Source organism: Frankia sp. R43, assembly GCF_001306465.1.
GTDB lineage: Bacteria > Actinomycetota > Actinomycetes > Frankiales > Frankiaceae > Parafrankia > Parafrankia irregularis.
Genome location: NZ_LFCW01000002.1, coordinates 1310063 through 1367733 on the forward strand (window position 1 = coordinate 1310063; position 57671 = coordinate 1367733).

Annotated in this window: 45 protein-coding genes and 4 pseudogenes (2 of these 49 running past the window's edge); 26 read left to right on the forward strand and 23 right to left on the reverse strand. The window is 70.5% G+C overall.

Annotated features, from left to right (window positions below; genetic code table 11):
- The 3 genes and pseudogenes from ACG83_RS47920 to ACG83_RS45365 all read left to right on the forward strand — a co-directional run.
- Nucleotides 1-6001, forward strand: a pseudogene (locus tag ACG83_RS47920) (SDR family oxidoreductase); it begins 1196 nt to the left of the window's first position.
- Between the two features lie 53 nt (nucleotides 6002-6054).
- The gene (locus ACG83_RS13290) at nucleotides 6055-7677 is read left to right on the forward strand and encodes a hypothetical protein (RefSeq protein WP_063793047.1); all 1623 of its coding nucleotides are present in this window, start codon (nucleotides 6055-6057) and stop codon (nucleotides 7675-7677) included.
- A gap of 197 nt (nucleotides 7678-7874) precedes the next feature.
- On the forward strand, nucleotides 7875-12278 hold the full coding sequence (locus tag ACG83_RS45365; RefSeq protein ID WP_235497860.1) for a toll/interleukin-1 receptor domain-containing protein: 4404 nt from the start codon (nucleotides 7875-7877) through the stop codon (nucleotides 12276-12278).
- Nucleotides 12279-12519: 241 nt separating this feature from the next.
- On the opposite strand, the pseudogene ACG83_RS13305 reads toward ACG83_RS45365, so the two are convergent.
- Together ACG83_RS13305 and ACG83_RS47595 are read right to left on the reverse strand one after the other, a co-directional pair.
- Nucleotides 12520-13796 (reverse strand): annotated as a pseudogene (locus tag ACG83_RS13305) (glycosyltransferase).
- A 186-nt stretch (nucleotides 13797-13982) separates the two neighbouring features.
- Nucleotides 13983-14081, reverse strand: a pseudogene (locus ACG83_RS47595) (hypothetical protein); the annotation flags it as partial.
- 149 nt (nucleotides 14082-14230) lie between these two features.
- Here ACG83_RS47595 and ACG83_RS13310 point away from each other — a divergent pair.
- The 3 genes from ACG83_RS13310 (at nucleotide 14231) to ACG83_RS13320 (ending at nucleotide 17392) form a co-directional block, all read left to right on the forward strand.
- The gene (locus ACG83_RS13310) at nucleotides 14231-15082 is read left to right on the forward strand and encodes a mycofactocin-coupled SDR family oxidoreductase (RefSeq protein ID WP_054566407.1); all 852 of its coding nucleotides are present in this window, start codon (nucleotides 14231-14233) and stop codon (nucleotides 15080-15082) included.
- A gap of 176 nt (nucleotides 15083-15258) precedes the next feature.
- Nucleotides 15259-16806 carry a DHA2 family efflux MFS transporter permease subunit gene (locus ACG83_RS13315; protein ID WP_054566408.1) on the forward strand — a complete coding sequence of 516 codons (1548 nt, stop codon included), beginning with the start codon at nucleotides 15259-15261 and terminating at the stop codon, nucleotides 16804-16806.
- Nucleotides 16790-17392: a TetR family transcriptional regulator gene (locus ACG83_RS13320; RefSeq protein ID WP_054566409.1), complete on the forward strand. Its 603-nt coding sequence runs from the start codon at nucleotides 16790-16792 to the stop codon at nucleotides 17390-17392. Before ACG83_RS13315 ends, ACG83_RS13320 begins: the two co-directional genes overlap by 17 nt.
- 82 nt (nucleotides 17393-17474) lie before the next feature.
- Here the strand turns inward: ACG83_RS13320 and ACG83_RS13325 are convergent, their stop codons facing one another.
- The 3 genes from ACG83_RS13325 to ACG83_RS13335 are packed head-to-tail and all read right to left on the reverse strand — an operon-like array spanning nucleotide 17475 to nucleotide 21378.
- Complete coding sequence (locus ACG83_RS13325; protein WP_054566410.1) at nucleotides 17475-19061, reverse strand: AMP-binding protein; 1587 nt, start codon at nucleotides 19059-19061, stop codon at nucleotides 17475-17477.
- A 29-nt stretch (nucleotides 19062-19090) separates the two neighbouring features.
- Nucleotides 19091-19861 carry an SDR family NAD(P)-dependent oxidoreductase gene (locus ACG83_RS13330; RefSeq protein ID WP_054566411.1) on the reverse strand — a complete coding sequence of 257 codons (771 nt, stop codon included), beginning with the start codon at nucleotides 19859-19861 and terminating at the stop codon, nucleotides 19091-19093.
- Entirely contained in the window at nucleotides 19858-21378 is a 1521-nt protein-coding gene (locus tag ACG83_RS13335) for an aldehyde dehydrogenase (RefSeq protein ID WP_054566412.1), read from the reverse strand. The genes ACG83_RS13330 and ACG83_RS13335 overlap by 4 nt, the downstream gene beginning before the upstream one ends.
- Before the next feature lie 175 nt (nucleotides 21379-21553).
- Here ACG83_RS13335 and ACG83_RS13340 point away from each other — a divergent pair, with 175 nt between their 5' ends.
- The 4 genes from ACG83_RS13340 (at nucleotide 21554) to ACG83_RS13355 (ending at nucleotide 25190) form a co-directional block, all read left to right on the forward strand.
- Nucleotides 21554-22201 (forward strand): TetR/AcrR family transcriptional regulator, encoded by a 648-nt coding sequence (locus ACG83_RS13340; RefSeq protein WP_054566413.1) that lies wholly within the window; start codon nucleotides 21554-21556, stop codon nucleotides 22199-22201.
- A gap of 120 nt (nucleotides 22202-22321) precedes the next feature.
- Nucleotides 22322-23437 carry an NDMA-dependent alcohol dehydrogenase gene (locus ACG83_RS13345; RefSeq protein WP_054566414.1) on the forward strand — a complete coding sequence of 372 codons (1116 nt, stop codon included), beginning with the start codon at nucleotides 22322-22324 and terminating at the stop codon, nucleotides 23435-23437.
- 100 nt (nucleotides 23438-23537) lie between these two features.
- A complete protein-coding gene (locus ACG83_RS13350; RefSeq protein WP_054566415.1) occupies nucleotides 23538-23954 on the forward strand; it encodes a Zn-ribbon domain-containing OB-fold protein in 417 nt (138 codons plus the stop codon).
- 33 nt (nucleotides 23955-23987) lie between these two features.
- Entirely contained in the window at nucleotides 23988-25190 is a 1203-nt protein-coding gene (locus ACG83_RS13355) for a thiolase family protein (RefSeq protein WP_076833976.1), read from the forward strand.
- Between the two features lie 80 nt (nucleotides 25191-25270).
- Here the strand turns inward: ACG83_RS13355 and ACG83_RS46635 are convergent, their stop codons facing one another.
- Complete coding sequence (locus ACG83_RS46635) at nucleotides 25271-25636, reverse strand: roadblock/LC7 domain-containing protein (RefSeq protein WP_006543903.1); 366 nt, start codon at nucleotides 25634-25636, stop codon at nucleotides 25271-25273.
- A 768-nt stretch (nucleotides 25637-26404) separates the two neighbouring features.
- Between ACG83_RS46635 and ACG83_RS13365 the strand changes: the two genes are divergently transcribed.
- From ACG83_RS13365 to ACG83_RS13380, 4 genes are all read left to right on the forward strand, one after another.
- On the forward strand, nucleotides 26405-26773 hold the full coding sequence (locus tag ACG83_RS13365; RefSeq protein ID WP_198955735.1) for a roadblock/LC7 domain-containing protein: 369 nt from the start codon (nucleotides 26405-26407) through the stop codon (nucleotides 26771-26773).
- 367 nt (nucleotides 26774-27140) lie between these two features.
- A complete protein-coding gene (locus tag ACG83_RS13370) occupies nucleotides 27141-27749 on the forward strand; it encodes a hypothetical protein (RefSeq protein ID WP_235497861.1) in 609 nt (202 codons plus the stop codon).
- A gap of 8 nt (nucleotides 27750-27757) precedes the next feature.
- Nucleotides 27758-28354, forward strand: a complete 597-nt coding sequence (locus ACG83_RS13375) for an ATP/GTP-binding protein (protein ID WP_054566417.1) — start codon at nucleotides 27758-27760, stop codon at nucleotides 28352-28354.
- Between the two features lie 141 nt (nucleotides 28355-28495).
- Nucleotides 28496-29053 carry a hypothetical protein gene (locus ACG83_RS13380; protein ID WP_054566418.1) on the forward strand — a complete coding sequence of 186 codons (558 nt, stop codon included), beginning with the start codon at nucleotides 28496-28498 and terminating at the stop codon, nucleotides 29051-29053.
- 122 nt (nucleotides 29054-29175) lie between these two features.
- Here ACG83_RS13380 and ACG83_RS13385 read toward each other — a convergent pair whose 3' ends face one another.
- Both ACG83_RS13385 and ACG83_RS13390 read right to left on the reverse strand, forming a co-directional pair.
- Nucleotides 29176-29643 (reverse strand): V4R domain-containing protein, encoded by a 468-nt coding sequence (locus tag ACG83_RS13385; protein ID WP_054566419.1) that lies wholly within the window; start codon nucleotides 29641-29643, stop codon nucleotides 29176-29178.
- Nucleotides 29644-29787: 144 nt separating this feature from the next.
- Nucleotides 29788-30987, reverse strand: coding sequence for a cytochrome P450 (locus tag ACG83_RS13390; RefSeq protein ID WP_054566623.1), 1200 nt, complete (start codon nucleotides 30985-30987; stop codon nucleotides 29788-29790).
- 281 nt (nucleotides 30988-31268) lie between these two features.
- On the opposite strand from ACG83_RS13390, the gene ACG83_RS13395 reads away from it, so the two are divergent.
- From ACG83_RS13395 to ACG83_RS13420, 6 genes are all read left to right on the forward strand, one after another.
- Nucleotides 31269-32117: a DUF3592 domain-containing protein gene (locus tag ACG83_RS13395; RefSeq protein WP_235497862.1), complete on the forward strand. Its 849-nt coding sequence runs from the start codon at nucleotides 31269-31271 to the stop codon at nucleotides 32115-32117.
- 44 nt (nucleotides 32118-32161) lie between these two features.
- A complete protein-coding gene (locus ACG83_RS13400; protein WP_235497863.1) occupies nucleotides 32162-32902 on the forward strand; it encodes a phosphatase PAP2 family protein in 741 nt (246 codons plus the stop codon).
- Nucleotides 32903-32972: 70 nt separating this feature from the next.
- Entirely contained in the window at nucleotides 32973-33725 is a 753-nt protein-coding gene (locus tag ACG83_RS13405) for a hypothetical protein (protein WP_054566420.1), read from the forward strand.
- A gap of 26 nt (nucleotides 33726-33751) precedes the next feature.
- Nucleotides 33752-34207: a hypothetical protein gene (locus ACG83_RS13410; RefSeq protein WP_054566421.1), complete on the forward strand. Its 456-nt coding sequence runs from the start codon at nucleotides 33752-33754 to the stop codon at nucleotides 34205-34207.
- Nucleotides 34208-34585: 378 nt separating this feature from the next.
- Nucleotides 34586-34975: an adenine deaminase C-terminal domain-containing protein gene (locus tag ACG83_RS13415; protein WP_054566422.1), complete on the forward strand. Its 390-nt coding sequence runs from the start codon at nucleotides 34586-34588 to the stop codon at nucleotides 34973-34975.
- Between the two features lie 37 nt (nucleotides 34976-35012).
- Complete coding sequence (locus ACG83_RS13420; RefSeq protein WP_054566423.1) at nucleotides 35013-35987, forward strand: isopenicillin N synthase family oxygenase; 975 nt, start codon at nucleotides 35013-35015, stop codon at nucleotides 35985-35987.
- 97 nt (nucleotides 35988-36084) lie between these two features.
- Here the strand turns inward: ACG83_RS13420 and ACG83_RS13425 are convergent, their stop codons facing one another.
- The gene (locus ACG83_RS13425; protein WP_054566424.1) at nucleotides 36085-37437 is read right to left on the reverse strand and encodes an MFS transporter; all 1353 of its coding nucleotides are present in this window, start codon (nucleotides 37435-37437) and stop codon (nucleotides 36085-36087) included.
- Between the two features lie 122 nt (nucleotides 37438-37559).
- Between ACG83_RS13425 and ACG83_RS13430 the strand changes: the two genes are divergently transcribed.
- Nucleotides 37560-38489: a LysR family transcriptional regulator gene (locus ACG83_RS13430; protein WP_054566425.1), complete on the forward strand. Its 930-nt coding sequence runs from the start codon at nucleotides 37560-37562 to the stop codon at nucleotides 38487-38489.
- Nucleotides 38490-38605: 116 nt separating this feature from the next.
- Here ACG83_RS13430 and ACG83_RS13435 read toward each other — a convergent pair whose 3' ends face one another.
- The 4 genes from ACG83_RS13435 to ACG83_RS42260 all read right to left on the reverse strand — a co-directional run bounded on the left by ACG83_RS13435 (nucleotide 38606) and on the right by ACG83_RS42260 (nucleotide 42336).
- Entirely contained in the window at nucleotides 38606-39172 is a 567-nt protein-coding gene (locus tag ACG83_RS13435) for a nuclear transport factor 2 family protein (RefSeq protein WP_235497864.1), read from the reverse strand.
- Nucleotides 39163-40107, reverse strand: coding sequence for a TIGR03619 family F420-dependent LLM class oxidoreductase (locus tag ACG83_RS13440; RefSeq protein WP_054566626.1), 945 nt, complete (start codon nucleotides 40105-40107; stop codon nucleotides 39163-39165). Before ACG83_RS13440 ends, ACG83_RS13435 begins: the two co-directional genes overlap by 10 nt.
- A 387-nt stretch (nucleotides 40108-40494) precedes the next feature.
- Nucleotides 40495-41979 carry an SPFH domain-containing protein gene (locus tag ACG83_RS13450; RefSeq protein ID WP_369812882.1) on the reverse strand — a complete coding sequence of 495 codons (1485 nt, stop codon included), beginning with the start codon at nucleotides 41977-41979 and terminating at the stop codon, nucleotides 40495-40497.
- A 147-nt stretch (nucleotides 41980-42126) separates the two neighbouring features.
- Complete coding sequence (locus ACG83_RS42260; RefSeq protein WP_006541810.1) at nucleotides 42127-42336, reverse strand: hypothetical protein; 210 nt, start codon at nucleotides 42334-42336, stop codon at nucleotides 42127-42129.
- Nucleotides 42337-42764: 428 nt separating this feature from the next.
- On the opposite strand from ACG83_RS42260, the pseudogene ACG83_RS47925 reads away from it, so the two are divergent.
- From ACG83_RS47925 to ACG83_RS44150, 3 genes and pseudogenes are all read left to right on the forward strand, one after another.
- A pseudogene (locus tag ACG83_RS47925) lies at nucleotides 42765-42965 on the forward strand (WD40 repeat domain-containing protein); the annotation flags it as partial.
- 180 nt (nucleotides 42966-43145) lie between these two features.
- Nucleotides 43146-43517 (forward strand): hypothetical protein, encoded by a 372-nt coding sequence (locus ACG83_RS46640; RefSeq protein WP_054566429.1) that lies wholly within the window; start codon nucleotides 43146-43148, stop codon nucleotides 43515-43517.
- Between the two features lie 118 nt (nucleotides 43518-43635).
- Nucleotides 43636-44136, forward strand: coding sequence for a hypothetical protein (locus tag ACG83_RS44150; RefSeq protein WP_152991363.1), 501 nt, complete (start codon nucleotides 43636-43638; stop codon nucleotides 44134-44136).
- 11 nt (nucleotides 44137-44147) lie between these two features.
- Here the strand turns inward: ACG83_RS44150 and ACG83_RS13465 are convergent, their stop codons facing one another.
- From ACG83_RS13465 to ACG83_RS13510, 10 genes are all read right to left on the reverse strand, one after another.
- Complete coding sequence (locus ACG83_RS13465; RefSeq protein WP_054566430.1) at nucleotides 44148-44978, reverse strand: MBL fold metallo-hydrolase; 831 nt, start codon at nucleotides 44976-44978, stop codon at nucleotides 44148-44150.
- A 146-nt stretch (nucleotides 44979-45124) separates the two neighbouring features.
- Nucleotides 45125-46414, reverse strand: a complete 1290-nt coding sequence (locus ACG83_RS13470; protein ID WP_054566431.1) for an NtaA/DmoA family FMN-dependent monooxygenase — start codon at nucleotides 46412-46414, stop codon at nucleotides 45125-45127.
- Nucleotides 46414-47727 (reverse strand): NtaA/DmoA family FMN-dependent monooxygenase, encoded by a 1314-nt coding sequence (locus ACG83_RS13475; RefSeq protein WP_054566627.1) that lies wholly within the window; start codon nucleotides 47725-47727, stop codon nucleotides 46414-46416. The genes ACG83_RS13470 and ACG83_RS13475 overlap by 1 nt, the downstream gene beginning before the upstream one ends.
- Nucleotides 47728-47958: 231 nt before the next feature.
- A complete protein-coding gene (locus ACG83_RS13480; RefSeq protein WP_054566432.1) occupies nucleotides 47959-49695 on the reverse strand; it encodes an ABC transporter substrate-binding protein in 1737 nt (578 codons plus the stop codon).
- A gap of 143 nt (nucleotides 49696-49838) precedes the next feature.
- Entirely contained in the window at nucleotides 49839-50762 is a 924-nt protein-coding gene (locus tag ACG83_RS13485) for an ABC transporter permease (protein WP_054566433.1), read from the reverse strand.
- A gap of 2 nt (nucleotides 50763-50764) precedes the next feature.
- Nucleotides 50765-51802 (reverse strand): ABC transporter permease, encoded by a 1038-nt coding sequence (locus tag ACG83_RS13490; protein WP_054566434.1) that lies wholly within the window; start codon nucleotides 51800-51802, stop codon nucleotides 50765-50767.
- Nucleotides 51803-51927: 125 nt separating this feature from the next.
- Nucleotides 51928-52722 (reverse strand): ABC transporter ATP-binding protein, encoded by a 795-nt coding sequence (locus tag ACG83_RS13495; RefSeq protein ID WP_083473194.1) that lies wholly within the window; start codon nucleotides 52720-52722, stop codon nucleotides 51928-51930.
- A gap of 2 nt (nucleotides 52723-52724) precedes the next feature.
- Nucleotides 52725-53858: an ABC transporter ATP-binding protein gene (locus ACG83_RS13500; RefSeq protein ID WP_054566435.1), complete on the reverse strand. Its 1134-nt coding sequence runs from the start codon at nucleotides 53856-53858 to the stop codon at nucleotides 52725-52727.
- A 379-nt stretch (nucleotides 53859-54237) separates the two neighbouring features.
- Nucleotides 54238-55620 (reverse strand): Bcr/CflA family efflux MFS transporter, encoded by a 1383-nt coding sequence (locus ACG83_RS13505; protein ID WP_235497865.1) that lies wholly within the window; start codon nucleotides 55618-55620, stop codon nucleotides 54238-54240.
- The gene (locus ACG83_RS13510) at nucleotides 55613-56521 is read right to left on the reverse strand and encodes a GntR family transcriptional regulator (RefSeq protein ID WP_054566437.1); all 909 of its coding nucleotides are present in this window, start codon (nucleotides 56519-56521) and stop codon (nucleotides 55613-55615) included. Before ACG83_RS13510 ends, ACG83_RS13505 begins: the two co-directional genes overlap by 8 nt.
- A 289-nt stretch (nucleotides 56522-56810) precedes the next feature.
- On the opposite strand from ACG83_RS13510, the gene ACG83_RS13515 reads away from it, so the two are divergent.
- Nucleotides 56811-57263, forward strand: coding sequence for a VOC family protein (locus ACG83_RS13515; protein WP_054566629.1), 453 nt, complete (start codon nucleotides 56811-56813; stop codon nucleotides 57261-57263).
- Nucleotides 57257-57671, forward strand: the start of a protein-coding gene (locus ACG83_RS13520) for an amidase (protein WP_054566438.1). Its footprint extends 1010 nt past the window's final position; 415 of the gene's 1425 nt are visible here — the first part of the coding sequence; it begins with the start codon at nucleotides 57257-57259; the stop codon falls past the right edge of the window. The genes ACG83_RS13515 and ACG83_RS13520 overlap by 7 nt, the downstream gene beginning before the upstream one ends.

Below are 57671 nucleotides of genomic sequence, written 5' to 3' on the forward strand. Positions count from 1 at the left end.
GGTGAAGTCGAACATCGGCCATACGCAGGCGGCGGCGGGTGTGGCGGGCGTGATCAAGATGGTGTTGGCGATGGGCCATGGGGCGGTGCCCGGGTCGCTGCACGCGGGGGTGCCGTCGTCGCGGGTGGAGTGGGGTGCCGGGGTCAAGCTGGTTCGGGAGGCGGAGCCGTGGCCGGTGACGGGTCGGCCGCGGCGGGCGGGTGTGTCTTCCTTCGGTATCAGCGGGACGAATGCTCATGTGATTGTGGAGCAGGCTCCGGAGGTGGTTTCGGGCGGTGTTCCAGCCGGTGACGTGGGGGTGGTTCCGTGGGTGGTTTCCGCCCGGAGCGAGGCTTCTCTGGAGCGTCAGGTGGAGCGTTTGCGCGAGGTCGCCTCGGGTGGGGATTCCCGGGCGGTGGATGTGGGTTTTTCGCTGGTGTCGTCGCGCGGTGTGGCTGGTCATCGTGCTGTGTTGTTGGCGGGTTCTGAGGTGGCTGGCGGTGCTGGTTGTGTGGAGGTGGCTCGGGGGGTTGCCGGTTCGGGTGGGCTGGGTTTTGTGTTTTCGGGTCAGGGGTCGGTGCGGGTGGGTGCGGGGCGGGGTTTGTATGAGGGTTTTCCGGTGTTCGCGGGGGTGTTGGATGAGGTGTGTGGGGTGTTGGATGGGTTGTTGGGTGATGTGCTGGTGGGGTGGGTGGTTCGTTGCGGGGTTTGATGTTCGGGGGTCCGGGTTCGGTGTTGGAGCGGACGGTGTTCGCGCAGCCGGCTTTGTTTGCGTTGGAGGTGGCGTTGTTTCGGTTGTGGGAGTCGTGGGGGGTGTGTCCGGGGTTTTTGGTGGGTCATTCGGTGGGGGAGGTGGCGGTGGCGTATGTGGCGGGGGGTTTGGGGTTGGTGGATGCGTGTCGGTTGGTGGTGGCGCGGGGTCGGTTGATGGAGGGGACGGTTCCGGGGGTGATGGTGGCGGTGGGTGTGGGGGAGGAGGAGGTGCTGCCGTTGTTGGGGGAGGGGGTGTCGGTGGCGGCGGTGAATGGTCCGGGGCAGGTGGTGTTGGCGGGTGAGGAGGGTGCGGTGCTGGGGGTGGTGGGGAGGTTTGGTGGGGGTCGGCGGCTGGCGGTGGATCGGGGGTTTCATTCGGTGTTGATGGAGCCGGTGGTGGAGGGTTTTCGGGGGGTGTTGGAGGGGTTGGAGTTCGGGGTTCTTTCGGTTCCGGTGGTGTCGACGGTGTCGGGTGGGGTGGCGGTGGGGGGTGATTTGTGTTCGGTGGAGTACTGGGTGCGTCATGTGCGGGAGGCGGTGCGGTTCGGGGATGCGGTGGGGGTTTTGGCGGGTCGGGGGGTGGTGGATGTGGTGGAGGTTGGTCCGGGTGGTGGGTTGTCGGGTGTGGTGAAGGGTTCGGGGTGGTCGGGGTTGGTGGTTCCGTGTCTGCGGTCGGGTCGGGATGAGCGGGTGTCGGTGTTGTCGGCGGTGGGTGAGGTGTGGGTGCGGGGTCATGGGGTGGATTGGTCGGGGTTTTTCGGGGGTTTGGGTGGTCGGGGGTGGGGTGCCGGTGTCGGTGTTTGATCGGCGGCGTTTCTGGCCGGAGAAGGCCCGTGGTTCGGTGTCGGGTTCGGGTTCGGGTCATTGTCTGGTGGGTTCGGGGACTGGTCTGGCTGATGGGGGGTGGGTGTTTTCGGGTGAGGTTTCGGCGGGGTCGGTTTCGTGGCTGGTGGATCATCGGGTGGGTGGGGTGGTGGTGGTTCCGGGGACGGCGTTGTTGGACGCGGTTCTCTATGTGTCCGGGCGGGTCGGTGCCGGCGGGATCGGTGAGCTGGTGTTGGTACGGCCGTTGACCGTGCCGGTTGACGCGGCGGTGGAGATACAGGTGCTGGTGGGGGCGGTGGACGGGTCCGGTCGCCGTTCGGTGGGGGTTCACAGCCGGGTTGGTGATGGGGAGTGGGTGCTGCACGCCACCGGTGAACTCGCCGCCGGCGGCCAGGGGGAGGCGGCGATGCGGCGGGACGACACGGTCTGGCCGCCGCGTGACGCCGAACCCCTCGACCTGGATGGTCTCTATCCGCTGCTGGCCGAGCGTGGACTGGGCTACGGCCCGGCGTTCCGGCTGCTGCGCGCCGCATGGCGGCACGGCGACGACCTCTACGCCGAAGTCCAGCGGCCCGATGCCACGGCGGAGCCTCCGACCGGCCCCGATTTCGTCGGGCATGTCGTGCACCCCGCGCAGCTCGACGCCGCACTTCACGCGCTCGTCCTGAACGAACATGTGCCTGATCTGAACGCACCCGTTCCTGAAGATGGCGAAGGGGTTCATCTTCCGTTCATGTGGCAGGGGGTGAGCGCCCACGGCACGGCCGCCGCGGGCGCGGGCCCGCTGCGAGTCCGGCTCACCCCGACCGGCGCGGACGCCTTCTCGCTCGCCGTGGCGGACGCCGCTGGCAGGCCGGTCGCGTCCGTCGCGTCACTCGCGCTGCGCCGCCTCGACTCCGGCCAGCTCTCCGCGCGGGGGCCCGAGGAGGACCATCTTCACGTCCTCGACTGGATCCCGCTGCCGCCCCCTGCCTCCGACCAGCCCGGGACCGTCGTCCGGGTCCTCGCCGACCCGCACGAGTCGCGCCGGTCGCTGGCCACCGACGGCCCCGCGCCGGACGTGGTCGTCATCCCCGTCATCACGCCGCCGCCGGGCGCCCCGGGCACACCCGGGCACCCGGCGACATCCGATGGCCTGCCCGAGCAGGTGCACACGTCGGTCAGAGCGATGCTGGCCTGGCTGCGGGACGTTCTCGCCGAACCTGCGCCCGCCGCCAGCAGGGTGGTGGTGCTGACCCGGCACGCTGTCGCCGTCCTCCCGGGCGACGAGGTGGCGGACCTGCCCGCGGCCGCCGTCTGGGGGCTGGTGCGCTCCGCGCAGTCGGAGAACCCGGGCCGGCTTCTCCTGGTGGACGTCGACGTGCCGGTGGAGGTCGACGAGGATGTCGCCAGCCCGGCGCTGCTGGCCGCGGTCCTGCCCGCCGTCCGGTCCGCCGAGGGGGAGAGCGCCGTCGCCGTGCGGGCCGGCGTGGCCTACACCGCCCGGTTGACCCGGCCCACCCCGGTGCTCACCCCACCGGCGGAGCACAGCGCGTGGCGCGTGGACGTCACCGCCCGCGGCACCCTGGCGAACCTCGCCCTGGTTCCCTGCCCTGAGGCGCACCGCCCACTCGGGCCAGGCGAGGTCCGGATCGCGATGCGGGCGGCGGGCCTGAACTTCCGTGATGTCGTCCTCGCGCTGGGCATGGTCGGCGCCGACGAGCTGATCGGCTGCGAGGGCGCGGGCATCGTGCTCGAGACCGGCCCCGGCGTCGAGAGCGTGGCCCCCGGCGACCGGGTCATGGGCCTGATCTCCGGGAGCATGGGGCCGCTGGCCGTCACGGACGCCCGCCTGGTGGCGCCCGTCCCGCCCGGCTGGTCCTTCGCGCAGGCCGCGTCCGTGCCGATCGTGTTCCTCACCGCCTACTACGCCCTCGCCGACCTGGCCCGGATCCGTCCCGGGGAACGCCTGCTGGTGCACGCGGCGGCCGGCGGCGTCGGGATGGCCGCGCTCCAGCTGGCGCGGCACTGGGGCGTCGAGGTCTTCGGGACCGCGAGCCCCGGCAAGTGGGCGGCGCTGCGCCGGCAGGGGCTGGCCGACGACCACCTCGCCTCGTCGCGCACCCTCGAGTTCGAGGAGCGCTTCCGCGCGGCCACCGGCGGCGCCGGCCTGGACGTCGTGCTGAACTCGCTGACCGGCGACTTCCTCGAGGCCTCGCTGCGGCTGCTGTCGCCCGGCGGCGGCCGGTTCGTCGAGATGGGCAAGACCGACATCCGCGATCGGCGGCAGGTCGCGCTCGACCACCCGGGCGTGGCCTACCAGGCGTTCGACCTGCTCGCCACGGCCGGGCCCGATCACATCCAGCGCATGTTCGGCGAGCTGCTCGACCTGTTCGAGCGGGGCGCGCTGACACCGCTGCCCGTCGCGAGCTGGGACGTCGGCCGCGCTCCGGAGGCGTTCCGCCACCTGAGCCAGGCCCGGAACATCGGCAAGATCGTGCTCACCATCCCGGCTCCGTGGAACCCCGACGGGACCGTCCTGGTCACCGGCGGTACGGGTGCGCTGGGCGGGCTGATCGCCCGGCACCTCGTGACCGGCCACGGGGTGCGCCGGCTCGTCCTGGCGAGCCGCGGCGGCCCGGGCGCCGCGGGCGCCGCGGTACTCACGGCGGAACTCACGGCGGAACTCACGGCGGAACTGTCGGCGGAGCAGGCGGACGCCGGCGCCGAGGTCAGCGTCAGCGTCGTCGCCTGCGACGTCGGCGATCCTCAGGCGCTCGCCGCCCTGCTCGCGGCGATCCCCGCGCGGCATCCGCTGACCGCGGTGGTGCACGCGGCCGGTGTGGTTCGCGACGGCACGATCGACTCGCTGCGCCCCGAGGACGTGGACGCCGTGCTGCGGCCGAAGGCGGACGCCGCCTGGCACCTGCACCAGCTGACCCGGGACGCCGACCTCGCCGCCTTCGTGTCGTTCTCGTCGATAGCGGGCACGATCGGGTCCCCGGGGCAGGGCAACTACGCGGCGGCGAACTCGTTCCTCGACGCGCTGGCCCACCACCGCCGTGCGCTCGGGCTCCCCGCGGTCTCGCTCGCCTGGGGACTGTGGTCCCTCGACAGCGCTCTGACCAGCCAGCTCGGCGCGGGTGACCGGACCCGCATCAGCCGCGGCGGAGTCGTGCCGCTGGACCCGGCGACCGGCCTGGCGCTCTTCGACGCGGCCGTGGGCGCCGGACTGCCGGTCGCCGTCCCCGCCCGGTTCAATCCGGCGGCGCTGCGCGAGCAGGCCGCGGCCGGTCTGCTGCCACCCGTCCTGCGGGCGGTCGCCGACGGCGCGACGAGACCGGACGTCGGGTCGCGGGCGGCACCGGGGGCTGCCGCCGCGGCCGGGAACACGCGTGTCGACCTCGAGGGGCTGGCGCCGCACGAGCGCGCGTCCGCGTTGCTGGACCTGGTCCGCGCCCACACGGCGGTCGTCCTCGGGCACGCCGACGCGGCTTCGGTGCCGCCCGGCGACGGCTTCCGTGACCTGGGCTTCGACTCCCTCACCGCCGTCGAGCTGCGCAACCGGCTGATGAGCGTGACCGGCCTGCGGCTTCCCGCCACCGTGGTGTTCGACCACCCCACCCCGGCGGAACTCGCGGGAGCGCTGAACGCGGAGTTCGGTCCATCCGAGGACAGTGACCGCCAGGCGCCCGAGAGCGGGGCCTCGAACCGGTCGCGATCCGGGCCCGCCGTGCCGGGCGGCGTCTACATCCTGCCGCACGCCGGTGGATCCGCGGCCTTCTTCAGCGGCCTCGCGACGCGGCTGGCCGATGTGCGGGGCGCCGTCGTCGTGCAGTACCCCGGCCGGTACGAGCGGTTCCGCGAGCCGACGGCGACGTCGGTCGCCCAGCTCGCCGACGAGGTGGTCGCCCGGATCCTCGCCGACCGGGCGGCGGACGGCGCGGGACCACTGGTGCTCTTCGGGCACAGCATGGGCGCCACCGTCGCCTTCGAGGCCGCGCACCAGCTGGAGGAGCGCGACGTTGCCGTGACCCACCTCGTGGTCTCGGCCCGCAACCCTCCGCCCAGGACCACTCGCACCCTCCCGACCGAGTTCTCCGACGAGGAGCTGCTGGCGGACATGCTGCGCCTCGGCGCGACATCGCCCGCGCTGCTGGCGGACGACGACTTCCGCGCCGCGCTGCTGACGACGACCCGGGCGGACTACGTGGCGGTGGCCACGTACGCCCATCTCCGGGAGCGGGAGCTGCGTTGCCCGGTGACTGCCGTCTGCGGCGACAGCGACCAGGTCGCCGACCTCGCCGCCATGGACGGCTGGCGCTCGTTCACCACCGGCGGGTTCACCAGCCGCTCGTTCGCGGGCGGCCACTTCTACCTCACCGACCACGAGAGCGCCCTCGCCTCGTTGCTGCTGGAGCTCGTCCCGGACGGTGCGAAGCACGGCCACCGGCCAGTCAGCTGACCCGATCCGACCCCCCCGTGTACATCCCTCATGCCGACAGGCCGGGAGGCGCTGTGACCGACAACCACGACGACGGTGGCCGCGACGCCACGGGCCCGCCGCCCGGCCGGGAGCACGCGATCGTGCTGGGCGCGGGAATCGCGGGCATGATGACCGCCCGCGTCCTCGCCGACAGCTACCGGCGGGTGACCATCCTGGAACGGGACGTCCTGCCTGCCGGTGAGCATCGCCGCGGGGCCGCGCAGGGCCGCCATCTGCACGGCCTGATGGAACGCGGACGCCAGATCATGGAGACGCTCTACCCGGGGATGACGGCGGAGCTCGTCGAGCGCGGCGCACCGCAGACCGAGCTCCTCGCCACGACCCGCTGGTACCTGAGCGGCCTGCGCGCCCGGCCCACCGCTACCGGCATGATCGCGCTCCTACCCAGCCGGCCCCTGCTCGAAAGCGTGCTTCGGGCGAGGACAGCGGCGCTGCCGGGTGTCCGGGTCGTGGAGCGGGTCGGCGCGGTCGGCCTCGTCGTGGCCGGCTCCGGGCGGGTCACCGGGGTGCGCGTCGTCTCCTCCGGCGTCCCGATCGAGGACCTCCTCGCCGCCGCGGACCTGGCTGCGAGCGGCGGGCCGACGGACGACCGAGCAGCGGCAGCGCCGGCGCCGGCGACGGCATCGGTGGCGGCTCTCGCGGCGGGGCCGGGGTCAGGGCCGGTGCCGGGGCCGGGGGCTCCGGCCGCGCCCGCGGGCATCGCGGCTCCGGCCGAGCGCGCCGTGACGATCACGGCGGATCTCGTCGTCGATGCGACCGGCCGCGGCTCCCGCGCGCCCGAGTGGCTCACTCAGCTCGGCTTCGAGGCCCCGCCCGAGGAACGCAACGAGGTGAACGTCGGGTACGCGTCACGTACCTACCGGCACCGCCCGGAGCACCTGGACGGAGACGTGGGAGTGATCATTTCCACGGTGCCGGGGCGGAACCGGGGCGGGGTCGCCTGCCTCATCGAGGGCGGCCGCTGGCACGTGAGCCTCTCGGGCATGCTCGGCGATCACCCGCCGACCGACCCCGGCGAGTTCGAGGCCTTCGCCGCCACGCTGGCCGCTCCGGACATCCACGGCATCATCACCCAGGCCGAGCCGCTCGACGACGTGGTGCCGCATCGCTACCGAGGCTCACTGCGCCGGCGTTACGAGCGTGTCGACGCGCCCCCCGAGGGCTTCCTCTCCATCGGGGACGCCGTCTGCAGCTTCAACCCGCTGTACGCGCAGGGAATGTCGGTGGCGGCGCAACAGGTCGAGGCACTGCGGGACTGCCTGCGCTCGGACGAGCCGGACCTGCCCCGACGCTTCTACACGCGGGTCACACCGGCCATCGACCTCGTGTGGGCGATGTCCGGGAACGCGGACCTGAGCCACCCCGGGGTGGAAGGCAACCGGACGGCACGGACCCGCCTGATCAACGCCTACGTGCGCCGGGCGCACGTGGCGGCCAGCCGGGACTCGGCGGTGGCGCTGGCGTTCATGCGCCTGGCGAACCTCGTGGACACGCCGGACATCCTGCTCCGGCCCGCGATGATGGCCCGCATCCTGCGGCCGGGCGCGCGACCGCGGCCAGCCGGAGCCGGGGGCGGGGGCGGAGCCGGAGCTGGGGGAGGGGCCGGGGGCGGATCGGCACGGCGGAAGCGGTAGCGGTAGCGCCCGACGGTCTACCTAGCCATTTGACCTGCGTAGGTAGTGCGTTTTGTAGATCACTGACTGATCGTTTCATGGCAACAGGTCTGGAGACGAGGCCGTGCGACCGGTATGGCCGATCCACCAGCGGTCGGGCACTCCCGCAAACCCGACCCTGAGTCGGGTGATGGTGCCCGCCGGTGGAAGCTTGCTGGGTGAGCAGTGACGTGGGAGCGGACGGCTGGGACTTCTTCGTCTCGTACACGCAGTCTGATCGAGGGTGGGCCGAGTGGGTCGCCTGGGTGCTGGAGGAGGACGAATTCCGGGTCCTTTTGCAGGCGTGGGACTTCGGCGTGGGCTCCAACTGGGTGCGTGGGATGGACGATGGGGTGTCGCGTGCCCGGCGAACGGTCGCGCTCCTGTCCGAGGGCTATGCGAAGTCGGCAAACTGCGCGGCCGAGTGGCAGGCCGCCTGGCGCAGAGACCAGGATGCCCGGGACCGGGCGCTGCTGGTCCTGCGGACCGAGGACTGTCCGCGGCCCGGTCTGCTGGCGCAGGTGGTCTCCGGTGACCTGTTCGGGCTCGCGGAGGCCGACGCCCGTGCCGTGGTCTTGGACGCGGCCCGGTCGGCCGCCGGCTTGACTGGTCGGGCCAAGCCGTCGCAGCGGCCGGCGTTTCCAGGTTGGCAGGGCGCCTCGCGGCGAGCCGCGTTCCCTGGCGTGGCCGGTCTACGTCCTCCGCGGTCGCGGCCGTCGAGGGCGGTACTGCCTGTACTGCCGGCCCGCTTCGTGGCGCGCGACGACGATGTCGACGCGCTTCGCGCGCTCCTGGTGGACGCCCACACGGGTCCGGTCGTGGGCGTCGTCGCGATGGGGGGTGCCGGGAAATCGACGTTGGCCAGGGCGCTGGTCCAGGACAACGCGGTCCGGGAGGCGTTCCCGGACGGGATCGTTTGGGTTGAGGTCAACCCGCGTCCGGACCTCGCCGCGCTGCAGACCCAGGTTCTCACCGCGTTCGGCTCCCCGGAGCCGGTCTCCGACGTGCGTGTGGGGACGGAGCGGCTGCGGGACCTGCTGGCGGGGGGCGTGTGCCTGATCGTGCTCGACAACGTCTGGGACCGCGAGGTGCTGCCGGCCTTCCCGGTGCCACCTGGAAGCCGCCTGCTGGCGACCACCCGCGACCGGGACACCCTGTTCGCGGACAGCGTCGCCTACCGGCTTGGGCAGGTCGACGACGCGATGGCCCGCCGGCTGCTGGCGCGCTACGCCGGCTGCGACGTCGCGGAGCTGCCCGGCGAGGCCACGGAGATTATCCGGCGGTGCGGCGGCCTGGTCCTGGCGCTCGTGCTGCTGGGCGGCATGGTCGGCGAGGGTCGGAGATGGGCGACGGCCGCCGCCCGGCTGAGCCGCGCGGACCTGGCCTGGTTCGATGGCCGCTTCTCCGACTACACCCAGGGCCTGCTTGCCGCACTCGAGGCCTCCGTCGCGGCGCTCGGGGCGCGGGAGGCCGACCGGTTCCGTGAGCTGGCTGTGTTCGAGGGGCACGGCCCGGTGCCCGTGGAGGTGTCCGCGTTGCTGTGGCAGGCCACGGGCGGCCTCGACGCGCTCGATGCCGAGGACCTGCTGAGCATGCTCGGCCGCCGCAGCCTCGTCCAGATCGACCCGGTCAGCGACACGTTCATGCTGCACGATCTGCTGATCGACTATGCCCGCGAGACGCTGCCGCCTGGCCGGCACGAGCAGTTACACGGCCTGCTCGCCCATTGTCTGCTGTCCCGCTGGGGAGGGCTTGACGCCGCTCTGCCCGGTCTCCAGGGCCACGCAACGCGAGATGCCGTGGATCGCTACGGCCTGTCGGAGCTGGTCTCTCACCTGCTCGCCGCGCGAATGCCGGTGACGGTCGACGAGGTCCTCACCGCGGAACGCGTGACACCCGGCGCCGACGCCGAAAGCGTCTGGTACGTGGCCCACGAGAATCAGGGCACCACGGGCGCCTACCTCGCAGACGTCCGTGCCGCGTCGAGGGAGGCACGAGCCAGGGAAAGCACGGACGATACGAGCGGGCTGGCTCGGCAGATCGGGTATTCGCTCATTCTCGGTTCGATCACCAGCCTCGCCGCTAACATCCCTCCGAACCTGCTCGTCCGCCTCGTCAACACCGGGCTCTGGCCGCCGTCGCGTGCGCTTGCCTATGCCCAATCCGCGCCGAACGCGGACTCCCGGGCGCGGGCGTTGACCGGGTTGCTGCCGTACCTGCCCGTCGACCAGCGAGACGTGGTCAGCGCGCAGGCGCTGACCACCGCCCGTGCCATCCCAGCCCCGGATACCCGGGCGGCCTCGTTGGCGGAACTGGCGCCATACCTGCCCGCTGATCAGCGTGGGCCTGTCCTGGCGCAGGCCTATGCGTCGACGAAGGCCATCCCCTGGCCGGACGTCCGTGCGAAGGTTCTGCGCGCGCTGGCGCCACACCTGCCGACTGAGTTGCTCGAGGAGGCGTTGAAGACCGTTCTGATCGTCGAGGACCCGTGGGAAGCCACGGCTTTCGAAGACCCGTGGGGAGGTGTGCTGATTCCGGACGGATTCGGTGAGGTGCTGTCCGGGCTTGTGTCGCATCTGCCTGCCGCGCTGCTGATGCAGGCCTTGGCGGTGGCGACCAGGAGCAACCATCCGGACTACCGGGCGGAGGTGTCGTCGAGGCTTGTGTCGCATCTGCCCGGCGAGGAGCGCGCGGCTGTCGTCGCGCGGACGCTCGTCGACGTCTCCACGATGGACGATCCCGACCGCAGGGCAGAGGTGTTGTCCAGGCTGGTGCCGCAGATGCCGATCGATCAGCGAGAGCCGGTCGCCGCCCAAGCGCTCGTCGCCGTTCTTGCCATCCACGAGGAGTACACGCGGGTAAGGGTTCTGTCGGAGTTGACGCCCTGGCTGTCCGCCGATTTGCTGGCGCGGGCGTTGACCGCCGCTACCACCCTCGATAGTCCGGATATGCGGGCTTGGGCGTTGGCGATCATAGCGCCCCACCTGCCCGCCAGCCAGCGACGGCCGGTCCTCATCCAGGCCCTGGCGGTCCCCGCCACGGAACACTGGCCGGTCAGCCGGAACCGGGCCCTGACCCAGGCTGCACCCCACCTGCCCGCAGATCTTCTTCCGCGGGCGTTTGCCGTCGCAGTGGCTCTTGGTGACTCAGGCGCCCGTGCGGAGGCACTTGTCGGCCTGGCGCCCTACCTGCCGGTCCGTCTGCTTGCAGAAGCGCTGGCAACCGCCACGACGATCGATCCGCCGTACGGACCGGCGGGAGTGCTGGAGCGTCTTGCGCCCTATCTGTCCGGGGACCTGCTCGCCCAGGCATTGGCCATCGCTGCCACCATGGACAAGACGTACGATCGGGCGCGCGCTCTGTCCGGCCTGGCACCCGGTCTGGACGCCGATTTGCTCATTCAGGCGCTGACAGCTGCTCGTGGCATCGACATGCCGTTCAAGCGGGCGGAGCTGTTGACTCGGCTGTTGCCACACCTGCCGGCCGGGGAACGGGAGGCGGTTGTCGCCCGGGCGCTCACTGCCGCGCTTGGTGTGAGCAAGTCGTCCGAGCGGGCGGAAGCACTGACTCGGCTGTTGCCACACCTGCCGGCCGGGGAACGGGAGGCGGTTGTCGCCCGGGCGCTCACTGCCGCGCTTGGTGTGAGCAAGTCGTCCGAGCGGGCGGAAGCACTGACTCGGCTGTTGCCACACCTGCCTGTCGAGGAGCGGGAGGCGGTTGTCGCCCGGGCGTTGACCGCCGCGTTCACTGCCGACAGCCGACACGAACAAGCGCGGCTGGTCGCCGGATTGGCGGGACATCTACCCATGCCTGCGCTCGACTGGGCGATTGCCACCGCCGCGGCTATCGAAAACGCGGAAGACCAGGTCGAAGTGCTCTCCGGTCTGGCGTCCCGCCTGCCGGCGGATCGCCTCGCTGAAATCGTGACCGCGGCCAGCGCCATCGTTGACGACAACCGCCGGGCGAGGACGTTGGCCAGAATCGCCCCTCACCTGCCCAGCGACCATCAGGGCCCTGTCCTGACCGCGGTGCTGACCACTCCGGTGAGTCCCGACTGGCCGGGCGACCGGCCCGACGTGCTGGCCAGCCTGGCGCCATACCTACCGGCTCGGATGCTCGGCCAGGCGCTGAGCGCCGCCGGGGCCATGAGCAGCGGCTACGACGGTGAGCTGACCCGTGCCCTGGCTGGGCTGGCACCCTACCTTCCCGCCGAGCTGCTTCGCCAAGCGGTGACGGTCGCCAACTCGCTGGAAGTGCCGTTCGACCGGGTACAGGCGTTGTTGGAGTTGGTGCCCCATCTGCCGGTCGATGACCGACAGCCGGTGCTCGCCCGCGCCTTGGAGGCAGCCACCGGCATCGACCAGCCCTACTACCGCGCGGAGGCATTGGCGGAGCTGACGCGGCACCTGCTCCCCGTGCAGAGGGGACCGGTTCTGGCCGAGGCGCTGATATCGGCCTCCGTGGACGGGCGGGGCACCGTGATTGATGTCCTTCTGGCTGCACTTGCCTGCAGCGAGGAGGGCGATGTGCTTGCCGCCGAGACCGTCCCGTGGTGGCTGAGGGTCCAACGCTGGTGGCCCTGAAACGACCTGGGTCTGACGCTCCTGCGTTGTCAACTGTTCTGATGGCAGGCTGGTCGGCCTGCCGATGCCGCAGTGGCTGGAGAGCCTCGATGATCTTTCGCCGCGTACGTGCGTCCGCCGGGAGCGTTGGCCGAGGTTGCCGTTTTCCGCACCGAACGGCTTGGTTCGTCGTGGTCAGGGCCGCGAGCCAGCTGCGGAGGCCAAACGGTGTTGTCTACGACGACGGCAACAGCCTGCGGCCTCAGCCGACCCCGCGGTCCGCGGTGGACCAGTAGCGCGAGCGGAGCACCTTCTTGTCCGGCTTTCCCACGGCGGTGAGTGGGAGCGCGTCGACGAAATCCACGCCCTTCGGCGCATGGTGTGAGCCCTTGCGTTCCTTCACCAGAGCGGCGAGCTCCTCCGCCGGCACGGACTGACCGGGCCGCAGCACGACCACCGCCCGGACGGCTTCGCCCCACTTGTCGTCGGGGACGCCGATGACCGCCGCCGCGGCGACCGCCGGGTGCGTGGAGAGGACGTCCTCGATCAGGGTGTTCACCGCGGTGGCGACGGCGGCGACGTCCGAGCCGTCGACGACCAGGCCGGTCTCGCCGGGGCGGACCACCGCGGGTGCTCCCCCGCGGCCCCGGTGATCACGGGGAGGCCGGTGGCCGCGGCCTCCAGCGCGGCCACGCCGAGGCCCTCGCGGTCGAGGCCCAGGGCGTGGGCTCGGGACGGCATCGCGAAGACGTCCGCCGCGTCGAGGTAGGCGGGCAGAGCCTCGTCGGGAACGGCGCCGGTGAAACAGACGTCCGCGCAGACGTCGACCTCGTGCGCCAGGTGCCGCAGCCGGTGGGCCGCCGGTCCGTGGCCGACGATGAGCAGCAGCGCGCCGGGATGGCGTCGCAGCACGGCGGGCCACGCGCGAATCAGTGCGTCCTGGCCCTTGCGGGTGACCAGCCGGGCGACGCAGACGACGATCGGCCGCCCGCCCCACCCGTGGTGGCGGCGCAGGCAGGCGCCGCCGGCCCCGGGGCGGAAGCGGTCGACGTCGACGCCGCCGGTCAGCTGTTCGAAACGGACCGGACCGGCGGCGACCGCCCGCAGACGACGCAGACTGACCTCGGTGAGGTAGGTGACGACATCGGCCCGCCTGGCTACGGCGCGCACGATCGACCGTCCCCCCGGCAGCCAGGACCAGCCGAACTCGTGTCCATGGGTGGAGGACACCACCCAGTCGACGCCGGCTCGTCGCAGGACGGGAGCGACCAGTGACCGGGGCGTCGCGGCCGGGAACCAGACCGTGGTCGCGCCTGTCGTGGCGGCGATCCGTGCGAGCGCCGCACCGCTGCCGGTGGTTGTCACCGCAGCCGCGCGGTCGCGGACGACCTCGAACGGGGCCGCCGCGTCGTGGTGGGCGGCGTCCGCGCGCGGCGGCGCGACGACCACCACCCGGTCCGGGGGCAGGGCCGCGGCCAGGTGCCGGGCAAAGGTCTCGATGCCGCCCACGGCCGGCGGGAACTTGTCCGCGACGATCAGGGTGCGGGGCGGGCCCGGGACCTCCTGACGTCCCGCGCGTCGCGGTTCCCCCTGCCCGGCCGGGCCTTCGCGGGGTGGATCCGGCGGAAATGAGTAGTCCACCAGGCCAAGCAACACGACGCACCGTGTGGGTGTGATGTGAGCTGGTCGGGCCCGCGGCTGCGGCGGATTCCGCACCCGTCGGGTTTCGCCCCACTTCTCGTCGGGGCCGCCGACGACCGCCGCGGCGGCGACCGCCGGGTGGGTCGAGAGAACGCCCTCGATCTCGCGGGCGAAGGCACTGAAACACTGCTTTGGATATATTATCCGTCATGCATCGTTGCCGCCTCGGCCTGACCGTCGAGGACGTCCACGGGCCCGCAACATGACCACGGGACGACTCGCGCACATCGTCGTGGCCGCTACCTGCGCCCATCACCGAGAAGGGATCTGGCATGGGAAAGCTTGACGGCAAGGTCGCGTTCGTCACCGGCGCCGGCCGCGGACAGGGACGCAGCCACGCGCTGCGGCTGGCCCAGGAGGGTGCGGACATCATCGCGATCGATCTGTGCGAGCAGATCGAGAGCGTCCCGTATCCGCTGGCCACACCGGAGGACCTCGCTCACACGGCCAAGGAGGTCGAGGCGCTCGGCCGTGGCATCGTCGCGGTGAAGGCCGACGTACGGGAGCGCGCGCAGCTGCGTGCCGCGGTCGACGAGGGGCTCGCCCGCTTCGGCCGGCTCGACATCGTCGTCGGCAACGCCGGCGTCTGCCCCTGGGACGACCTGACACTGTGCGGGGGCTTCGTCGACGGCACCGACGTCGACCTCATCGGCGTGATGAACACCGTCGCGGTCAGCCTGCCGCATCTGAAGGCCGGAGCGTCGATCATCCTCACCGGCTCGACCGCCGGGATGATGAAGGGCACCACCGAGATGCTCGGCAACACCGGCGGCGTCGGCTACTCATGGGCCAAGCAGACCGTCGCCCGCTACACCGAGGTCCTCGCGCTGCAGCTCGCGCCGCACAACGTCCGGCTGAACGCGATCCACCCGACCAACGTCAACACGCCGCTGATCCACAACGACCGGATCTACAGGACGTTCCGGCCGGACCTGGAGAACCCCACCCGGCAGGACGCGGAGCTCGCCCTCCCCGTCCTGCAGGCCATGCCCATTCCGTACATCGAGCCGGAGGACGTCAGCGCGCTCGTGCTGTTCCTCGCCTCCGACGACGCGAGGTACATCACCGGTCTGAACCTGCGCATCGACGCGGGCGGAATGCTGAAGGGCCAACCCGCCCTCTGAGCTCGCCGGAACCGCGTCTCCGCCCGACCGTCGGCAGCCCGCCGGCCCGCGGATGCGCGCCGGGCTGGCGGGTCGCACCCTGCGAACGCACCCGCTGGCACCGCCATGCCCACCCGCCTGCCAATGTGGGGGTTACTATCTTTTGGAGGTGACCTCTACTAGAGGGGGGCTGTCACATGGGCGAAGTTGGGGCGCGGCGGTGGTGGGCGTTGGGAGCGGTCAACCTGAGCGTTCTCGCCGTCGGCCTGGACGGCACGGTTCTGTCGGTGGCCCAGCCGACACTGGCGACGGCACTCGACGCGTCGCAGTCCGACCTGGTCTGGTTCTCATCCGGCTACCTGCTCGTGCTGGCGGCGGTGGTTCTGCCCGTGGGCCTCGTGGGTGACCGGTTCGGCCGTCGCGCGGTCCTGCTCGCCTCGTTGGCGCTGTTCGGGCTTGGGTCGGTGCTGTGCGCCTACGCCGCATCGGTCGGGATGTTCCTGGCGGGACGGCTGCTCCAGGGCCTGGCCGGTGCCGGCATCACGGTGATGGCCCTGTCTGCGCTGGTCGTCCTGTTCGACGAGCGGGAACGCCCGAAAGCCGTGGGTATCTACCAGGCGGCGACCTTCATCGCGCTCCCGCTCGGCCCGATTCTCGGCGGCTGGATGCTGTCGCGGTTCTGGTGGGGCTGGGTCTTCCTGCTCAACGTACCCGTGGTCGTGCTCGCCGCGATGGTCGGCTTCGCGCTGATCCCGGAATCACGGTCAACGCGAAGTCCCGGTCTGGACCCGGTCGGCACGGCGACGTCCGCGGCAGGACTCGCGATGGTGATCTACGGTCTGGTGCGGGCCGGGGAACACGGCTGGGCTACGCCAGACGCGGTGGTGTCGATGGTCGTCGGAGTCGTCGCGGTGGCCGGGTTCGTCTGGTGGGAGCACCGGCTCGGTCGGCTGCCCGACGGCCAGCCGCTGATCGACCCACGACTCCTGCGGCCTGGGCCGTTCCTCTGGGGGTCGGCGCTCGCCGCGGTCGCCGGACTGGCGATGATCGGCGTGCTGTTCACGCTGCCCCAGTACTTCCAGGGTGTGCGGGGAACCGGCACCCTCGGCAGCGGCGTTCGCCTGCTTCCCCTCATCACCGGCATGGTGGTCGGCGCCGGACTCGCAGGCCACCTGGCGGCGGCGGTCACCGCACGGATGTCGGCCGCGCTGGGATTCGTCGTGCTTGCCGCTGGCCTCGCCCTGGGAGCCACCGTCACTCCCACCTCCAGCACCGCGTTCACCGCCGGCTGGACGGCGCTCGTCGGCGCGGGAACCGGGCTGGCCCTGGCCGCGGCGACCGCGGCGGCGTTGGCCGGGCTGTCGGCCGAGCGCAGCGGCACCGAATCCGCCGTCGTGCAGGCGTTCAACAAGGCCAGCGGTCCGCTCGGTACGGCGATCACGGGCAGCCTGCTCGTAGCGGTCTACCACGCCCGGCTCGACAGTGCCGGGCTGCCGGGAACGGTGACCGAGAGCGCGCGCAGGAGCCTCTACGAGGGTGCCGCCGCGGCGGCTGGCGTACCTGAACTGGAACAGGCGGTCCGCGCGGCGTTCGTCGACGGGATGAGTGCCGCATTGCTGGGGTCCACCGCGATCGCCGTGCTCGGTGCCGTCACGGCCGTGGCCGTCCTTCCCGGCCGGCAATCCCGTAGAACGGAGGCCGGCCAGCCGACCGAGGAAGGGACCATCGATGCCGTCGCGCACTGACCGGGCGACACCTGGGCTGCGAGAACGCAAGAAGGCGAGGACTCGGGCCGCCATCCAGACCCACGCCCTGCGGCTGTTCCGCGAGCAGGGCTACCAGGCCACGACCATCGAACAGATCATCGACGCGGCGGATGTCTCGGAGACGACGTTCTTCCGCTATTTCCCTACCAAGGAGCACGTCGTCCTCCAGGACGATCTCGATCCTCTGATCATCGAGGCGTTCCAGAACCAACCCCCGGAGCTCTCACCCGTGCAGGCGATACGCGCCGCGGTTCGTCACCAGTTCGACGCTCTCACCCCCGAGCAGCGACAGGCGGTACGGGAACGGACGTCGCTCATCGTCGGCGAGCCCGCCCTGCGCGCCGCCATGCTCGACCAGATCTCCCAGGCGATGCTCCTGCTCGCGGAGGCCATCGCACAACGCACCGGGCGCCCGAAAGACGCTCTCGCCGTGCGCGCCATCGCCGGCAGCGCCGTCGGTGCCATGCTCGCCACGCTGCCCGCCCTGGCCGACGACCCGCACGCGGACCTGCCCGCCCTCGTTGACGAGGCCCTGGGCTACCTGGAGACCGGACTACCCGTCTGAGTCTCACCGAGCCGAACGCCCAGGAGGCAGACGGGCCGGCCGAGGGCTGACGTTCCCGGCTGGCCTTTCGCGGTCTACTGCCTCAGCCGACCCTGCGGTCCGCGTTGGACCAGTAGCGCGCGCGCAGCGCCTTCTTGTCCGGCTTTCCCACCGCGGTGAGCGGAAGGGTGTCGACGAAGTCCACGCCCTTGGGTGCGTGGTGGGAGCCCTTGTGTTCCTTCACCAGCGCGGCCAGTTCCTCGGCCGTGACGGTGATGCCGGCGCGCAGCACCACGACGGCTCGGACGGCTTCGCCCCACTTGTCGTCGGGCACGCCGATGACCGCCGCCGCGGCGACCGCCGGGTGCGTGGAGAGGACGTCCTCGATCTCACGGGGGAAGACGTTGAAACCGCCGCTGACGATCATGTCCTTCTTGCGGTCCACGATCGTGTAGAAACCGTGCTCGTCCATGCGGGCGATGTCGCCGGTGTGCAGCCAGCCGCCGGCGAGCGCCTGCGCGGTCTGCTCCGGCTTGTTCCAGTAGCCCTTCATGACGAGTGGCCCCTGGACGCAGATCTCGCCGGGCTCGCCGGCGGGAACCGGCTCACCCTGGTCGTCGAGCAGAGCCACCCGCACCCACGACACCGGACGCCCGCACGAGACCAGCCGGGCCGGATCGTCCGGGTTGTGTTCTTCCTTGCGCAGGACGAACACGGTCTGCGGGGCCTCGGTCTGGCCGTAGAACTGGAAGAAGACCGGGCCGATCCGCCCGATCGCCTCCCGCAGCCGGCCCGGCGACATCGGCGAGGAGCCGTAGAACACCGTTTCGAGGCTGGAGAGGTCGGTCTCGGCGAACCGGGGATGGTCGAGCAGGGCGTAGATCATCGACGGCACCAGGAAAACCGACGTGATGCGGTGCGCTTCGATGGCCTCGAGCACCTTGCCGGCGTCGAACTTGGGCAGGACGACCACGGAGCCGCCCTGGTGCAGCACGGGAACGATGAACGGCGCGCCCGCGTGGCTCAGCGGTGTGCAGACCAGATGACGCAGTTCCTTCGGCCACTGCCATTCCGTGAGCAGGATCTGCGTCATCGCCGCGCTGCCGCGGTAGGTGGACATGACGCCCTTGGGCTGGCCGGTGGTGCCACCGGTGTAGGCGATCGCGGCGATCGCCTCCGGGTCGAGCCGGGGCGCGGTCAGCGGGCGTGGCTCGTAGCCTGCCGCCAGTGCGACCAGATCCGCGCCGACGTCGCTGGGCCCGAAGGACAGCAGCCGCCTCAGGGTCGGTACCCGCTCGCGCAGCGCGGCGGCACGCTCGGTGAAGGACGGGTCGAACACCAACGTCTCGATCTCGGCGTCGGCGAGCACATAGGCGTGGTCGTCGAGGGAGCCCAACGGGTGAAGCGCCGTGTTGCGCCCACCGGTGACCATGTAGGCGCCCATGGAGTAGAGGACCTCGGGCCGGTTCGTGGACAGCATGGCCACGCCACTGCCGGGCCGCACCCCCTGCGCCGTGTAGACCTGCGCGTACTGGCTGATCCGGGCGGCCAGCTCCCCGGCGGTGAGAACGCTTTCCCCGAGGTAGATGGCGGGCTTCGCCGGGTCGCGTCGCAGTGCGCCGATCAGAAGGTCCGGGAGGAACGCGCCGCGATAGAGGTCGTCCGCCGCCTCGGGTAGTCCGCGACTCATGATGGTCCCGCCTCCTGCCTCCAGGCCGCTCACTTGGCCGGGAATCGTTGTGCGCCGTCGAGCCGGATGTTCTCGCCGTTCAGGTACGGATTGCGCAGGATCGCCTCGACGAGCAGGGCGAACTCCGCCGGGTGGCCCATACGGTGCGGGAAGATGATGCTGGCGACGAGCTTGTTCTGCAGTTCCGCGGACGCGCTGCGCATCAGCTCCGTACCGATGGTTCCCGGGGCGATGGCGCAGACCCGGATGCCCAGCGGCGCCAGGTCGCGGGCGAGCGGCAGGGTCATCCCCAGGATCGCCGCCTTCGCCGACGCGTAGGCGACCTGCCCGGCCTGGCCCTCCAGCCCGGCCAGCGAGCCGGTGTTCACCACGACCCCGCGCTGGCCGTCCTCGTCGGGGGTGTTGGCGGCCATCGCGGCCGCGGCGAGCCGGGTCACGTTGAACGTCCCGACCGCGTTCTTCGCCATGGTGGCGACGTACGTCTCCAGGTCGTGCGGGCTGCCGTCACGGGCGACGGTGCGTGCCGGCCGGGTTCCGCCGCCGGCCACGTTGATGACGTACGACAGGGTGCCCAGCGACCGCGCCGCGGCGATGGCCGCCTGGACGTCCGCCTCGACGGTGACATCGCCGGGGACGGCCACGGTCATGCTTCCGAGCTCCGCGGCGAGGGCGGCGGAGCGCTCGCCGTCCAGGTCGACGATCGCCACGGCGACCCCCAGCCCGACGAGATGGCGGACGGTGGCCGCCCCCAGCCCGCCGGCCCCGCCGGTCACGATCGCCGACGCACCCTGCAATCTCATCGGCCGTCCTCTCCAACCTCTGTAACTGGTCCAGATGTTTCGGGTCGGCTCGGCAAGCCAGGCAAGCCAGGCAGCTGTGTGCCGGCCGGAACCGTGATGGTCTTCGGCTCCAGGTAGGAGCTCAGCCCTTCGGGCCCCAGCTCCCGGCCCAGACCGGACTGCTTCATCCCACCGAACGGCGCCGCCGGGTCCAGCGACAGGCCGTTGACCCCGAACGTTCCGCTCCGGATGCGCCGCGCGACCGCGAGCCCACGCTGGACGTCGTCCGTCCACACCGTGCCGTGCAGGCCGAACGGAGTCCCGTTGGCGATCGCGACCGCGTCGTCGATGTCCTCGTAGGGGATGAACGCGACGACCGGCCCGAAGATCTCCTCCTGCGCGATCCGCATGCTCGGGGTGACGTCACGGAACACGGTCGGTTCGACGTACCAGCCGGTTTCGAGGCCGTCCGGTACCCCGCCGCCGGCGACGAGGGTGGCGCCTTCGCGCTGCCCGGTCTCGATGTAGCCGAGCACCTTGTCCCGCTGGCGCTGCGAGATCAGCGGGCCGAGGAACGTCGTGGGGTCCGCCGGGTCACCGACCCGCAGCTTCGTCGTGATGGCGGCGAACCGCTCGACCGCCTCGTCGTAGCGCCGGGCGGAGACGAGGACGCGTGACTGGGCCGTGCAGAACTGCCCGCTCAGGAACAGGCTCACGGTCATCAGCCGGGCCATCGTGGCCTGCAGGTCGATGTCGTCGAGCACGATCGCCGCGGACTTGCCGCCGAGCTCGAGGGTGACCCGCTTGAGCTGGTCGCCGGCGAGGCTCGCGATGCGCCGGCCGACGGCGGTGCTGCCGGTGAAAGCGATCTTGTCGATGCCCGGGTGCGTGACCAGCTGCTCGCTGCCGCTCGGGCCGGCGGCGAGCACGTTCAGGACGCCCGCCGGCAGGCCCGCGGCGTCGGCGGCCGCCGCGACGATGTTCGCGTGCAGCGGCGTCTCGGGGGCGGCCTTGAGCACGACCGTGCAGCCGGCGGCCAGCGCGGGGGCGAACTTCATCGCGGCCAGGAAGAACGGGACGTTCCAGGGGACGATCGCGGCGACGGCCCCGACCGGCTCCTGGCGGACGACGACGGGGGAGTAGCGGCCCGCGCGCGGCGTCTCCACCGCCAGCGTCGCCGCGGCCTCGGTGTAGAAACGCAGGACGTCGAGGCCGTTGTCGACCTGGCCGGGCTTCACCAGCGACGTGGGGGTGCCGTTCTCCAGCGTGATCGTCCGCGCCAGCTCGTCGGAGCGTGTCTCCAGCTGGGCCAGGAACTCGGCCATGATCGCGGCTCGTTCGGCCGGCGGCAGGCCGGGCCACGGCCCGTGGTCGAACGCGTCGCGCGCCGCGGTGACCGCCGCGTGGACGTCGCCCGCTCCCGCGTCCGGGACCTGGGCGATGACCTGCCCGGTGCTCGGCGACCGGACCTCGAGCTGACGCTCCGACGTCGCCGGAACCCACTTCCCGCCGATGAACACCTCGTTGGCCGCCCGCATGCGCGTGCTCCTCTCGTCGCCCGGTGCCCTCTCGCCGTGGCCCATGACCTGTGACCCGCCGTGGACCCCTGACTTGGGACAAAAACTACTAGATGTCGCATGGCACGTCGAACTATTGCGGGTGTCTCATCCGCTTCACCCCAAAGGCCGGACCAGGCGGCTCTACGATGGCTCCATGACGGTGATCACGGGCGACGAGGACGGGGGTCAGCGCGCACCGGGGTGGTGGGGCAGTGACAGCGCGCTGCTCGACGACGAGGAGGCGCGGCGGCGGCTCGTCGCCGCGACGGTCCGCTGTGTCCTGCGGCGTGGCTCCGGCCGGATCCGGGTCGAGGAGGTGGCGGTCGAGGCGGGCGTCTCGCGGTCCACCGTCTACCGGTATTTCAAGACCCGTGACGAGCTGATCCTCGCCGTCCTGCTCAGCCGGGTCGACGCGGCCATGAGCGGGGTGCTGGGCGGTTTGCGTGACCCGAAGGATGCGGCCGGGTCGCTCGTGGCGGTGTTCGTCGACTCGATGGCCATGGTGAACAAGGACACCATCAGTGAGGCTCTGTTCTCCGAGGGCGGCCGTTCCGCGGTGGAGCTGCGGGAACTGACCGCTGAGCCCATCGTCGACGCGGTGTACCGGCACCTGGAGCCGCTGCTGAACCGGTGGAGCGAGAGCGGCCAGCTGTACGAGGATCTGGATGTGCGCGAGACCGTTCGATGGCTGATCGCGGTCGGGTCCATCCTGATGGTGCCGCCGTGGTCCACCTGGTCGCCGCAGCAGCAGCGCGTCTTTGTGAACACCCACGTCGTGCGCGCTCTCGTCAGGCCTTCCTGAGCAAGGCCTTCCTGGATGCGTCAAGTCAAACTTGACGTCAACCTCGACATACTTCTACGGTGCGGAAGCGCCCACTGCCCGGCCCGTCGAGGACGCGGGTTCACGAAAGGCGGCTGCCAGATGGTCAGTACACGCGCGGCGGTGCTCCACGGCCCCGGCCAGGATTTCAAAATCGAGACGGTCGAGATCGATCACCCGCGGGCTGGCGAGGTTCTCGTCGACCTTCAGGCCTGCGGCTTATGTCATTCCGACGAGCATGCCCGCACAGGCGACATGCCGATGCCGCACTATCCGCTGATCTGCGGCCACGAGGGCGCCGGCGTGGTGGAGGAGGTCGGCCCGGGGGTCACCTCGGTCCAGCCCGGGGACCACGTGGCGCTGTCGTTCGTGCCGTCCTGCGGAGCCTGCCAGTGGTGCCGGACGGGCCGGGCCTTTCTCTGTAACGACGGCGCGAAGATGTTCGCGATCGGAATGATGACGGACGGGCGTATCGCCCACCGCCTCGGCGATCAGCCGGTCGCCCGGTACACCCAGCTGGGCGCGTTCGCCGAGCGCCAGCTGCTGGCCGAGACGTCGATCGTCAAGGTCGACCCGGAGATCCCGTTCACGGCCGCCGCGCTCGTCTCCTGCGGGGTCGCCACCGGTTTCGGTTCGGCGGTGAACCGGGCCGAGGTGAGACCGGGGGACACGGTCGCCGTCCTGGGCATCGGCGGGATCGGCGTCAGCGCGGTCCAGGGCGCGCGGATCGCCGGCGCACGGCAGGTCTTCGCGGTCGACCCGGTCGAGTTCAAGCGTGAGCAGGCACTGCGCCTGGGGGCCACCCATGCGTTCGCCTCCCTGGCCGAGGCCACCGAGGAGATCAGGCGGCTCACCGACGGGGTCATGTGCACCTCGGTCATCTGCGCCTATTCGGTGATGCACGCCGAGCTGCTCGAACCGGCGCTCACGCTGACCGCCAAGGACGGCACCTGCGTCATCACCGCGGTCGCGCCGATCACCCAGAAACAGGCCGACGTCAACCTGTTCATGCTCGCGATGTCGAACAAGCAGATCCGCGGCTGCCTGTACGGTTCGCAGAGCCCCCGGGTGGCGATTCCGAAGCTGCTCGACCTCTACACCGCCGGCATCCTCAAACTGGACGAGCTGGTCACCCGCACCTACACCCTTGACCAGGTGAACGAGGGCTACGCTGATCTGGCGGCCGGCCAGATCCTGCGTGGCGCGCTCGTCTTCTGAGCTTCCAGCTTCTGAGCTTCCAGCTTCTGAGCTTCCAGCTTCTGAGCTTCCAGCTTCTGAGCTTCCTGAGCGCGCACCGAATCCACAACCGGGAGTAGGTATGACGTCCGAGCAGTCGTTGGCCGGCCGGCGGATCCCGCTGGTCGACTACCTGGTGCTGGAAGGTGAACCGCATCTGGTGGCGCATGAATGCGTCACCTGTGCGGCCAGGTATTTCGACCGGCGCAACGCCTGTGCCTCCTGTGAGCAGGCCGAGTTCCGCGTGGTGGATGTGCCCACCGAAGGCGAGCTGCGCGCGTTCACGATCGTCTCGTTCGCCGCGCCCGGGGTGCCGGTGCCGTTCGTGGCCGGGGTGGTCGACTGCGGCGGGACCACCGTCCGCGGCAACGTCGTGAACGTTGCGCCGGACCCGGAGCACATCCGGCTGGGAATGAAGCTGCGGCTGACCACGACGTCGCTCGGCACCGACGCCGCGGGCGTCGAGGCGATCGGGTACGGGTTCGAGCCGGCCGCCTGACGGCGCGCGAGAAGACACGAACGGGAGAAGCCGGTGGCGGAGAACGTCTGGATCCTCGGTATCCACATGACGAAGTTCGGTAAGCATCCGACGCTCGACCCGGTCGACCTCGGCGTCGAGGCGATCCGGGGCGCACTCGCCGACGCCGGGCTGCGCATGCGGGATGTCGGTGTCCTCGCGGCGGGCAACCTCATGGGCCGGGGCGGCTCCTTCGGCCAGCAGCTGCAGAAGCAGACCGGGCAGACCGGCATCCCGGTGTTCAACGTCGCGAACGCGTGCGCCACCGGCGCGACGGCGCTGCGGGTCGCCGTCATGGCGATCCGGGCCGGTGAGACGGAGGTGGGCCTCGCGGTCGGCGCAGAGAAGCTGTCGGGGGCGGGCCTGCTCGCCGGCGGCGCCCGCGAGGCGGAGGGCGACACCTGGGCGCCGAAGGGCCGGTTCGGCGCGGTCGCCGCGCTCGACGGCCGGGTCGGCACCGAGACGATGCCAGGCGTCTTCGCGCAGATCGGGATGGAGTACGGGCACAGGTACGGGGGCACCAGCTTCGAGCTGTTCGCGCGGATCTCGGAGAAGAACCACGCGCACTCCACGCTGAACCCGCTGGCCGCCTACCAGAAGCGGTTCACGCTTGAGCAGATCATGAACGACGTCATGATCGCGTACCCGAACACCCGTCCGATGTGCTCGGCGAACTGCGACGGTGCCGCCGCGGCCGTGGTCGTCAGCGAGACGAAGCTGCGCACCCTGTCACTGGAACAGCAGCGCCGCGCCGTCAAGATCAGCGCCTCGGTGCTGACCAGCGACCCCTGGCAGGAGGCCTGCCAGGTCCTGCCCGACGTCAACACGCTCACCCGCGTCGCCGCCGAGCAGGCCTACGAGCAGGCCGGCGTGGGCCCGGAGGATCTCGACCTCGTCGAGCTGCACGACTGCTTCGCCACCGCCGAGCTCGTCCACTACGACAACCTGAAGCTGTGCCCGCAGGGCGGCGCCGTGGACTTCTTCAACTCGGGCGCGACCTGGCGGGACGGCAGGACCCCGGTGAACGTGTCGGGCGGGCTGGAGTCGAAGGGCCATCCGATCGCGGCGACGGGCATCGCCAACGTCTGGGAGGTCGCCACCCATCTGCGCGGCGAGGCGGGCGATCGCCAGATCGCCGGCGCCCGGGTGGGCCTGGCCCACGTCATCGGCCTCGGCAGCGCCTGCGGCGTGCACATCCTCGAGAAGGCGGCGGCCTGACCCCCATGGGGAGCGCGCCGCCGTCACCCGCGGCCGGCCTTATCTGATCCTGATCCGAGGCCCGTCGGCCTCCGCCGCGCTCAGCTGAGCAGCTTGCTGATCTCGGTGGAGGCCGCGCGGGCCTCGATCCGCATCAGGCCCAGGTTGGAGTTGAACGGGCCGGACAGCACCAGCACCGCCTGTTCGCCTGCCGCGTACACCACCAGGTAGCCGTGGTCACCGCGGACCACCGTCTCCTGCATCTCACCGAGTCCGGTCCGGTCCGAGATGCGCTTGCCCAGGCCGAGCGCCGTCGCTGCCATCGCCGCCATTCGTTCGGCGTCCGGCTCGGGGAAGTCGTGCGCCACGGACAGCCCGTCCACCGACGCCACCATGGCGCCGTTCAGCTCCGGAATCGACCGCCGCAGCTCCGACACCACGCGCGACAGCTCCGACTGAATACTCACCGATGCACCTCTGTCCTGAACGGTTTCGATTGACCTGGGTGGCTCTGGCGCCGTCTCCGGGGACGGGTCGTCCGGGGACGGGTCGTCCGGAGATGGATCGTTCGGGGACGGATCATCCGGCGGCACTGCTACGGCTGGCCGCACCCGCAAGGGCGTCGTGACATCCGCGAGGCGTGTACCGGGGACGGGCCGCGCCGCCTCGGCTGGCTGCCCCGCGCCGAGCGGCTGCCGGTCGGCGGGCGGCCTGCCGTCGTGGGCCTCCTCCTCGGAGGGCTGCGATGTCGTCGAGGTCGGGGCCCGGTTGCGCCACGACCGTTTCGACGTGCTGCGGTGCCGCGACGGACTGCCCCCCTCGTCCAGCATCGTGACCGGCCGCGTTCGTCCGCCAGAGACGTTCCGCGGAGGTCACGCTCGCCGAGCCGCCCTCGGCCGGTACCTGTCCGCGGCGGACAAACCGGCCTTGGCGGTCGACATTACCCGTCCGACTTCAACTTTCCGCCGGGGCCTTCCGCGGAGACGTCCCAGCCGCGCGAAGGCGCCGTGTTCGGCTGCCGCATGGCACGGCACCGGATGCGCCAGGAGGCCGCTTTCGCTGGTCAGCGGCCCCGAGAGCCACGGCGATCGGATAGCGGAATATTCTGCGTACGATGCCGACCAAGCCTGGCTGACGCCGGGAGAAGCGGTCAGCCGCACCACGGAACGACCGTCGGGTGTGACGCGGCGTGCGACTCCCGGGTTTCCCTGGACGGACCATCGACAAGGCTGGAGATGTACGTGCGGAAGCAGTCGGTGACCTCCATCCTGCGCGAGCTCATCGCGTCGTCCGAGGACATCGAGGCCTCCGCGCTGGTCTCGATGGACGGCCTGCTCATGGCGTCGATGCTGCCACCCGAGTTCGAGCAGGACCGCGTGGCCGCGATGAGCGCGGCGATGCTCGCCCTGGGCACGCAGACGAGCATGGAGCTCAACCGCGGCGCGCTCGACCAGATCCTCATCCGGGGCCAGCGCGGTCATGTGCTGCTCACCCGGGCGGGCCCGGAGACCGTTCTGGTGGTCGTCACCCGGCCGAACGCCCAGCTGGGCACGACGTTTCTCGACGTGCGCCGGGGCGCTGAGGCGCTGTCCGCGGCCCTTTAGGACCCATGGACCCATGGACCCCTGAACCCTCTGAACCGCGTGCGCCGAACGGGCGGGACCGGCGCCGGGCAACGGCTGACAACAGCTGGGCTGACAACGGCCGGTGGGGGCGCAGCCGGCCGGCCCGCGTGCTGGATCACTACAAAGCAGGAGACGACGGGTGGACGGCCACAGGGCGGACAGAGCGGAGCTCCGGGCGCCGCGACACGACGCCGGACCATTACGGCCGGCCCCGTACCCGTGGGCCGGTGCCGCGGCGTCGTCCCGCGGCGAACCGCCGATCACGGTTCGTCGCTATGACCCGGCGCGGTACCTGCAGGGACTGGTGGCGTCCGCGTGGCGCCAGGCAGCGGATCGGGGCCAGGCGGTGTACATCCAGGGCGACTGGCCGGGAATCGCCGTCTACCCGCGCAGTCTCACCGCCGTCGTCTACGGAGGCGAGGACAGCCTGCGGCCGTACGCCGGGACGGAGGACCTCCCACTGCGCGCAGGCCTGGTCTTCTCACGTGCACCCGAATACGACGTCAACCACCCGGGCATGGTGCCGCTCGACGTCCTGATGTGGAAGCTCGCGCTGGGAGCATCCCGGGGCCGGCTGCCGCTCGACACGCCCCTCGACACCCCGTGTGCCCTGTGGGAGTGGCCCAACTTCACCCGGCTGATCGTGACGCCGGGCGCGATGAGCGTGGCGGCGCTGTGGGCTCGACAGGTCTGTACGCTCAGCGAGACGATCAGCCTGTTGCGCCTGCCAGCCGAGGACGTCTTCGTCTTCTACAGCGCCGCCGTCGCGGTCGACCTCGTCCACCCGGAGCTCCCGTCGCGGCCGGCCCCGCTCCGCTCGTCCGCGCAGCTGCAGCCGCAGCCGCAGCCGGTCGATGCCCCGTCGCCAAGACGGAGCCTGTTGCGCAAGCTGTTCGACAGACTTCGCCCGCCCGACGGCCCCTCGGCCGACACCACCCCTTCGAGTCATCCGTAGAGACACATGTGACCCACAACAAGATCGTTTTCTCTGGGCCGGTGGGCGCGGGGAAGACCACCGCGATCGCGGCCATCAGCGACATTCCCCCGGTCACCACCGAGGCCCGGCCCACGGACGGGACCAGGGACATCAAGGCGACGACCACCATCGCCATGGACTACGGCGTCGTGCGGCTCGGCGGTGCCGAGCGGATCCACCTCTACGGCACCCCGGGTCAGGACCGTTTCACCTTCATGCGGCACATCCTCGCCGAGGGGGCGATCGGCGTCGTCCTCCTGATGACCAACACCCGGCCGACACCACTCGCCGACCTGGACGAGTTCGTCGGCACCTTCCGAGCGGTGATCGACGAAACGGCGCTGGCGGTCGGCGTCACCGGGATGGACCTCCGCCGTACGCCCGGTCTGGACGACTACCACCAGGTCCTGGCACGGGTCGGCATCACCGCGCCGGTCTTCGAGATCGACGCGCGGCGTCGCGGGGACGTCGCCCTTCTCGTCCAGGCACTGCTCCTGAGCGTCGACCCGGGACTCGCCGCGGAGATCGCCCCGCCCGGCACCGGGCCGGGAGCCTTCCAGCGTGCCGCCGGCGACTACTGGTGACGTCCCTGCGGCGGCTGCTGCCTGCCGACACCGGCGCTACCTGCGGATACTCGCTACCTGCGGATACTGTGGTCACCCGTCTCCGCGGCGTCTGTTCGTGACCGACGCGACGCCCACGGACCTCCTTCACGAAAGGCACCGATGACGCCGAACGGCCGCCAGGACAGCCACGTCGCGGCACCGGCGACAGCCCTGGTGCTGGGCGCGTTGGCCGGCACCCTCGCCAGCCGTCTTCTACGCCCCCGCTCCGCCGGCGGGCGAACACCCGAACTGATCGACGCCGGGACGTCCACCGGCCCGGCGACCGTGCCGGGACGACCGGACGAGAGCTCGGCGAGGCTGCGATCGGTGACCCGGCAGCTCGACGAGACCCGAGCCGCTCTCGCCGAGGCCCAGGCCGAGATGCTGCGGATGAGCGGCACGACCAAGGAGATGACCGACCGGGCCGAGACCGAGATGGGCAGAATGGAAAGCGCCGCCATCACCGCCCTGGAGTCGGCGGCGGCCTCGAACCGCCAGGAGGTCGCGGGCCTGCGGCGCAGCCTGGCCGCCGCCGAGGACGCCGCACGAGTGCTGCGGGGCGACCTTGACGCGGAGCGTCGACGGGCGGCGTTGATCGAGTCGGCGCTGGCCGGCCGGGACGCCCAGCTCGCGGACCTGCGTGCCAGCCTCCGCACCGCCGACGCCGACGAGGTCTGACAGCCCGGCCCGCGAGCACCGTGCCCGTCTGCCTGTGCCCGTCTGCCTGTGCCCGTCTGCCTGTGCCCGACAGCCGCGGATGTCGGGCACGCGCGACGGTGAGTGGCGTCAGATGAGCGGCGTCAGATGAGCGCCCGGTGCGGACGTATCTCGAAGGTGCAGGTCGGGTCACCGGCCCCCTCGCAGGCGGTCTCGGTCCCCTGCATGACGACGCCGGTCACCGCCTGCAGGGCCCCGACGAACACACCCAGCGTGTAGGCGCACATCGGCTCCGTCGTCTCCATCTGGTGGCTGCACGCCCCTTCGACCAGCCGCACCACATATGCCCCGGAGTCGTCCGACGTCACCTCGGTCACCAGGCAGAGCCGGGTGCCCTCGATACCGAACGTGTCGACGAACAGGCGCAGGAGCTTCTCGTCATCCAGCCGGGATCCATCCAGGCCGAGATCGGAGATGACGCCCTGCCCGCGCATCCGGCCAGCGCCCAGGACGGGCCCACGGCCGACGAGATCCTCGGTGTAGACCCGCATCTGCTGCAGACAGGTGGCGGAGACCATCGGCCCCAACGTGGGACGCTGGTTGACAGGCATGGGAAAACTCCCGGTTCAGGGCACGCGTCGAAGTGACGGGCGCGAGCCAGCGGCGCGGCAGGCACGCGGCGCTCACCGCAGGTCAGGCGCCGACTCTACCCAGCCCGGAGCAAAGCCGAAGAACCCGGACCTTCCGGCGGGATCTCAGCCGAGGGTGACCGGCAGGCGTTCCCAGCCGCGGGCGGTGGAGGTGTGGGCCAGCTTCGCGTTGCCCCAGTCGACGTCCCAGTCGGTCCAGCGGTTCAGCAGCTCGTCGAGAGCCACCCGCCCCTCCAGCCGGGCCAGCGAGGCACCGAGGCAGAAGTGGATGCCGTACCCGAACGACAGGTGACGGTCGATCCGGCGGTGGATGTCGAAGATGTCCGGGTCGGGGAAATGCCGCTCGTCGCGGTTCGCGGAGGCGTTGAGCAGCGTCATGATGCTGCCCTCGGGAACGGTCTGCCCGTACAGTTCGACATCCCGGGCGACGGAGCGGGCCTGGATCGGTGACGGCGCCTCGAAACGCAGGATCTCCTCGATCGCGTTCGGGAGCAGTGACCTGTCCCGGGCGATCTCCCGGCGCTGGTCGGGATGCTCGGCCAGCAGCTTCCCGGTCCAGCCGATCAGCCGGGTCGTGGTCTCGTTCCCCGCGCCGGCCAGCAGCGTGACGTAGGTGAGGATCTCCTCGCGGGACAGCCGCCGGACGGTGCCCGTCTCGTCCTCGAACTCGGTGGTGAGCATCTCGGTCATCAGGTCGTCCGACGGATGCTTCGCCCGCCAGTCGATGTACTCGGCGAACATGGAGCCGTCGAGGAACCCGTCGCTGTACATCTCCTCCGAGCTGGTCTCCTCCAGGTTCATGCCCTTGTCGAGGCGGTCACGGATCGCCTCCTGGTCGCTCTCCGGAATGCCGAGCAGGAAACCGATGGTGCGCATCGGCATCTGCGCCCCGAGCTGCCGGATGAGGTCGAACGTGCCCGCCCCGACCAGGGGGTCGAGGCAACGCACCGTGAACTCCCGGATCTTCGGCTCCAGCGCGCTCATCCGCTTCGGCGTGAACACCCGCGCGAGCAGCCCGCGGTGGATGTCGTGCAACGGCGGGTCCTCGAACAGGATCACCCCCGGCGGGATCTCGATGTTCGCCCGGATGACCTCCAGTACGGACCCCTTCCCGGACCGGTAGGTCTGCCAGTCGGTGAGCGCGGGTGCCACGTCGGTGTATCGGCTCAGCGCGTAGAACTCGTACCGCTCGTTGTAGTAGAGCGGAGCCTCGTCACGCAGCCGTCGCCAGACCGGATACGGGTCGTTGTCGATCTCGAAGTCGAAGGGGTCGTAGTAAAGGTCGTCCGCGCTGATGGTGGTCAACGGGCCCTGCCCTTCCACGTGCGGCTGTCGGACTATCCTGATCCCGAAGCCCAGCCCGGCTTCGGCACCCAGCGCCGGCCGGACGTCCGGGCACGCGACCACATACACGTACCTCGAACTTGACCTCGATATCAATTTTCCTAGTTTCCGGCGAACGATCCGAGACGTCAACCCATCCGGGCCCACCCGCCGCCGGTCGCCGACCACCAACCGGGATACCACGCCGCACCCGGAGTGGGGAAGGGGAGCTCGGACTCCTCCGCTTGCGGGTGACTCCGGCCTTGGCGGACTGGCGCACTCCCGCCGTGGGAATACGCCTGCCGGGGTTCGGTGCCGGACGAAGACGGCCTGAACCCGTTCCGTTCCGGCTCGGCGTCGACGTCGTGTGGAAGGCATTCGCGGCTGGAATCGTTCTGCTGGCCCTGGCGGCATACTGGTTCCACTGGAACGTGACCTATGCTGAAGACGGAACAGCCGTGACCGCCGAGGTGCTCGATGCCGGCGGACCGAAGGAGCGGCCGACGGTCCGTTTCGTCACCCGTAATGGCGTGCCGACTGTTACGCAGCTCACGGACTACGGTGATTATCCCAGCGCTGGGGAAATCATCACGGTGGAATACGACGAGGGTGATCCGGGTCGCGCCCGGCGATATGAAGGGTCGTGGTACTGGGCGTACCCCGCGGGCGTCACGGTGATCGGCCTCGCGGTTCCCGTTTCAGCCGTGTGGATCTTCTGTCGGCGCCGTCGCGAGTATCCCGGGTGGGAACCGCTGGCGATGGCCGACGTCACGGAGATCTTCTCGTCTCTTTCGGCACCCTGGTGGGTCGGGCTGCGGCCAGCCGAATCCTCCGAGGGGAGCGGCAGGCAGCGGAGCGACGACTCGCGGGACTGTCAGGAAGCCCACATCCAGATGCTGCGCCGAGACCAGCAGGAGATCCACCGGGCGTTGCCGGGCTGGGATCTATGGGGCGTCGGTGGAATACCCGATGCCGAGCGGTGGCGGGTCGGTCAACGGCTGAGCATGGCCTACGACGAAGTATGGTGCCGCCGTCGCCGTGGTGAGACATGGCGGCTGAAGATCAGTCTGGTGGAATCCGCACCGCCCACCGAGACGACCGGTCGACAATGAGCCCGGTGGGGAGATGTCTGGTCAGGCTGGTGCCGGTGTCCGTGGTGCTGGTAGTCGTTCTGGTCGTTGCCGGTCGGCTGATCACCGATGGTGTCGCCGGGGTGCGGGCCGCGGACGAGGATGCGGCGCGTTGGCTCGCCGCTCGCCGCGAGCCGTGGCTTCTCGAGGTGACCCGGTGGGCGACGTACCTGGCTGACCTGTGGGTCGTGGTGGGCGCTGGCGCGGTACTGGTGGCGATCACGGCCTGGTGGTCGCGTGGATGGTGGATGCCGGCCGGCGTAGTTGCGCTGACTGCCGGCGAGGCGGCGATCTACGAGGTGTCGAACACCCTTGTGGCCCGGCCGCGCCCGGCCGTCACGCGGCTTGATCCGGGTGATCCGATGGCGAGTTTCCCCTCGGGCCATTCCGCGGCTTCGGTCTGCCTCTACGGTGGCCTGGCGTATGTGCTGCACGGCATCGCACGTCGCCGGGCCGCTGGTCCGTCCTCCGAGCGACCCGCGGCTGCCCGGCGTGGGGTCACGATCGCCCGGTGGCTGTGGCTGCCGGCCGCGGTCGGCGCCGCGGTGCTTCCGCTGGTCGTGGCCTTCTGCCGGACCTACCGGGGAATGCACTACGCGTCCGACGTCGTCGCCGGCCTGCTCCTCGGAAGCTGCTGGTTCCTCGCGGTCAGCGTGGTGGTGCTGTCCCGAGCCTGGCGCACCGGCTCCCCGGAAACCGCCGGCTCCCCGGAAACCGCCGGCTGCCCGGAAACCGCCAGCTGCCCGGAAACGGGGACGTCGTTTTAGCGGGACGATCTCGGGTACCCGGCTTCTCGTGTCGCGATAGCTTCGCGAAGGCGCGAAAGGTCGGTGCGTTGTGTCCCTGCTTGCCTGGGCCATCCTGGTGGTCCTGCTTCTCGGTGCGGCCTATGCCGCGGCCGTTCTCGTCGACCGCTCCCGCTCCGCCCGGCTGCGAAGCAGATTCGGGCCCGAATACGAACGAACACTTCAGGAGTCCGGCGACCGGCGGAGGACCGAACGGCGCCTCGCGGGTATCGCGCGTCGCCGGGACAGGCTCGACGTCCAGCCGCTGGGGGCCCCGCGCCGGGCGGAGCTGAAGACGAGGTGGACCACCCTGCAGGCCCTGTTCGTGGACGAGCCGGTGACCGCCACCACCCGCGCCGACGAGCTGATCACCACTGTGCTGCGTGAGCGCGGGTATCCGACCGACGACCGTGCCGAGACCGCGGACCTGCTCGCCCTGGATGATCCTGCGCTGGCTGCCGGGCTCCGTAGGACGCACCACGGAACAGCCGGAACGGGCGCCCCTGGCGGCAGCGCCGGGGTGGGCCCGGCCGGGACCGGCACGGAAGCGATGCGGTTGCGATTTCTGGCACTGCGAGCGGTGTTCGACGGCCTCATCGCGCCGGCCGAGGAGCACTCCGCCGCTGGCCCGGTGGGCCTGCCTCGTTCGACCGACACCGGAAAGCGGGCCTCGGCCGGTGCGCCTCCCACAGGCGCCGGAACGGGCAGTGGTGAGGCCGGTGATCCGGCGCCTCACACGAATTCGTCCACCGACGGCCCGTCTGCGCGGGTAGCGGCGCTTCCCGGTCGTCGGCAGCGTTCCTGAGAGCTCTGAGAGTGGGAGGAAGTTCGATGAACCTCGACGATCGCTCAACCCGCACCGGTATGTATCCCGCCGTTCCAGGAGCCGTCGCCGACCGTCCGGCACACCGCCCGCCGGGCGTCGGCGCCGAAAACGCGGAGAGGGGGAAAGCGGAGACGGAGAAGGCGGAGAGGGAGAAGACAGCTCGGCCGGAGGGACCCGGCAAGGCCGAGAAGACGGAGGCGGAGGCGACCGCGTCCGGCCGGTTGCGGGAGCGGTGGCAGGAGGCGCTGCTGTCGTTCGTCGACGATCCGCGGGAGGCGGTGCGGCAGGCCGATCTGGTGCTCGACGACGCGGTCAACCAGCTCACCGCGGCGGTGCGACGGGAGCAGGAGCGGCTGCGTGCGGCGTGGCGGGAGGACGGGGCCGCGTCGACCGACACGCTGCGCGAGGCGCTGCGCGGCTACCGAGACTTCCTGGAACGAGTGGTGGCGACGCCACGCTGAGGCGCTGCTCTCGCCGGGGATCCCATGACCTTCCGAGGTGGATTGGCCACGCTCGCGAAACGTGCTCAGCAGCGTCGGCTGTCACACCGAAAAAGATCGGTTAAATGTGATTCTCTTCTCACTTCCGGGTCGATGTCATCGTGTGAAACGATGGGCTAACGCAGGCGAGCTCCTTGTTTCCGCGAGGTCTCGGCGGGGAGTGCCGGAGAAAAACTGCAACGTAATGTGATCGCAAGATTCACGTTCACCCAGTAGTTCTCATGCTGGCAGTTCGGCATAGTACGGAGATCCCGAAACTCCGAGATTCGGACTTCTTCGGCCTCACTGGTGTCGCCGACTGCCAGTATGAAGATTTTCTGTGAGGGTGGGTGTGTTTCTGTGACGACTCACATCGAGCCGGTGGCGCCCGCTGTACGGCGGCGCGCGGTTCGGGCCGCCCAGGGCCTGGAGCCGTTCGACCCGCACGGGACGACGACGATCTTCACCGGTGCGGTGATCGCCGAGGTTCCGCTGCCGATCGCCGGCATTCTCAGTGACCGCCCGGCCGCCGAGGTCGCCGAGGTCGCCGAGCAGCAGCGCGCCACCCAGCGGGCCGCCATCGAGATCGGCATGCCGACGGCGCCGCTGACCCAGCAACCGCTCTTCCACGTCCTGGCCGCGACGCTGCCGTGCATTCCCGGGCCGCACCTGACCGATATCGGCGTCGTCGACGGCGACACGGGAACGATCGTGCCCTCCCTGCTTGTGTCTGCCGCGGCGAGCGCATGACCATCCATCGAGAACCGTTCTGGCGGGAGGTCAGGAAATGAGCGGTCCGGTTCCGGCCACGGCCGAGGAGACCGGGGTTCCGGTCATCGACATCGCGGGGCTCGCCGACCCCGAGCTCCGCCCGCCGATCGTCGCCTCGATCGGGGCGGCCTGCGAGCGCGTCGGCTTCATCGTGATCACCGGCCATGGTGTGCCGGGCGAGCTCATCGACCGGATGTACGAGGTCAACCGGGAGTTCTTCGAGCTGCCGCTGGAGCACAAGCTGCGGTCCGCCTCCGCGCGCGGCAACCTGTACCGCGGGTACGGGTCGGTCGAGGCCTTCGGCCGCGAGTCCGTCGTCGAGGGCTTCGAGAACGGCCGGTTCGACGACGCGGCGGACGTCGCCGCGGCGGGGTACGGCCCCGAATGGTCGGAGGACTTCGAGGGCAACATCTGGCCCGCGCGACCGTCGGCGTTCCGCCCGGTCTGGCGCGAGTACTACGCGGTGATGGAGGGGCTTTCGGCCCGGCTGATGGCCGCGTTCGCCGAGGCCCTCGACCTGCCGGCCGACTGGTTCGACGACAAGTTCGACCGGCACACCTCGTATCTGAACGCGAACTTCTACCCGGCCCAGCCCGAACCACCGGAGGACGGCCGGATGCGCCGCGGTGCGCACACCGACATCGGCAGCCTCACCATCCTCTACCAGGACGGAATCGGCGGCCTGCAGGTCTTCGACCGCAGCGGCCGGTGGTGTGACGTCCCGCCGGTGCCCGGCTCGTACGTGATCAACCTGGGGGACATGCTGGCGAAGTGGACGAACGACCGCTGGGTCGCGACCGAACACCGGGTGGTGAACCCGCCGGCCGAGACCGCGCACCAGCCGCGCATGTCCATCCCGTATTTCCAGCACCCGAACTTCGACGCGCTGATCGAGTGCATTCCGTCGTGCACCAGTGCGAACAATCCGCCCCGCTACCGGTCGGTGCTGGCCGGCGACTGGTCGAAATACCGGATGAGCCTCGCCGTATGAAGAGGCCCGCCCGGCCCGGCTCGAACGGGCAAGCCCGCTCCGCAACTCCGCCGGCACGCCGGGGTGGCACCCACCGATCGACGAAGGCGCACACTCATCACACCGAGACGGCTTTTCCGGCGTCAGGCGATGTGACCCGGCCGCCGTCGGCCGGCGCACCGACCACCGGATCGGGCAGGTGCGTCCGCCGGGGCAGGCACAGGGGAGTGCCGAGGAGGAGGACGCCGGCGGCGGTGATGGCGGTGAGGGGGGTGGTGAACGTGGCCAGGCCGCCCCAGATCGCCATGAGCGACGCCTGGGCGACCTTGCTGCTGATGCTCCATGCACTGAGGATCTGTGCGGTGTGGTCGGCAGGCGCACGCCGCAGGCGTTCTGTGGCGCTGATCGGGTTGAAGACGCCCATACAGATGATCAGCAGGGCCTCGATGATGATCACGATGAGGAGTCCGGCGACGCCCGGGCGGGTCAGGGCGAGGCCGAGCGGAAAAACCGAGCGCAGCCAGCCGGAAACCATCAGGACGCGGTACTGCCCGTAGCGGGTGACCAGTCGTGCGCAGCAACGGGCACCGGCGAGGCCGCCGAGGGCGGGGAGGCCGAAGGCGAGGCCGTACTGCCAGGCGGGCAGGTGGTATTCGTCCAGCAGAAGGACGGTGAGAAGCGGGCTGGTGGCCATGATCAGACCGTTGACGGTCATCGCGTTCAGGAACAGACGTCGAAGCGCGCGGTCGCGGAAGATGAACCGCCATCCGCTCAGCATGCCGAGGGCACGTGCGCTGGTGGCGGCCTCGTGGGCCGCGGCGGTGCGGCCTGGTGCGGTGCTGGGCACTGGGGTTCGGGGTGCTGGGGCGCGGGACGCTGGGGTGTGCTGTGCTGCAACGTCGCCGCCGCGGATCCGGAGGATTCCGAGCGCGGAGAGCAGATAACTGACGGCGTCGGCGGCGACGGTGATCACCGGGCCGAGCAGCCCGATGAGCGCGCCGCCGAGTGGCGGGCCGGCCGCGGTCGCCAGCCAGCTCGTTCCCTCGAACCTCCCGTTCGCGACGAGGAGATGCTCCGGGCCTATGAGATGTTTCAGGTACGCGCCGGAGGCGGCGGTGAAGGCGATTCCCGCCGTCGCGGAGATGACGGAGACGGCCAGCAGCTGGCCATAGGACAACAGGTCGAAAAGGTAGGCGGCCGGAACGCTCGCCATGGCGAGGAAGCGAACCAGATCCAACGCGATCAGCACGGGGCGCTTGTTCCGGCGCTCGACCCACGGACCCAGCGGAATCCCCACCCCGGCGGCGACGACGAGGCTGGCCGCACCCAGAAGCGAGACGGCGAAGGCCGGCGAGTGCAGCACCCGGACCGCGAGGAGCGGGAACGCCCCGAAAGCGATCCACGTCCCGTAGGTGCTCACAGCGTAGGCCGCCCACAGCCAGCCGAACCCGGCCCCCAGTCTCGTGCGCACACGGCTCCTTCTGGCAACCAGCAGTTTGGACGCCCGAATCAGATCAGCCGCGCTACGAGACGATCAAACAACGACTTCTCGGCGTGTCACAACGATCGGTTGTGTGCTCCTAAGGTGAGCCGGTGGACACCGAGGCAGTGCGATCGTTCGTCCGGGCCGCCGAGCTGGGCCAGCTGCAGCAGGCGGCCGACGGGCTGGGCGTGACTCAGCAGGCGGTCTCGAAGCGGATCGCGGTACTGGAGCGCGAGCTGGGAGTCCGCCTGTTCACCCGCTCCGCCCGCGGGGTTGAGCTGACGCTCGACGGCCGGGCGTTTCTCCCGCACGCGCGGAGCATCGTCACCGGGGTCGACCGCGCCATCGCCGCGGTCAGGCCGGGCTCCCGGGCGCTGCGGATCGACGTCCTGGGCCTGCGAAGCGCGCAGGCCGTCGTCCTGCACGACTACTGGCGCTCGCATCCCGGGACCGACCTCGACGTGGTGACCCTCAGGGTCGACGACCCGCGGGTGGCGGCCGCCGCTGTCGGGACAGGCGAGATCGACGCCTCGTTCCGTACCGTCACCGACCAGGCCCTGCTGCCACCCGACGTGCGGATGATCCACGCGTTCGACTCGCCGCTGGAACTTCTCGTCGGCCCGAGACATCCACTCGCCTCCGCGCGGAGCGTGACACCGGCGCAGCTGCGCGGGCATCGGATCTGGATTCCGGGCATCGTGCCCGGCAGTGAATGGTCGGATTTCTACGACCAGCTCGCGGCCGACTTCGACCTGCGCATCGACGCGGCCGGCCCGCACTTCGGCGACGAGGTGCTCCTCGACGTCCTCGCGGATTCCGCCGACGCGGCCACTCTCGTCGGGGAACGCGACCGGTACATCTGGCCGACGAACCACGACCTGCGCCGCATCCCCATCGTCAATCCGACGCCTGCCTACCCGCTTTCGCTCATGCTCCCCAGCACGAATCCACACCCGGGGCTTCCTGCGATCATCACCCATCTCGGCAGCCTTCCGAGGCTCCCCGCGACGGCCTGGCGCCCGTCCTGGGCAGGACGGTGACGACGCCGGCCCAGTCCTCGACACCAGGTGGACGAGGGGCGATTGTTCGTTTCACTTCGTCGGGTCGTCGGGTCGTCCGGCGTCGGGGTGCGGCGTCAGCTCGTACGCCTCGGAAATCAGCCCGGGTCGGCTGACTCAGCCGGCTCGGCGACGGCGGCGGCCTCGTGGTCGAGCAGGCTGCCGGTGACGGGGTGCGTCGACTGCCAGAGCGCGGTCGCGGCCCGGTGGGCGAACCTCCACAGGCCGTCGTCGCCGCGTACGCAGTGGTCGGCGTAGCGGACGAGCATCCGAAGGTCGGTTGGCGTCCCGTCGGCCTCCCGGTACAGGTGGTGGGCGACGCAGTAGACCTCCGCGGTGGCGACATCGGCCGTCGCCGAGACCTGGGCGCGGTGGTTGCCGACGACGTGGAAGGTCGTCGTGAAGCGGGCCGCCAGGGCGCGCACCACGGCGGGCAGCCGCTCGGCGCCCGCGAACGTCGCGTACGGGTCGGCGTCCGGTGTCCCCTGGCGAACGGTCAGCGCCCCATCGGCGGTGAACAGTGCGACGAACAGGTCCGTGTCGCGGGCGTCGACCGCGGCGGCGTAGCTTTCGGCGAGGTCACGCAGCGCCAGCCGGTCGGCGATCGGCCCCGCCGACCGCCCCGTGAACCTGCCTGGAGCCGGGGTCGGTGAGGTCAGCCCCACAGCTTCTCCCAGCGGCGGCCGAGGTCGGCGACCCAGTTCGGAACCTCCGCCGGATCCCGGACGAACGCCGCGACCGGCACCGACACCTCGGTGACACCGGCCTGCGCCGCCGCCCCGGCACCCGCCAGCGTGCGGTCGAGGCTCAGCCCGCCGTCGCCGTCGCCGTCGCCGTCGCCGCCCCGTTCCAGGGGCAGGGTGTGCCGCACCCGCGGGACCTCGTCCCCGCGTCCGGCGGACGCCCAGCTTTCGCGGATCCGGGCCACACCCTCGGCGACGCCGGCCATCGGCTCCCCCATGATCGGGATCCAGCCGTCGCCCAGCTCCACGATCCGGCGAAGGTTCCGGCGGGTCAGCGGGCCGCCGAAGAGCACGGCCGGGCCACCCGGCGACACCGGCTTCGGGTCGCACCAGATCTTCTCGAAGGAGATCGTCGGCAGGTCGACGGCAGCACCACCGCCCGGTGCCCACAGTGCCCGGCAGGCCGCGACCGTGTCGTCGAGCAGCTGGGCCCGTTCACCGAAGTCGAGGCCCATGGTCTCGTACTCCTCTGGCTGCCAGCCGGTCCCGACACCGAGCTCGAGGCGGCCCCGGGACAGCGCGTCGAGGGTCGCCGCGGACTTCGCAAGCAGGGGCGCGCGACGCAGCGCGGCGATCAGGATTCCGGTCGACAGCCGCACCCGCGACGTCGCCCCGGCGATCACGGCGAGGGTGGTGAGCGGTTCCAGCCAGGGCGAGCCGTGCGGGTACTTGAACGTCCCGAACGGGTAGCGGTCGGTGCGCTCACCCATCACCAGGTGATCGCTCTGCACCAGAGTGTCGACGCCGGCGTCGTCGGCGGCCCTGGCGAGCTCGATGATCCGGTGCTGTTCGTCCGCGCTGTACACGGAGGTGGCGACCGGCAGCCCGAGCGCGAGCCGCGGGCGGGCGCCCGTCACGAGTGACACACTCGGAGAAAGATGTCTGTATATAGAGACAGTGTTCTCGTCACAAGACACCGTAGAGCGTGTCGTGAGGAGGCGTCAACGCCATGCCCACCCAGCCGGCACGCTCCGTCCAGCGGGCAGCGAAGGTCCTGAAGGTGCTCGCAGCCACCCCGGAGACCGACCGGTTGCCGCCTTCCATGGCAGCGGGGAATCGGTCGACCGATCAGGCGGGTCGTACGAGCCCCGTCTCCCTTCCGGTGTTTCTGCCCGCCATCCCGCGCCGCCTCACCTCGTGACGGGGCCGCTCACGGTCCGCTGTGCCCGGTGTGAGCGGCCGCCGGAACGGGCAGGCCAGGGCGCACCGCGAGGGCCTGCGCCGGTGGGCTGGGCAGCCGATTCCTACCGGCTGGGGTCATCCGGGCCGTCGGTCGTGTTCTGCTCGACCATGGCACCGGGCGACCGCACGGCCGGAACCGACGCCGTGTCGCTCCCGCCGGTCCCGGGACTGGTGCCGGTGCCGTCGGCGGTGGCCGCGGTCGACGGCTTACCGTCCGACGACCCGCCGCTCAGCAGGGAGCGGGCCAGCTGCAGGCCTGTCGCGCCCTGGGAGAGCGCGGCGGCGAGGGTCTCGCTCAGGCCGGCCGCCCCGTTCAGGACGATCAGCTGGTCGATCGCGCTGAACTGCTTGGCCGCGGCCTCCACGATGGCCGGCCACTGCTCGGCGAGTTGCTGGCCGATGACGGCTTCCTGATTCGTGGCGAGCGCGTCTGCGCGGGCCTTGATGGATTCCGCCTCGGCCAGGCCCCAGGCCCGCAGCGCCTCGCCTTCCGCCGCGCCGACGGCGCGGCGGGCATGGGCGTTCGCGTCACCGACCGCGCGGGTCGACTCCGCCTCGGCGGTCGCCAGCATCCGGATCTGGGCCGACCGGGCGTCCGCGTCGGTGCGGATCCTGGTGGCGTCGGCAGCGGCGGCGAGCTCGACCTCGCGGGCCGCGGCTTCCGCCGCGCTGATCTGCGCGTCACGGGTGGAACGCGCGAGTGTGGTCTGCTCGTAGGCGCGGGCATCGGCAGGCTTGCGGATCGAGGCCTGCAGCCGCTGCTCCTCCAACTCGGCCTCGAGCTCGGCGACCCTCGTCTGCTCCACCACGACCTGCTGGTGCGCGGCGGCCTCGGCCAGCGGGCCGGCCTGGGCGGCGCGGGCGGTGGCCTCGTCGATCTCGGCCTGGAAGCCGGACTGTTTGATGGAGCTGTTGCGCTGCGCCTCGGCCTTCAGCGCCAGCGCGATCTGCTCCTGCTCGGTGGCCTCGCGATCGGCCTCGGCCTCGGCGATCCGGGCCTGCGCTGCCACCGCGGCCACGTGCGGGCGGCCAAGGTTACGGATGTAGCCGGTGGGATCGTCGATTTCCTGGACCTGCAGCGAGTCGACGATGAGACCCAGCTTCTCCATCTCGGTGCCGGAGCTGGCCCGGGTCAGATGGGTCAGCTTCTCCCGGTCACGGATGAGGTCCTCGACGGTGAGCTGCCCGACGATGGCGCGCAGGTGGCCGGCGAAGACGTTGTGCACGCGGGTGTCCATCTTGTCCTGCTGGTCGAGGAAGCGGCGGGCCGCGTTCGCGATGGAGACGTAGTCGTCACCGACCTTGAAGATGACCACGCCGCGGATTCCCACCGGAATACCCTGCTGGGTGACGCAGTCGATGCCGAGCTGGGCGGCCCGCAGATCGAGCGACATCCGGCGCACGGTCTGGACGCCGGGCGGAACCAGCACACCCTTGCCGGTGACAATCTTGAAGCCGAGGCTTTCGGCCACGGCGTCGTCCGCGCCCTTCTGTGCCCGCAGGCCGGAGATAATCAGCGCCTCGTTCGGCTCGGCGACCCGCCACATGAGTTTGAAGAGCAGCACCCCCAACACCAGTCCGACCGCGACCACAATGATGATGGTTATGAGCGTCACGATGCCTCCGTCGTGCCCGGGAGAACCTGTGGGCCTGAGGTCCTGGGACTGTGGCCGATCGAGCCGGTGGTGCTGTCGCTACATTCGCACAACTGTCACCGTGCGTGGAGGAAAGTACTCGACAACGAGAACCCGGCATCCGACGGGAATCGTCGTTTCCGGGTCATCGGCATAGGCATGAAAAGCCTCGGAACCGCCGCGAACGGTGATCATTATCTCGCCGACCATGCCTGGAGCGATTTTTCCCGTCACCCGTCCTGCCTTGCCGATCACGGCCTGGTCGGCCATTCGGTCCTCCACACGACAATGGTTGATCGTAGACTCTTCTGCTCGCCTTGCAATGCCCCGTGATTGGCCGGAGCTGTCGCCCAGGCGACCCCCGGCGACCGCCATCGGGCAATCATCCCAGGTGGGCCGGGGCGTGGCAGTGGGCATTCACCGACACCTGGCGGCTGGCGCCGTGCCGGCGATCGCTGGCAGGGCGGATTGGAGTGCCCCTGAGGGGTTGTCGGCCGGTCGTCCGATGTCAGAGGATGCGGGCCGAGGCGGTGGGGCCCGGCGCGGCGGTACACCGCGGAGCCTCGTCTTCCGGCGGATCCGAGCCCGGCGGCCGGAGCGGCACGGGGAAGAGCGGGGGCATGCGGAGTGCGCGGGCGTCAGCCTTCCAGGACGGGCATCGCCTGTTTCGGTACGTGCCGAACATGGGCCCGGGATTCATGGGAATCGGCCAGACGGTGTTCACGCCGAACGGCCGCCACCTGGTGACCGGTAGCGTCGGCGGCAAGGCAAGGCTCTGGGATGTCGCCGATCCCGCCGTGCCGGTACTGGTCGCCACCGTCGCGCATCGCGGTCGAGTGCAGGCCGTAGCCTGCCCGCCCGACGGCGAGCTCCTGGCGACGGGCGGTTCCGACCGGAGAACGATGCTCTGGGGCATCGCCGCTCCGGAGGCGCCCGTCCGGCTGGCAGCCCTGGATAACCACCGGCGATCTCGCATGGGTGCAGGGGCCCGGCATCCACCCTTGCGGTGTTTCTGCCGGATGTATCGTGTGTCGTCTCCACCATCGAGGGTGGCCAGGGGATATGGCCGGAGGCTCTGGATGGATCTGGCTCCCGCAATCGACGACGACGGTCGGCTGGGGTGCTGCACCCGCGGCGAGTACGCCGGGTGCCATGTGCTGGTTACCACCGAGACCGAGCATTCCTTCTACGCCTACATAAGTGATCAGCCGGACCTTCCCCGGGACGAGGCCCGGTTCGATGACTTCGCCGTTCACGAGGATGACCTCGAAAATGTAATGACCGAGCTGGGCGTCGTCTGGATCCCGCGCGAGGACGACGACGAGCTGGAACGCCAGATCTTCGACCTCAGGCGCGGGTGGTGCAGATGGCGGCGCCGCAGGCAGCGGCTTCACACGATCGCCAGGATCTTCGGTCGGATCCCGAGGAAGGGCGATGGCGGGACCACATGACCAGAAAGATTTCTTTGGGTGCAGCTTCGTTGGTACCCTGTGGATTCCTGCGGAAGCGTCGGAGGAGGAGGAATTCATCCTCCTGTTTTGTGGGAACGACTGACGGTCGGGAGCTGAGATGACCTCCCCGGTGTGGCGGGCTGGCGTTCCCGGGCGGATCCTGTCCGGAGAGTATGAGGGTCGCAGTCTTCTCGTCGAGCGGGACCGGGCGGGAACCGGTTGGCGCATCTACATCACGGAACAGTCGCCCGGTGTCCGGGGTGAGGGCTGGGATGTCTGGGCCGATGACGAGCATCAGATCGAGGAATGGATTCGCGATTTTGGTGCCATTGAATGGGAGCGCCCGGCTGACCGTGCTGGCCCATCTGATTTCGGGCCTGCCTGCCAGGACGGGGCTGTGGCTCCGGTGGCCCCAGAGCTGGCTCCGGGCCGAGTTCTGCGCCGGATGCTGCGCTCTCCTGTGCTCCTGGGGTACGTCCTGATCTGTGCAGCGCTCCATGTCTGGGTCGCCGGCATTTCACCCTGGCTGCTGATTCCGGTGATTCCTGTCCAGGGCTTCGGGTTGGGAATCTTGATGGCGAGAACCGTCAGAGGTGATATGTCCGGTCGCACCCGGTGAGATCGAGCCGGTCAGGACGGGTGGGCCGGATCGGCGACGAAGCGCAGGTAGCGGTCCGCGGAGCGGTGCATGGCGGCGTGGCCGTCGGTGCGGACGACGGTCTGCCAGAAGGCGCCGTAGATCGCCTCGAAGGCGAACGGCTCCAGCAGCCGGATGGCCCGGCGGACGGTCTCCGGGCGCTCCGGGATGTAGTTCGGATACGAATACATGAAGCTCACATACCGGCGGTCGAGAACGACCTGCAGGATATCCCCGGAGAACAGCGCCCCCTGGCCGTTCTCGCCGCCGGCGTGGTGCAGCACGGTGCCGCCGTCGAAATGCACGCCACCGTTGACGAGGGTGAGGCCCTCGCCGATGGTGAGGGTCTCACCCGTCCACAGGTCGACGGCGGAGGAGCGGCGGCCGAGCCACTGCTCGTCGGCGGCGTGGACGTAGACGGGTACATCCCCGAACGCGTGGCTCCAGTCGATCATCGAGCCGTAGAAGTGCGGGTGGCTGACGGCGATCGCGCTGATGCCGCCCAGGGCGTTGACCTGGGCGATCAGGTCGTCGTCGAGGTAGGGCACGCAGTCCCAGAGGATGTTGCCGCCCGGGGTGGTCACCAGCAGTGCCCGCTGGCCGATGGAGATCTTCGGTTCGGCGCCGATGCCGTACACGCCCGGGCCCTCGGGTTCCAGCCGGCCGCGGAAGCCCTCGGCGCGCAGCGTCCCCAGGGTGGTCCAACGCTGACCGTCCCAGCCGACGTACTGGCGCTCGTCCTCACAGACCGGGCAGTCCGGCCGCGGCGCGTCGTACTGCACGCCGCAGGTGGCACAGATCGGCAGGTCGGTGGCGAGGTCCATGGAGTGCCTTCCGTACGGCGTTCGGCCGGGTGGATGGACAGGTCGATGGGACGACCGGCCCCGCAGTCAGATCCTGCCAGCGCGTCGCCGGCCAGAAGCCCGATCACGGTCCGGCGGGTCCGGCGGGTCCGGCGGGGCGGCGTGGGTCAGAACTCCAGCAGGTTGTCGCGGAAGTGGGGGTAGGAGTAGCCGTCCCGGATGAGGCCGCGGCGGCGCAGCGCCGGAGCGAGGCCGTCGGTGATCTCGCTGATCGCGCGGCGGAACATCGGCTGCTGGATGAGGAAGCCGTCGCCGCCGACCTCGTCCATCACCTCGCCCATCTGGGCGGCGACCGCGTCCGGTGTGCCGACCAGTTCGACGGCGCCTCCGGACGGATACGAGGCGAACTCGCGCAGCGTCAGGCCGGTGCTTTTCGCCTGCAGGTTCTGCGTGGTGCTGCGGCTGGCGTTCGTGTGCATCTGCGGCATCGGGGCGTCCAGGTCGAACTTCCCGAAGTCGATGCCGCTGTAGTAGGACATCCAGCCCAGGTTCGACTCGATGTTCGCCTCGCGGGCGGCGACCGCCGCGGCGCGCTTCTCCTCGGCCTCCCGCTGGGTCTCCCCGAGTACCGGGGCGACGTTGAACATGACCTTGCAGGAGTCGGGTTTGCGGCCGAAGGTCTCCAGCCGGGCGACCAGGTCGTCACGGAAGGCCTTCATCGTGTCGATGCCGGTGACGTTGGTCATCACCAGGTCGACGTTGCGGGCGGCGAAGTCCTTGCCGCGGCCCGATCCGCCGGCCTGGGAGAACACCGGGCGCCCCTGCGGTGGGTGCAGCGAGTTCAACGGGCCCCGGGAACGGTAGAAGCGGCCGGAGAAATGGATTTCGTGGACCTTCGCCGGGTCGACGTAGACGCCGTTGTCGCGGTCGACGGTGAGCGCGTCGGCGTCCCAGGAGTTCCACAGCTCGGTGACAAGCTGCACCCATTCGTCGCCCTGGTCGTAGCGCAGGTCGTGGTCGGCCTGTCCGTCCAGGCCGAAGTTCTGCGCGGTGCGGTCGTTGTGCGACATGACCAGGTTGGCGCCGCCGCGCCCGCCGGAGAGGTGGTCGAGGGTGGCGAGCGTGCGGGCCGCCATGTAGGGCGGGTGGAAGGTGGTCGTCAGCGTGGGGAGGATCCCGAGGTGCTTCGTCGCGGTGAGCATGAACGGCGTCATCACGAACAGGTCCATCTTCGGCGCGTGGAAGCCGTTCTTCAGGGCGAAGTCGGTGTTGCCGCGGAAGACGTCGGGAACGAAGTGGGCGTCCTCCAGGATGATGCAGTCGAAACCGGCCCGCTCGACCGCCCGAGCCACGTCGATGTAGAGCTGTGGGCTCATCCAGTCGGTCGCTCCCTCGCCCGACCACATGTCCTTCCAGGACTGCACGCCGCATCCGGTGAACAGGCCGAGGTGGAACATCAGAACTCCAGCAGGTTGTCGCGGAAGTACTCGTGCGTGTACGACTCGCGGATCAGCCCGCGGCGCTTGAGGGCCGGGGCGAGGCCGTCGGCGATCTCGGCGATGCCGCGCCGGTCGAGCTCGTTGGAGATGAGGAAGCCGTCACCGCCGACCTCCTCCATCGCCTCGCCCATCAGGGCCGCGACGGTGTCGGGGGTGCCGACGAGCTCGAGGGAGACGGTCGTCTCGTGGGTGGCGGCGAGCTCGCGCAGGGTCTTGCCGTCCTCGCTGTCCTTGGCGTAACGCGACATCGACGACTGGTGGCCGTTGACCTGGCCGGTCAGGTCGGGCAGCGGCTTGTCGAGGTCGAACTGGGAGAAGTCCAGCCCGGAGAAGTAGGACATGACGGCGAGCTGGGTGGCGACGGCGTCGTCGGTGCGCTGCGCGGCCTGGATGCGCCGGCGCTTCTCCCGGGCCTCGTCGTCGGTCGCGCCGAGCACCGGGCGCACGAGGTAGAGCACCTTGCAGTCGGACGGCTTGCGCCCGTTCGCGACGAGCCGGGCGGACATGTCGTCGCGGTAGGCCTTCATCGCCTCCACGCCCAGCGGCACGCAGATGACGGTGTCGGCGTTGCGGGCGGCGAACTCGCGGCCGGCGGGGGAGCCGCCCGCCTGGCAGATCACCGGGCGGCCCTGCGGCCCGGGCACGGCGTTCAGCGGGCCGCGGCAGCGGAAGAACTCGCCCTCGAAGTCGACGGTGTGAACCTTGGTGTGATCGGCGAAGGTGCCGGTCTCCTCGTCGAAGACGACCGCGCCCGGCTCCCACGACTCCCACAGCTTCCCGACGAGGTCGATCCACTCGTCGGCCATCCGGTAGCGCAGGTCGTGCTCGAAGTGCTTCTCGTAGCCGAAGTTCTGCGCGGCCCGGTGGCTGGAGGAGGTGACGAGGTTGCCGCCGACCCGGCCGTCGGTGAGGTGGTCCAGGGTGGCCAGCATCCGCGCCGCCATGAACGGCGGGTAGAACGACGTGGAAAGCGTGGGAATGAGGCCGATCCGGGACGTCGCCTGGCCGAGAATGCCGATGAGCGCGGTCGGGTCGTGCCGCGGGGACTCCATGTTGTACTTCAGGTAGGCCTGCATGTTCCCCTGGTACGCATCCGGGATCATGAGGCCGTCCTCGAAGATCATGTAGTCGAAGCAGGCCCGTTCCAGGGAGCGGGCCATGTCGACGTAGAGGTCGGGCTTCATCCATTCTCGGGCGCCGGAGCCGCCCCACGTGCCGCGCCACGACTGGACGCTGAAGCCTGACCCGACGAACCAGCCCATGTGGAACATGCTCTCTCCCTCGCCCGGGGCGTGACGCCCGTCCATCCGCGTGCCGCGCGGCCGTTTCTTCCTGCAGAAAACCCCGACCGTGTTTCGGCCGGGGTGCCGCCGGGTTCGTCGGGAATTACGCCGGCGGTCGTGGGTGGGGTGTGCGGTCCGGCCCGCTGTGTGGCCGAAAAGGAATCCGCCGTGCCGGCGAAATTGCGCCGGCACGGCGGAGGGAAAGCAGGGGCCAGGCGGCTACTGGGTCTTCGAGAGCGCGGCGAAGTCGATCGCGCTGTCCGAGCGGTAGTAGTAGCCGTCGATGCCGGCGCCGAAGACCACGTTCGGCTGGATGAACGCGACCGGAACGGTCGGCTGCTCGTCCTGCCAGATCTTCACGGCCTCGTTCCAGGCCGTGCCGGCTGCCTCCGACAGCGGGTCGCCGGCGGCGACGCCCTTGTCGACGGCAGCGTAGTAGGCGTCGTTCGCGAAGCCGGTGGCGTTGAGCGGGGAGCCCTTCGTGAACGCGAGCAGCAGCTCGTACGGCGGTGACTGGCTGATCGCCTTGTCGGTCACCAGCTGGATGTCGTACGTGCCGTTGGAGCGCTGGTCCTGCACCGCGGTGGCCGGCTGCTTGTCGATGGTGAAGTTGAAGCCGGCGTCCTTGGCGTACGACTGGATCTGGACCGCGGCCTCCTCCAGCGCCGGAATGCTGTTCTCGACGAGGATCTTCGCCGAGACACTGCTGACACCGGCCTGCGCGAGCAGGCTCTTGGCCTTGTCCGGGTCATACGAACCAGTCCGCAGGCCGTCGGTGGTGTATCCGGGGTAGCGGGGGTTGATGAAGCCGGTCATCGCGTCGGCACGGCCGAGGAAGACCTGCTTCATGATCTCGTCGTAGGGGATGGCGTAGCTCAGCGCCTGCCGCACGAGCTTGTCGTCGAACGGCGCCTTCTTGATGTTGATGTTGGTGTTCAGGTACTCGATCGAGTCGATGTTGAAGGTCTGCAGGCCGTCATCGTCCTTCATCCCGTTGACGTCCTGCGGGCGAAGCTGGACGGCGATGTCGGCATCACCGTTGGTCAGCAGGTTGGTGCGGGTTCCGGGGTTGGCGACCACCCGCTGCGTGATCGTCTTGATCGCCGGCTCGCCCGCCCAGTAGTTCGGGTTCGCCTTCAGCGTCAGGCTCTGGCCGGACTTCCAGTTGTCCAGCACATAGGCGCCGTAGCCGAAGTTCCCGTTCTCGGCCGACCACTTGACCGCGTACGGATCGTCCGTTGTCACGTGCTGCTTGAGCAGGTCGCTGTCGAAGATGTCGCCGCTGACGTTGGCGAGCAGGGACAGCAGCGTGAAGCCGTCACCGGCGCGGTCGATGGTGATCGAGACCGTGTAGTCGTCGATCTTCTTGAACTGCTTCGCCGGGTCGGTGATCGCCGGGGCCGAGATGGCCGGTGCCACCGACGTCGAGTTCCACTTCCGCTCGTACGACCAGAGCACGTCGTCGGCGGTGAGCTCGTTGCCGGCGAACGACTTGACGCCCTTGCGCAGGTGGAAGGTGTAGGTCAGCCCGTCGGCGCTGACGTCGTAGCTCTCCGCCAGCTCGCCCTCGAACTTGAAGAAGTCCTGCTCCTGCGACCCGTCTGCGCGGTCCGCCGTCACGATCGGGTTGCGGATGAGCTGCGCCTGGGTGTTGATCTGGAACTCGAAGCCCTCGTAGGTGAACGCGCCGGCGTCGTAGGCGAACGCGGTCGGCAGCGCGGCGACGGCCTCGACGATGCTGTCGGCTCCGTTTGAGGAGCCCTCGGACGACGAGGAGGTCGTCTCGCCGGAGCAGGCGGCGATGAGCGCGATCGCGACTCCGCCGGCGGTGATCGCGGCGCCCGCGCGGCGCAGGCGCCGCCCGTGCTGCGCTCGAGAGCTGGTCACGACGGGTGTGGCGACCGGATCACCGGCGCCATCATTACCCCCTGGTCGGGGGGTGTTGTGGGCAGGCATGAGAGAGCTCCTGTCGAGGGTGAGAGATCTGCGGTTGCCACCACGTCGGCGTAGTGGTGCTGCTGGACGGACGGCCGCCTGATCGGGAGGCAGCCGGTGGGGGTGCTGGTGGCTGGTGCGGTCCCGGCATCAGCCACCAGCCGCTAGCGACGGCGACCGAACAGTTTCGCGGCCGAGGAAGCCATGATCGCGACGGTGAGAATCAGGGCGATGGTGGGGAAGGTGGCGGGCCACCAGCGGCCGACGGCCGCGTCGGTCGCACCGCGGGAGATCATCGATCCCCACTCCGGATGGGGCGGGGGCAGCCCGGCGCCGAGGAAGCCGAGCGACGCGGTGAGGATGATGCTCACCGCGAAGATCACCGAGATGTTCTCCAGCGCCGGCCGGCAGGAGTTCGGCAGGACATGGCGCAGCGTGAGCCGCAGCTCGCTCAGCCCGGCGAGCCGGGCCGCGTCGACGTAGGCGTCCGACCGGACCCGCAGGACCTCGGTGCGTACCAGCCGCGCCTGCAGCGGCGCGAGCACGATCGCGAGGGTCGCGACCAGCGTGGTCAACGAGGCCCCGTAGAAGGCCACCGCGACCAGGCCGACCAGCATCCCGGGCACGGCCTGGACGAAGTCGACGGCCCGCCCGATGATCCGGGCCAGCACCCCGCGCGGGCCCCGCGACGACTCGTTCATCCCGGTCAGCAGGCCGAGGAACGCGCCGCCGACGGTGGCGAGCAGGACGACGACGGTGGCCACCCCGACGTTGGTCCGGGTCGCGGCGAGCAGCTGCGACAGGACGTCCAGCCCGGAACCGTCGGTGCCGAACCAGTGGTCGCCGCTCGGCCCCTTCGACGACGGCCCCGCGACCCGCTCGGGGTCGTAGGGCGTGATCCACGGGCCGATGACGGCGACGACGGCGAGCAGGACCAGCGGCAGCAGGCTGATCAGCAGGCGCAGCCAGCCCGGGCGCCCGCCGCCGGCGGCCACGGATGCCGCGTCGGTCGGAGCCGGGGCAGGAGCCGCGGAAGTCGCGTTGGTCGCGGGTGTCTCCGGACGATCGGCGGTGTCGACGACAGCCATGGTTACCCTTCCGCCCGCACGCCCGGCCGCCGGCGCGGGTCGAGCGTCATGTTGACCAGGTCGACAGCGAGGAAGACCAGCAGGGAGACAGCGGCGACGATGACGAGGAAGCCCTGCATCGCCGGGATGTCACCGGAGGAGACCGCGTCCGCGAGGTAGCCGCCGATCCCGGCGAAACCGAAGATCGACTCCATGATCACCGCGCCGCCGAGGGTGTAGCCGAACAGGGTGCCGCAGGTGGTGACCGCGGGCGGCAGCGCGCGGCGGAACAGGCTCGCCCGCACCGTCGCCGCCGAGGCGCCCGTCGCGATCCGGAACCGGGTCGGCGCCGAGTCGACGGCCTCCTCCAGCCCGGCCAGCAGCATCTTGATCAGCACACCGGACTGGCAGATCACCAGCACGCCCACCGGCAGCACCAGGTGGCCGAGCATCGACCAGGTCGCGTCGAAACGCAGTGTCAGGACCGTGTCGAGGAACGGCATCCCGGTGACCTTCGGAACCTCCGCGATGTCACCGGAGAGACGTCCGAGCGGGGCGGGTGCCCAGTGCAGGGTGGCGTAGAAGACGAACACGGCGGCGACGGCCACCGCGAACTCCGGCAGTCCACCGGCGATCCGGGCGAAGCCGCGGACCAGGTAGGCGAGCGGGCTCTTCGGGCGCATTACTGCCAGGTAGGCGAACGCCACCGCGACCACGATCGACAGCAGCACCCCCATCAGCGCGAGTTCGACGGTCGCCGGCAGCCGCTCACCGAACTCGTCGGCGACGGACTGCCCGGACATGATCGAGTTGCCCAGATCGAACTGCATGGCGTTGCCCAGGTAGTGCAGCAGCTGGTGGAGCAGGCTGCCGTCGAGGCCGAGCTCCTTCTCGATGGCGGCGCGGTTCTCCTCGGTGGCCTGCCCGCCGGTCAGCACCGCGACGGGATCGCCGGGAATGCTCTGGACCAGCAGGAACGACACCGCCGCGAACACCAGCAGTTGAAACGGCAGCGCGACGATGCGGCCCAACCACCACCGCTGTCGGCGCAGGATCTCCATATGGCCGGTGGTCCTTTCTCCGGACGGAACGGTCGGGCGAAGGGGGAGTGGAAGCGGAAGCGGACGGGACGAGCCGGGAACAGCGGCCGAAGCGGGAACCGGAGCGCGAACGGGAGCAGGAGTGGTCAGGCGGCGCTGCGGGCCCTGCCACCGCGGAAGGCGGCGAGCAGGCTGGCCGTGTAGGGATGCTTCGGCTCGTGCAGCACCTGCCGGGTGTCGCCGTGCTCGACGACCTTGCCGTGCCGCATGACGACGAGCTCCGAGCAGACGAACGCGGTTGCCGGCAGCCCGTGCGAGACGAAGACGAGAGCCGCCCCCGACTCCAGGCAGTACCGCTTGAGCAGGTTGAGGATCCAGCCCTGTACCGACACGTCGAGGGCGGAGACCACCTCGTCACACACCAGCAGCCGCGGACGGACGACGAGCGCCCGGGCGATCGCGAAACGCTGCCGCTGCCCGCCGGAGACCTCCGCGGGATGCCGGTCCACCAGCGCCGGCGCCAGGCCCAGCAGGGCGACCGTCTCGTCGACCTTCGCGTCGGCGTCACGGCTGCTCAACCCGAGCAGATGCTGCGCCGGCTGGCGGATCGAGTCGCGCAACGTGCGCAGCGGGTCGAACGACGACGTGGTGTCCTGCGCGACGAACTGCACCTCCCGGCGAAGCTCCACCCGTGAGGCCCGCATCCTCAGCAGGGTGCCCATTGCGACGCCGTTGAAGGAGACCTCGCCGGCCGACGGCCGCTCCAGGCCGACCATCATCCGCGCCAAGGTCGACTTCCCGGAACCGGACTCGCCGACGACGCCGAGGCGCTGGCCCGGCTCGACCGAGAGTGAGACGCCGTCGACGGCGGCATGCCGACTGCGGGCCGGCCCGAAGTACTTCACCACGGAGCTGACCGCCAGCTGCGCGAAGGCGTCCACTCTTACTGCCCTTCTCGGTGATCGGTACGGATGAGGGGGCGCCGCTGTGCGGGCGCCACGGGCGTGCGCGCGGGTGCGGACGCGGGCGGTGTGGACGCGGGCGGTGTGGACGCGGGCGGTGCGGGTGCCTTCACGACGGGTGTCGGTGCCGGTGCGGCGGGTGCGTTCGCGGCGGCGACGCTCGCCAGCGTCGGGAGCTCGTCGAGCTCGGCGCTGTCGAGCGTCGGTACGCACCGCAGGAGGCCGACTGTGTACGGATGGGTGGCCGTCTCGGCGAGTTTCGCCGAACCGCGCTTCTCCACGATCCGGCCGCCGTACATGACGAAGGTGCGGTCGGTGTACTCCTGTGCCAGCAGAATGTCGTGGCTGATCACCAGTACCGACGCACCCGATTCCCGGGTGAGGCCGAGCAGCATTTCCATGGCGTCGCGGGCGAGGGAGGCGTCCAGTGCCGACGTGGGCTCGTCGGCGATGAGCAGCCGAGGCGAGCCGCACAGCGCGATGGCGATCATCGCGCGTTGCCGCATGCCGCCGGACAGCTCGTACGGGCGGGCTCGCAGCACCCGGTCGGTGTCGCGCAGACCGACCTTGTCCAGCCAGTGGCGCGAGATCTCACGGATGGCCGCCCGGTCCGCCCGCCGGTGCAGCCAGCGGTGGCCGGCGCCGGCACCAGCGTTGGCCCCGTTGGTGCCGGTGGCGCCGGTGGCGCCGGAGCGCTGAGCCCGGATGACGGCGGCGAGCTGGCTGCCGATCGTCCACACCGGATCAAGGGTGGTCATCGCGTCCTGGAACACCATGGAGAGCCCGGGTGTCCGCACCGGCAGCCGGGTGCGGACCGTGCGGGAGACAGGCACGCCGTCGAATTCCAGCCGCTCGTGCGTGATGTGCACGGACGGCTGGGTGAGGAAACCCGCCAGCGCCAGCCCGAGCGTGGTCTTGCCGGAGCCGGACTCGCCGACGAGCGCGACCCGTTCGCCGCGGCCGAGCGAGAAACTCACGTCGTCGACGGCGACGACGTCGCCACGAGACGAGTCGTAGCGGACGGTCATTCCCTCGACGCGAAGAATCGGTGGGCCCGATTCCTCGGCGAGATCCTCCCGCCGTGCGGTGTCGCTGATCACGGTGCCAGTGGTCATCACGGGCCACCTTCCGGTCGATCGCTGCCCCGAAGCCGTCCCGGTGCCGGGCGTCGGAGGCCTATATTTCCGCCGCATTGTTTCTCTGCGGCGCGGGAGCGGTAACCCGCGCTTTGCGCCTCATGAAGTGTGGAGAAGTCTCTGGTACACAGGGTGATCCAGATGATTGCGCCGCCTGCCGGGTGCCTGCTGGGCGGTCGGGAGCCGGCCTGGAAGCATGATCGAACGAAGTATGGCGGGATGCTCATCGAAAGGCCGGGAATTTCGGCCTGGATAAGCCCTCCATACCCGGATGACGGAGATCCCGAAGGGGATTGGCGTCGGGTCGGCGAGGATTGCTGCCGGCCCTCGGAGGCGGATTGCCACCGGGCCGGCGAAACTATTGCGGTCGCGCGGTGGCGGCGGTGGCGGCGGTGGATCGCGGTCCGCTCGCCGACCGGGCGCACAACACGCATGCGGCGCAGAGCAGAACGCACATCGTCGCGCCCAGCGGCAGCGCGCTGGCGGACCCGAAGGCTCCGGCGATCGGGCCGACCGGACCTCCGAGCGCGAACTGGATGAGCCCGAGCAGCCCGGAGGCCGTCCCGGCGTTCGCGGACTGCGAGCGCATCGCTTCGGCGGAGGCGACCGGCATGCACATGCCGATCGACGCGACGGTGAACCACAGTGCGGCGATCACCAGCGCCGCCAGGTGCGTGGCCGCACCCACCATGATCAGGACACTGCCGAAGGTGGCTGTCGGCAGGCTGCGGGCCAGTGCGCCCAGCGAGCCGAACCGTGCCGACAGTGCGGCTCCGACCTGGCTGCCGCCCATGAATCCGAGCGCGTTCAGGGCGAACAGCAGCCCGAACTGGGTCTTCGACACCCCGTAGGCGTCGGTCAGCACGAACGAGGAGGACGACACGTAGGAGAACATCGCGCCGTAGGCCAGCCCGACGATCAGCGCCGCGGTGAGGAACGACCGGTCGCCGGCGATCGTCCGGTACGTGCGGTACGTCGCGACCGGTCGCAGCGGCACCCGCCGGGCCGGCGGCAGGCTCTCGCGGATGCTGACGGTGCTGGCGCCGGCCAGCACCACTCCGAGCAGCGCGAGCACCACGAAGACACCGCGCCAGTCGGTGACGGCGAGCAGCGCACCGCCGAGGTTCGGGGCCAGGATCGGGGTCAGGCCGCTGATGATCGCCATCCGGGCGAACAGGCGGACCAGGTGTTGGCCCTCGGCCAGGTCACGGATCGCCGCGCGGGCGATCGTCATGCCGAACCCGGCGAAGATGCCCTGCGCGCAGCGCAACGCGGCCAACGCGGGCACCGACCACATCAGCGCGCAGCCGGCGGACGCGGCGGCGTAGAGCGCCATCGCCGCCAGCAGTGGGCGGCGGCGCCCGGCCGCGTCCGAGATCGGCCCGGCGATCAGCTGGCCCATCGCGATCCCGACGACGCACGCGGTCATCGTCAGCTGGATGGACGGCTGGGAGGTGCGCAGGTCGTCGGCCATGTCGGGCAGGCCCGGCAGGTGCACGCTCATCGAGAACGGGCCGAGCCCGGTCATCGCGCCGAACAGCACCAGCGCCGCCAGCGGGACGGTCCGCGCCAGCCCGGTCTCGCGCGCGGCCACCTTCGGCTGGGACGTCGCCTGTTGGGACGTCGCCTGTTGCCGGGAGGCCAGCCGCGGTCGGGACGTCGTCCGCGGGCACGCCACCCCGGATGCGGCGCCAGCCTCGGGTACCGCGCCAGCCTCGGGTACCGCGGCCCCGTCAGGCAACGTCGGCCCGCGCGGACATCGTTCCCGCCCGCTGCGCGCCCGTAGCCGCCGGACCCGTCACGCGTGTGCTGGCCGCCGGGGCGCTCGCCCGTGCCGCCGTCGGCGCGTCGACACCGAAGGAGAGTGCGACGCGATCGCCGCGGAAATGGGTCCAGTGCAGGTCACGGGCACGTCCGCTGCTGTCGCGGACGACGACCTCCCGTAGCAGGACCGGGGTTCCCGGCGTGACGCCGAGCAGTCGCGCGGTGCGCTCCTCGCAGGGAACGGCCTCCACCACGGCCCGCCCGCCGCCGTACGGGGCGTCGAAGAGCTGCTCGAACAGGGCCTCGTAGCGCGGTGGGCGACGGTCGATGGCGACCACGTCGGCGAAGTAGCGCTCAGGTGTCGCGGGCAGCGGCACGTAGCCGGCCCGGACGCACAGCGGCTCACCGTCGAGGCGGAAGACCTGTTCGATCATGACCACCTCGGCGTCGTCGATCTCCAGCCGCTCACGCAGCAGCCGGGTCGTCGGGACGACGCACTGGCTGATCTCCTCGATCTCCAGCCGGCGCCAGCTCTCCTCCTCGTGCAGCTCGCGGGGCAGCATCTCGCCCTCGTGGACCTGGACGATGCCGCGCCGGACTGTGGTGCCCCGACGCGGGGCGCGGGTCACCAGGCCCTCGTCGGCCAGCATGGACAGGGCGCGGCGCACCGAGTTGCGGCTGATCCCGAGGGTGTTCACGAGGGTGTTCTCGGCGAGCTCCTCCGGGCCGTCGAAGTGCCCGGCGCGTAGGCCGGCGCGCAGCATCTCGTAGGCCCGCCGGGACGAGACCTGAAGCTGGCGCCCGGCGCTCTGCGCCCGTCGGGCGCGACTGAACTCGACTCGGGACCGCTCGATCTCCGCGGATCGGTCCGCTGCCATCGTGCCCTCCTGGTGCCTCGTCCTATCTGCCCTGCGCTACACACCGCTACCGATCCGTCCTCCATGCCTGGCGGCCCAGGTACGGCCCCAGGGCGGAAGAACTTCTCGACTTGCCGTCGACTGTATACGGTTGTGGCGTCACGGGGAATGTCGGGGGTTGGCGGGAATCGTGAAACATGCACGTCACAGCGCGTTTTCCCAGTGAACGGGCGGCTGTGGGGGTAGCGGTGGGATGGGGCAGTCGGTATACAGTCGACGAACTTCGTCGGAGGAGTCGGGAGGGTTGAACGTGACCGTGGGCGACACAGTCGAATCGCTGCCAGTAGTACGGCCACCGATCGTGACCAAGGCCTTCGACCACATCGTGTTGAACGTCGAAGATCCGGAGCGTTCGGTCCGGTGGTGGGTCGAGAAGTTCGGCATGCGCACCCACCGTCTCGAGGCCTGGCGCGAGGGCCGGGCACCGTTCCCGTCGGTCGAGGTGGCACCAGGAGTGATCATCGACCTGGACGCCCGCACGCCGCGGGGTGGCCCCGGTCGCAACGTGAACCACTTCTGCGTCGTCATCGAGCCGTGTGACCTCGCCGAGCTCGCCGCGTCCGGGGTCTTCGACGTCGTCGGTGGCCCGTTCCATCGCTACGGCGCCTACGGCAACAGCGATCTGCTCTACATCCGGGATCCCGACGGGAACGTCGTCGAGCTCCGTCACTACGGGCCGTCCCAGCTGGACGGACCGTGCTGAGCCAGCCGGCGGCGACCACCGAGGCCGCCTCCACGGAGGTGACCTCCGGCGGGATGGCCTCCGGCGGGACGGCCGCGCCCTGGGCCGGGGACGCGGTCGGGCTGGTGGACAGCTACCGGCGTGGGGACCGCGACCCGGTCACCGAACTGGAACGGGTGCTGGGCGCCCTGGAGCGGTCGCGGCTGGGCGCGGTGTGCCATGTCGACGCCGACGCGGCGCGCCGGGCGGCCGCGCAGGTGGATCTCGCCCTGCCGCTCGCCGGAGTGCCGTTCGCGGTGAAGGAACTGGAGCAGGTCGCCGGCTGGCCGCGGGCCGACGCGTCGGTGCCCTTGCGGGGGCGGCGGTCGACCCGCCACTCGACCCAGGTTCGGCGGCTCGTCGCAGCCGGGGCGATTCCGGTGGCGCAGA

What these genes read in the sequence shown, in the direction of transcription:
- ACG83_RS44150 (WP_152991363.1), top strand. Translation starts at nt 43,636, where the DNA reads ATGACCTCCCCGGTGTGGCGGGCTGGCGTTCCCGGGCGGATCCTGTCC.
- ACG83_RS46640 (WP_054566429.1), top strand. Translation starts at nt 43,146, where the DNA reads ATGGATCTGGCTCCCGCAATCGACGACGACGGTCGGCTGGGGTGCTGC.
- ACG83_RS42260 (WP_006541810.1), bottom strand. Translation starts at nt 42,336, where the DNA reads ATGGCCGACCAGGCCGTGATCGGCAAGGCAGGACGGGTGACGGGAAAA.
- ACG83_RS13385 (WP_054566419.1), bottom strand. Translation starts at nt 29,643, where the DNA reads ATGCCTGTCAACCAGCGTCCCACGTTGGGGCCGATGGTCTCCGCCACC.
- ACG83_RS13510 (WP_054566437.1), bottom strand. Translation starts at nt 56,521, where the DNA reads ATGGCAGCGGACCGATCCGCGGAGATCGAGCGGTCCCGAGTCGAGTTC.
- ACG83_RS13335 (WP_054566412.1), bottom strand. Translation starts at nt 21,378, where the DNA reads ATGCGGGCGGCCAACGAGGTGTTCATCGGCGGGAAGTGGGTTCCGGCG.
- ACG83_RS13345 (WP_054566414.1), top strand. Translation starts at nt 22,322, where the DNA reads ATGGTCAGTACACGCGCGGCGGTGCTCCACGGCCCCGGCCAGGATTTC.
- ACG83_RS13330 (WP_054566411.1), bottom strand. Translation starts at nt 19,861, where the DNA reads ATGAGATTGCAGGGTGCGTCGGCGATCGTGACCGGCGGGGCCGGCGGG.
- ACG83_RS13470 (WP_054566431.1), bottom strand. Translation starts at nt 46,414, where the DNA reads ATGTTCCACCTCGGCCTGTTCACCGGATGCGGCGTGCAGTCCTGGAAG.
- ACG83_RS13500 (WP_054566435.1), bottom strand. Translation starts at nt 53,858, where the DNA reads ATGACCACTGGCACCGTGATCAGCGACACCGCACGGCGGGAGGATCTC.
- ACG83_RS13380 (WP_054566418.1), top strand. Translation starts at nt 28,496, where the DNA reads ATGACGCCGAACGGCCGCCAGGACAGCCACGTCGCGGCACCGGCGACA.
- ACG83_RS13325 (WP_054566410.1), bottom strand. Translation starts at nt 19,061, where the DNA reads ATGAGTCGCGGACTACCCGAGGCGGCGGACGACCTCTATCGCGGCGCG.
- ACG83_RS13485 (WP_054566433.1), bottom strand. Translation starts at nt 50,762, where the DNA reads ATGGCTGTCGTCGACACCGCCGATCGTCCGGAGACACCCGCGACCAAC.
- ACG83_RS13320 (WP_054566409.1), top strand. Translation starts at nt 16,790, where the DNA reads ATGCCGTCGCGCACTGACCGGGCGACACCTGGGCTGCGAGAACGCAAG.
- ACG83_RS13475 (WP_054566627.1), bottom strand. Translation starts at nt 47,727, where the DNA reads ATGTTCCACATGGGCTGGTTCGTCGGGTCAGGCTTCAGCGTCCAGTCG.
- ACG83_RS13365 (WP_198955735.1), top strand. Translation starts at nt 26,405, where the DNA reads ATGTACGTGCGGAAGCAGTCGGTGACCTCCATCCTGCGCGAGCTCATC.
- ACG83_RS13310 (WP_054566407.1), top strand. Translation starts at nt 14,231, where the DNA reads ATGGGAAAGCTTGACGGCAAGGTCGCGTTCGTCACCGGCGCCGGCCGC.
- ACG83_RS13420 (WP_054566423.1), top strand. Translation starts at nt 35,013, where the DNA reads ATGAGCGGTCCGGTTCCGGCCACGGCCGAGGAGACCGGGGTTCCGGTC.
- ACG83_RS13480 (WP_054566432.1), bottom strand. Translation starts at nt 49,695, where the DNA reads ATGCCTGCCCACAACACCCCCCGACCAGGGGGTAATGATGGCGCCGGT.
- ACG83_RS13350 (WP_054566415.1), top strand. Translation starts at nt 23,538, where the DNA reads ATGACGTCCGAGCAGTCGTTGGCCGGCCGGCGGATCCCGCTGGTCGAC.
- ACG83_RS13410 (WP_054566421.1), top strand. Translation starts at nt 33,752, where the DNA reads ATGAACCTCGACGATCGCTCAACCCGCACCGGTATGTATCCCGCCGTT.
- ACG83_RS13490 (WP_054566434.1), bottom strand. Translation starts at nt 51,802, where the DNA reads ATGGAGATCCTGCGCCGACAGCGGTGGTGGTTGGGCCGCATCGTCGCG.
- ACG83_RS13315 (WP_054566408.1), top strand. Translation starts at nt 15,259, where the DNA reads ATGGGCGAAGTTGGGGCGCGGCGGTGGTGGGCGTTGGGAGCGGTCAAC.
- ACG83_RS13465 (WP_054566430.1), bottom strand. Translation starts at nt 44,978, where the DNA reads ATGGACCTCGCCACCGACCTGCCGATCTGTGCCACCTGCGGCGTGCAG.
- ACG83_RS13450 (WP_369812882.1), bottom strand. Translation starts at nt 41,979, where the DNA reads ATGTGGCGGGTCGCCGAGCCGAACGAGGCGCTGATTATCTCCGGCCTG.
- ACG83_RS13340 (WP_054566413.1), top strand. Translation starts at nt 21,554, where the DNA reads ATGACGGTGATCACGGGCGACGAGGACGGGGGTCAGCGCGCACCGGGG.